This is a genomic window from Pontibacterium granulatum (assembly GCF_029961155.1).
Lineage (GTDB): Bacteria > Pseudomonadota > Gammaproteobacteria > Pseudomonadales > Balneatricaceae > Pontibacterium > Pontibacterium granulatum.
Window position 1 is genome coordinate 228,865 of record NZ_JASBRH010000002.1, and the last position, 55,322, is coordinate 284,186.

The following is a 55,322-nucleotide window of genomic DNA, read 5'->3' on the forward strand; positions in this document are numbered from 1 at the left end:
CCACACCAAGATGATGCTGAACGACTACGACCTGAACAACTACCTGTTCGGTACCACTACACAGGACCTGACCGGTAAGGAAGTGAGCGAGATTACCGAGCGTCTGTTTAAAGAGATGCGTGAAATCTTCTACGGTCGTAACCTGCCGGATATGACCGAATAATTTGTTCAGGATATCAGCAGACTCTGAAAACGCGGCGTTGGCCGCGTTTTTTGTGCCTGTATGCCAGCCAATTGATAACACGCCGAATGCAAATTTAGCTCCTACACTTGTAGTTGATACTGCAACCTGTGGAGCTGGCCATGTTTCTCAAAGAGCTCAAGTATGGACATCTGATCGAGGTGATGGATCTGAGTGAACTGTTCGATCCCTATAAGACACAACTGACGGGATGTTGCCACTATGGGGAGGAACTGCAGGAGGCGGAGCAATACGCCAAGCAGGCGTTGTCATTCCCGTCCGGTGAAGCCTTGCCTCGCTGCTGGGTCGATCCTCATTACAGAGACCACGAATTAGTACGTTGAGTAACCCGTCATCCGCAGTAAATCATTTCACCTCAATGGTGATGCGCTCGGAGACGAGCGGCGGTTCATGGGGTTTGTGCTGGTGGTCTCCCAGAATCAGTTGCAATGTATGTTGGCCGGGTGGCAGCGTGAGCGTGGTTTCCGTCTGACCACCACCGAAGTGTTTCACCTCTTTACCCAATGGCTGATCCAGCGGTGGCAGTTGTTCCATATCGACCAGCAGATGATGGTGGCCGGTCTTCTCCCGCTCAACGCCCGCCGGTGCGACACCCATGCCTCTGAGGCCAAACACAACTTTAAACGTTGAAGGCACGGTAGCGCCATCGGTCGGAGTGACTATATAGGCCTGTGGTGCATGGCCATCGGCAAACAGGGTGCAGCTGAATACGAGGCTAGTGGAGGCGATGACTCCCCTGATGAATGCATGTTTCATGGATCTGTTCCCCTTGTTATTTGGCCATGGATTTAAGTGTCGATTTCTCAGTGTCCAGGGTGTGGGATGCTGCGTGGGCCTTTTCCAGTTTGCGTTTAATCGCGAGGTAGCGTGGGGTTAGCCCAATGTCTTCATAAATGGGTTCGCCATCTTCGATCCGAATCACTTTGGTACCCTGGCGATAGGGCATGGATGTTTCCACTTCCTGCAAGATCGTATGCAGGAGCGAAGTGATCAGTTCGTGTTTGTCCATATCAAACACACTGGCCAGTGCTTCGATGCGGATCAGATCTTCGGTGCTGATCGGAAAGGTCACATCGGTAAGTGTGGCTTTGTGGTGGGCTTTTCGTTCAAGCTCTTCCAGCAGACGGGAGACATGTACATTGGCCATGTGCGACCTCCTTCAGGGACTCATGAAAATAGAATAGCTGAGAGGTTTTGAGTTTGCCTGAAATACGGGGGCTGCCCGCTTGTGTGCAGTTGCGAAAAGCCGTAGAAATCAGAGGTTTTTTTCAGGGGGGAATTTCTTTAGAATTGGCGCTCATTTTTTAAGCAGATTGTAAGGTTTTTCTCAATGGCGAATATCAAGGTGCTGGTGGGCTCTACATACGGCAATGCTCAGCAGGTAGCGGAAGATTGTGCAGAGCAGTTGAACGGTCTGGGTCACAACACCGTAGTTCTGGCTGAACCTAAACTGGAAGAGGTTGTAGCAGACGACACAGAAGTTCTGCTGGTGTGCACCGCAACCATCGGTCTGGGTGAAATTCCAAACAATCTGATGCCACTGTATTCCCAGCTGAAAGACCAGGCACCTCAGTTGTCTGAAAAACGTTACGGTTTGATCTCCCTGGGCGACAGCGGTTACCAAAACTTCGCCAATGCGGGCAAACTGATGGACGAACTACTGCAGGAACTGCAAGTTCAGCGCGTAGGTGAGACTCTGGAAATCGACGCCTGTGAAACGCCTGATCCTGAAGAAGCGGCAAGCGAGTGGGTTTCTGCTTGGGCTGCACAGCTGTAAGCGATCTTCCCTGATAACGAAAAGCCTGAGCACTGCTCAGGCTTTTTTGTTTTCGGAGTGTGAATATCAGAGGCTGATTATTTCAGCAGGAAGCCACGCTCTTGGAGAAACGGCAGCATGTGTGGGCGAGATTCTTTCACCAGCATGCCGGAAATCTGTTCGCTCCAGGTCATATCTTTACCACCACCGGTACGGGTACGGTAGTACTCGCGCACGTGGGCGTCATATTCGGCGATGATTCCACGATCGTCTGCGTCGTTGTAGGTTTCCTGTTTCAGAACAACACTGACCGGCAGACGGGGTTTCACCTCCGGGTTCTGATCCGGGTAACCCAGGCACAAACCAAACACCGGATACACCAGATCCGGCAGTTCCAGCAGCCCTGCTACGTCTGCAATTTTGTTACGGAGACCACCGATGTATACGGTGCCCAGACCCAGAGATTCAGCGGCAACCACCAGGTTTTGCGCGAACAGGCCGCAATCGAGAGATGCGGTGATGAACTGTTCGGTAAAGCCGGACTGCATCTGTGCATCGTGCATATCACACGCCAGTTGGTGGCGTTTCATATCGGCACAAAATACCAGGAACACAGGGGCCGATGCCACATACGCCTGACCACCTGCACACGCGGCTAGTTTTTCACGGGTCTCGCTATTGCTCACCTGGATGACGGTGCACGCCTGAATAAAGCTTGAAGTAGACGCTGCCTGACCGGCTTCCACCAATGCTTCAACGGTGGACTGGTCGATGGACTGGTCGGTGAATTTGCGGATAGAGCGGTGTGATTTAAGCAGGTCGATAACAGCGTTCATGGTGTTCTCTGATTCTGGTTCCGTTAATGGGCGGAAACCTTAGCAAGTTAAATTTCGGATGAACAGACATCGAGAGTAGGGATATTGCCCATCCTCTAGAGCACGTGGCGGAAGGTCAGGTTAATTCTGGGCTTACGTGGTTTTTGGGTTCGCGGAACACTGTGTTGCCAGAAGTGTTGCAGCGTGCCACGCATCACCAGCAGCGACCCGTGCTGCAGTACGATCTCCCGCTTGAGGTTGTGTTCATCCTTCCGGCGCAGCAGAAAGCGGCGCTCTTCGCCCAGGCTGATCGATGCGATGGTTGGGTTCTGTCCGAGCTCCGGTTCGTCGTCGCTGTGCCAGCCCATGCTGTCCTGACCGTTACGGTAGAGATTGAGCAGCACTGCGTTAAAGTTGGTGCCACAGGGTTCAACCAGCCTATTCTTCAGCTGTTGCAGTGCCGGGTGCCAGGACTCCGCGTCCAGTTTTAGATTGGAGTAAAGATAACTGATGCCCGGGTCACCCTGAAAGCACTGCAGGCGTGGGATCAGGTGCTCTTTGCCAAAGAGGCGGATACAGTCCTGGCGCCAGTTCACTTCGTCTGTCAGGGTGTGCAGCAGGTTGTCGGCTTCTATGCCGTTGAGAAAGTTGGCATCGTAGATCAGCTCGCCATCCTGCATGTCGATTGTATCTGGAGGTATCAGGTTCATCGTCTCAGCTGTTGGATTGCTGCATCTGCCAGTGCGTCGCTAATCGTAATCTTGTTGCTTTCGTGGGGAATACAGCCGGTCGTCACAACATCCGCCACCTCTTGCAAGTGGCTATAAGCGTCACCAGCAAAGAGACCGTGTACACCGATACAGCAGGGGCGTTTAAGTGCTGAGTGTTTCAGATGCTTTATTGTTTCTATCATCGTGCGGCCGCTGGAGATGATGTCATCCACCAATACCGGGGTGTGATCACGCCAGCGGTCCACATCCGGCAGGGACACCTCTACATCGTAATCGCCGTGGCGAACCTTGGTTAATACCTGAAACGGGGCATTCGCCAGACGGGCGACTTCCGATACCCATTGTTCGCTTTCGCTATCCGGACCGATCAGCAGCGGGCGCTCAAGGTTGTTACGGATCCAGTCTGCGATCAACGGCGCGGCGGGTACCACCTGGCTTGGAATACTGTAGATCTCATCCAGGCTATTGTAGCGGTGCAGGTGTGGATCCATGGTGACCAGCCAGTCCAGCGCTTGTGAAAGCAGACGGGCATAAGGCCGTGAGCTTACACACTCACCCGGTTTGAAACGTTTATCCTGACGCATGTACGCAAGGTAAGGGGTGATTAGGCCAACCTGGCGGGCGCCGAGATCCCGTACCAAATCGATCAGGAACAGCAGGCGTAGGGTTTTTTCGTCGGGGCGCGCCAGGTTGCAGAAGATCACAATATCCCGGTTATTGCAGTCTGTGAGTAGCCGCAGATAGCTTTCACCATCTGGGAAATGACGCTGCTCCAACTCGCCCAGCTCCGCCTGCATCGCGTGGGCCATTGCTTGCGCCTGCTGCGGGTCGGATTCCAGATTAATCAGTAACGGATTCATTCAGCTGCTCCTTGTCTGCACAGATCTGGACGGTTTCAGAGTGGGCTTCCAGATATTCAACGGCGTAGTTCAACTCACCGGCGCTTTCGGCGTGGATGGTGAGTAGGGGGGTATTGGGGTGAATTTCATCACCCAATTTGACGTGGATTTCAACACCGGCGGCCAGGTCTGCAGGTGCGCCGGCCAGTTTTGCCACTTTGGACAAACGGCGATTATCCACTGAATGCAGCCAGCCATGTTGATGGGCGATCAGTTCAAAACGATAGGGCGCGATTGGCGGTTCGCGCAAACCACCTTGTGCTTCGCATATCTGTTTGAATTTCTCCCAGGCTTTACCTGAATCGATCAGCTGGCGTGCACGCTTGCAGCCTTCTCCTTTTGTTATATCGGTGACCATTTCAAGCATCGCGCCAGCAACGGCGATGGCTCGCTCCTTTAGATCAATCGGTGCGTTCTCTGAGTTTTGCAAAACGGCTGTAATGTCACGGGCTTCCAGAGCAGGGCCGATTCCGTATCCGACGGGTTGGCGACCATCTGTGAACATAATGTCGATGGTCAAACCGAGGGATTTGGCAACTTTGCGGAAGCTATCAGCCAACTTATCGGCCGCAGCTTGGCTGCGCACCTTCGCCGTTGGTCCCACCGGCATGTCGATCAGTACGTGGGTGGCTCCTGCCGCAATCTTTTTAGACAGGACTGAGGCGATCAATTGGCCTTCACTGTCGATATCCAGTACGCGCTCGACTTTAATCAATAGGTCGTCAGCGGGTGATAGGCGCACCGAGCCACCCCAGGCCAGACAGCCTCCCTGTTCACAAACCACCTTTTTCATCTCATCCAGGGAGAGGGATACGTTGGTCAGTGTTTCCATCGTATCGGCGGTACCGGCGGGGGAGGTGATCGCGCGCGATGAGGTTTTGGGCACGGTCAGGCCGCTGGCCGCAAGGATGGATACAATAATAGGCGTGGTTCGGTTTCCCGGCAGGCCTCCCACACAATGCTTGTCCACAACCAGTGGCAGATCCCAACTGATTTTGCTGCCGGAGTTGACCATCGCCTCTGTCAGGTAGGTGATCTCGCGGTTATTCATGTTGTCGTTGCCGCAGGCGGTGATAAACGCCGCCAGATGCACGTCAGCGTATCGTCCAGCCACAATATCATTGACGATATCGTTGAATTGTTCTCTCTTCAGCGTATGACCATATACCTTCGCGCGAATGTGAGAGATGGAGGCCACCGGGGCTGGGTGGGAGGTCCAAATACTGTCGCCGTCATTCAGCTCCAACCGTTTCCATGCGGATTCGGAAAAACCGATTTCACCAGGTAGGATCATATCGCCGGTGATATCGCCGGTGATAATGTTCAATGTTGCGATTATGTATTTGTTTTCGCTTCGGACTAGCACCCGCGACAAGGCAGTAAAACCTTCCGATTTACACACCGCACTGTCTGCACGCAGGTAGATAGTAAGCTCCTGGTGGGTATCGACCCCCAGGCGCCTTGCCTTCAGGGGGGGGATGCGTTCAGTTACAAAAACCATATATCTACTCCTGATCAAACCAGTAGCAAGTCACTGTATCTCTTACTGAATCCGGGATGTTGACGGGGCGCAGAAGAATTCGTGTCTTACGGCTATGCTAACGAATATAAAGAGGTGGAGATAGTTATGAGTATCCTAGCATCCCAGGAATGTACTGCCTGTCGCGCTGATGCGCCGCAGGTTACAGAGCATGAGGCCGACGAGCTGCTCGCACAATTGCCAGAATGGCAGATGATCAGCGCAGCTGGCGTGCCGCAGTTGGAAAGAACGTATAAATTTCGCAACTTCGCTGATGCATTGGTGTTTACCAACAAGGTTGGAGAGTTGGCAGAGTCACTGAACCATCACCCTGATATCAGTTTGGGCTGGGGCTATGTACGCTTGATTTGGTACACCCATGCGATCAGCGGGCTACACCGAAATGATTTTATCTGTGCAGCGAAATCTGATCAGTTGTTCAGCGAATCCTGAAACCGGGGTTTCACTGACGGTGAAAAGCGATGAGGTTGCGACTTAACGTCAGTGCCTTTGTGAAATATTCGGGCTAGAATAGCCGCGAAATTAGCGTAGCTTCGTGGGGACAAAGAACAAATGGAACGTAGATTCAGGCTGGTTTTGTCTTGCCCGGACCGGGTAGGCATTGTGGCAATGGTCAGTAACTTTATTTCCAGTCATGGCGGCTCAATCGCCGATGCAAACCAGCATTCTGATCCGAGCACCGGCTGGTTTTTCATGCGTGTTGAGATCCGAGCTGAATCGCTGCCGTTTTCTCTGGAAGAGCTGCGTAATGCGTTTTCCCCGATCGCCCAGTCATTCAATATGACCTGGGAGATCCATGATTCCGCCCAGCCGCGGAAAGTGATCCTGATGGCCAGCCGCCAGTCTCACTGTCTGGCCGACCTGCTGCACCGTTACCACGAAGGTGAGCTGGATTGTGAAATCCCGTGTGTAATATCCAACCATGATGATCTGCGCAGCATGGTGGAATGGCATAATATCCCGTATTTCCATGTGCCGGTTGATAAAGAGAATAAGACGGAACACTTCGAGCAGGTCAGCAAGCTAATCCGCGAGCATGAAGCTGATACCGTCGTACTGGCGCGATACATGCAGATTCTGCCATCCGATATTTGTGCGGAGTACGAGCGCCGTATCATAAATATCCACCACAGTTTCCTGCCGTCCTTTGCGGGTGCCAAGCCTTATCACCAGGCGCACGAGCGCGGAGTGAAGCTGATAGGGGCAACCTGTCACTACGTAACCGAAGATCTGGATGCGGGCCCTATCATCGATCAGGACGTGATTCGCATCAGCCACCAGGACACCCCGGAAGAGATGGTACGCCTGGGTCGTGACGTGGAAAAGATGGTTTTGTCGCGTGGTCTACGCTGGCACCTGCAGGACCGAATTTTGGTGCAGGGCAATAAAACAGTCGTATTTAACTAAAGTATGAACTTTCGCGTTGCGAGTCGGCTGGTATTGGTATAAAGATAAGGATGAGGGCTGGATTCGATATCCCATGATGTTGTCTCTGGGGACAGCCCTGGCAAGGAGGAAACCCAATGCTCAGATCCGTAAAAGCTCAGGATTACATGTGTGAAGCCCTGATTACCTTCAAACCGGAAACTGATCTGTTTGAAGCGATCAATGCACTTGTGGACAACGGCATTACCGGTGCCCCAGTCATTGATAGTGGCGGTAACCTGGTGGGGCTGCTCTCTGAAGCTGACTGCCTGCGTGCAATCCTGACGCTGACTTACCATGAAGAAGAGATGGGTGGTGTAGTTGGTGACTACATGGTGGAAGAAGTGCACACCGTCAACTACGATGCTGACATCATTGCAGTCGCCAAAGAGTTTATTGACAACGGCCGCCGTCGCTTGCCGGTTCTCAGAGACGGTAAAGTGATTGGACAGATTAGCCGTCGCGATATCCTGCGAGCGGTTGAGATCTTTGCTCAAGACGGTTAACGTTGTGTGCTGTGAAATCAGGCCGCAGCTTTGTCTGCGGCTTTTTTATTTGTAAGGTACTGAACTGCTGATGGGTTACCAGATTCCCGAACAACCAATGCTTATTTACCCCTCTCTGGCCGAGAAGTTTGGTCTGGAAGAGGCGTTGTTGCTGGGCATCTATCACCAACTCTCGCAACGTATGGGACTGCGTTTACGTAGCGGGACTGAGATTAAGCTGGACACGCAGAGTTGGCGCCAATTGGTGCCGTTTTGGTCACAAGATCAGATTGCCATGGTGACCAACAGCTTGGTTTCACAAGGGGCTATTGATGCCAGTGTCAGTAAAACACTGGTCAAGATTGTGCTGCTTCCAAACCAGGGACAGCCTGCGCCGGAAGCCAGTGAGCCGACAGTTGTGGCAGAGCCTGAAATGGAGATGGTGAGTCGCCTGCAGGTGGTAGATCAGCCGCCTCCGCTCATCGATGAGCCGCCCCCACTGGGTATGGCACAACCACCTCAACGGCCGATGCCTCCTGTGCAGGAGCCGCAACGGCAGTCGCCAGCCGCGCAACGGACACCGGCACCTGCGTTTGGCGGCAGTACCGGTTGGCGTCGACACAAGAGTGAGCTGCAGGTAATCTTTGAGCAGCATGAAGAGCGAAATCAACACCTGCATACCATGTTCCTCGGGTGGCAGCCTACCGCCAATTTTTTCGAACTGCTACCACGTCATGGGATCAGTGAAGAGTTTGCCCGCAGCTGTATTGATGAGTTTGTGCTTTACTGGGTAAACAGAGATCGTCGTGAAACCAACTGGGATCAGAAATTCCTGGCTTGGGTTAAACGGGACTGGGTGCAGAAGCAGACGCGCGATGCGCGTGAACAGCGCGTGGCGCAGCAAGAGAAAAGTTTTAACAATGAAAACTCCCGCAGAGATACTCGCGAAAAACGAAAACGGGTTACCCAAGCCATCATGGACATCAAGGACACCGACTGGTGAAACCCGAGTGCCTGTGAACCCGCAAGGGCACGCGAGTGGTCAGGCACAACCTCAACCGATCTCCAACGAGACCAAAACCCTCGTTAATATGATTTTCGCCCGCTTTATGGCGATCTACGGGCACAAATTCAAAAGTTGCTTCGAAACCCAGGATGAACTGCGTCTGGCCAAGCGTGAGTGGGCGCTGAGCCTGCGGGGGTACAACGAATCCGAGCTTGTAGTGGCGATTGATCGTTGCAAGGAATCACTGGCCTGGATGCCCTCTGTGTCCGAGTTTCTGGCGATACTGCAGGAGCTACGCGGTGACCATGGCTTGCCTGCTTCCCGCAATGCCTATGTGGAGGCCTGCATGCACGCTGATCACCCGACCAAACATACCTGGAGTCACCCGGCAGTGTATCAGGCGGGTAAGGCAACGGGTTGGTTCCGTCTGCGTACCGAAGACGAGGCCAATGTGGTCGGTGACTTTAACTACCACTACCAGGTGATGTGCCAGCGTGTGCGCGATGGCGAGAATCTGGAAGAGGCGGTGCCGATGGCGCTGGAAGATAAAAGCGACAATACACTGGTCGACTTTATTCAGCGTTGGGGCGAAGAGCAGAATCTGGAGCCGACGGTTGCGGCGAAGTTGCTCTACTATCTGATGAAGCCAAAGGGCAGTGCGACTCGTCAGCGTTTTAAGGAGATCGCCCAGAAAGACGCTGATGCATTGGGTATCCAGCTGCCCGAAGACTACCAGTAACTGCAGTATTTCTCTCCGTTTGACAGGAGGAACGCTGTTTCTTCCTGTCTTCACTGGCACTTGTCATATTTTTCCCGCATTATCTTTTTCGCACCTGCGCAATGCAGGTGCTTCATGCGCTGCCGCTCTTTGCTACTCACTAATCAGTGTGGATATAGCTTAAACCTGACATAGAAGAAAGAGAGGGCGAATTTCCTGAAGTTGTTAATTGGTGCCTCAGAAAGGATTTGGGCCCGGCGAACGGCTTTGGAACAGTCAGCGTGTTTTCAAGGAATCCGTTGATTAAGCCGCATATATACACCGGCTTTTACCACGGTTCCTTCATCACTAGGGACTGAATAAATGGAACAAAACGAACGTATAGCACTATTTATCGACCTGGATAACTTTGTAGGTTTCTGTCTGGATGACGGTCTGGCGATGGATATCAAGGGCGAGATTAAAAAACTTGAAGAGCACGGCCGTGTCAGTATCCGCCGCTCTTTCGGTGATATCGTCAAGCTGCCGATGGCCGCGGATAAGAAACAGGAACTGCGTCAGATGCTGCAGGCGAATTTGGTGCAGCACGAAGATATTCCCCATTACAACAACTACAAAAACACGGCTGATATCCGTCTGGCGATAGAAGCTTTGTCGATTGCGTATACCTACCCGGATATCAACTGTTTTGCGGTTATCGCCAATGACCGCGACTTTATGCCGCTGTTTGCCAAGTTGAAGGAGATTGGTAAAACCGTGATCGGCATTGGCAGTACCAGTGATTCCGTCGGCGAGTTGTACCGCAGTGCCTGCGATATTTTCTATTATCACGACGAGCTGGGCTCCCATAAGCCGCGCATCAAGAAGCGTGCGCTCAGCAACGAGCAGGATGTGATCGATCTGTTGCTGGAGACGGTGGAGTACCTGGAAAGCGAAGACCGCAAACCGCTGGGAGCCACCCTGGTGCCTGAGATGAAGGCACGCGCTGATCTGGACTTTAAGAATTACCCATACGGCTCATTCCGTGGGTTCTGCGAGATGTTGGAAGGGAGGGGAATTATCTCCACCGAACCACAGGGCGGTGATGTGATTGTCTCCATCGTACCGGGTGCGGTTGCTGAACGAGGGGAATCCCAGGAGCAGCGCCCGACAGGTTTGTTGCAGGAATACATGGATTTTGTGAAGAGTGTCTTCAAGCTAAAGGCCGATCTGCCAAGCCACGACCAACGCCTGCAGATCTACCACAAAGCGGACGAGATCCTGGCCGAAAGTCCGGAAGGGGTGGCGTTGAAAGAACTCTCTCAGCAGGTGACCGATGAGCTAGGCCTTAGCAACGGTGAGCAGACTGCAGTGTATAAGATCATCTATACCTTGTATCGTGCGCAGAGTTATCTGGCTGAGCGTACCGAGGACAGCTACAACCCACAGATTCTGCACAGTATCGTCAGTCATGACGAGATGGAGAAAAACCTGATCAAGCGCCTTATTATCCTGTTCCGCAAACACCAGCCGGAATCTGAGTTTAACGCGCACAAATGGTCGGAAGTGTTTGTTGGCAATACGTCGTTCTCACGCCTGATCAAGTTTGTATATAACTATGAATAATCGGGCAGGGTGATGCGGAAACTAAAAAGGCGGTATCAAAAGATACCGCCTTTTTTGTGTTTGTTGGTTCGATTAACCGAGATTGCCGCCAAACATCTGGCCGATCGCCTCGGACAGTTTCTCGCTGCGGTCCGGACTGCGGAATACATGCAGGATCAGGGCACGCAGGTCCGGCATAAACATCAGGTCCGCCAGAATACGCGAGAAGCCTACCTGACCGGATTTGCCAGCAGCCAGTGCTTCCAGATACGGCTTCAGTACTTCTGGAAAGCGCAGGCTGACGTTGCAGCGGGTTGCAATCGCTGCCAGTACTTCCGCTTCCAGGGCGTGTTCGGTGTTCAGGACCGCCAGGACCAGGTCGCGTTTGGCTTCTTCATTGTGGCCATTGGAAATTGCGCGGAGTTGTGCCGCCACATGGTTGGCCGTTGTCGCTTCTGCTTGCAGACTGGTCTGCAAGCGTGCGCTCAGTGCTGAAAACAGTGTGTGATCCGGAGTGATGTTCTCAAGACAGGTGCAGAGCACTTCGTAGACTTCGTCGGGCAGTTGCGGGATCGCTTTAGTCAGGATTTCGCTGTTACGGCCTTTGTCATGGCGTACCACCAGATCTGCGATGCCCTGGTAACCAAGTGCCTGCCACTGGTCATAACCGAGCTGACCGTCAAAGTACTGCTGGGCATATTCGTAGTACTGAGAGGCCGGCTGACCGATTGCCAGGGTGGCGTGGGCGTGGAAGATCGCCATCTTCTCCTGCTCAGGTTTAAAGGAGAATGGGTTGTCCTGCAGGGCATCTTTCTTGGTGCTGTCCGGGTCACCGGAAAGTACGTTGCTGATGTTCTGCATCAGGCGGTTCATGAAATCATCCCGTGCCGCCTGCACCAGATAACCCTGTTCATCCAGCGGCAACTTCAGGAACCACACCACGTTCTGGTCCTTTAGCTTCGGGTTCCACATCAATAGCGCAATCCATGCGTGATGCATAAACGGTGCTGGATAAGGAACCTGTGCCTGTTCCACTTTGTTGAACGTTTCAGCAGACAGCTTGCTGACACGGCGGCCCATATCAAAGATACGCAGTTGGGTCTCGGATTGGCGCAAAAACTCAACAAGGGATGGGATTTGGGACATGATCGATCTCGATAAAGATTTCGGAAACGGGGCCGATTTTACCAGTGCTCAGACACAATCAACAGCGCTACCTTGGCCGGAGACTGGCTATGTCATCGACACCGCTCTGGGTGTATGGGGGTAGATCATGCTTTAGTGCTTTTTTCGTATGTGTCTTTTGCAACAAAAGTTTAAAGCGGATACCCTAACCTTAGCATTTTAAAGGTTATTTTCACTTAGGGAGATACAGGGCTCTTGAATAGCGCTCTTCTTGCATTAGGACGCTCGATGGTTGGCAGTCTACGTGACCTGGCACCAATCATTCTTGTCATCGGATTTTTCCAAATCTTTGTTTTACAGCAGGGTGTGCCCGACTTTGTCGGACTCGTTGTCGGCTTGCTGTGTGTCGTCGCCGGACTGACATTTTTTATCTATGGCCTGGAGATGGGGTTGTTTCCTATCGGGGAAACCATGGCCCACTCCTTTGCCCGGAAGGGCAGTGTCATATGGCTCTTGGTCTTCGCTTTCTGCCTTGGCTTTGGCACGACGGTGGCAGAACCTGCCTTGATTGCGGTAGCGGATGAGGCTGCCAAGGTGGCTGCAACCGGGGGGATGATAGTTGACTCTGCAGAGGCGCGTGGCAGTTATGCAAGCGGTCTGCGATTTACGGTGGCGTTCTCTGTAGGCCTGGCGATTGTGCTGGGTGTACTGCGTATCCTTAAGGGCTGGTCGATCCAGTACATGATCATCGCCGGTTATATTATGGTGGTGATTATGACCATGTTTGCGCCACGCGAGATTATCGGTATCGCTTACGACTCCGGTGGTGTCACCACGTCGACTATCACCGTGCCGCTGGTGACTGCGCTGGGTGTGGGCTTGGCGTCTTCTATTGAAGGGCGCAACCCGATGACTGATGGTTTTGGTTTGATCGCTTTTGCTTCGCTGACACCTATGATCTTTGTCATGGCTTACGGGATGGTGATCTGATGGAATTCGTCATGCAATTGATCGACATTACCCTGGCCACCATCAAGGATGTGATTCCGATTGCGGCGATCATCTTTGGTTTTCAGCTGTTTGTGATTCGGCGCCCGATCCCAAATGTAAAGCGAGTTGTGATTGGCTTTGCCTATGTTATTGTCGGGCTTGCGCTCTTTTTGCTGGGGCTGGATAAAGCGCTGTTTCCAATCGGTCGTTTGATGGCCGAACAGCTGACGAACCCGGAGTTCATCAGTCAGTGGAGCGACAGTTTACCGGATGCTTTGCACTGGATGGACTACTACTGGGTGTTCCTGTTCGCATTTATGATTGGTGCCAGTACTACGATTGCCGAGCCATCGTTGATTGCGGTTGCGATCAAAGCCAACGAGGTGTCCGGTGGTGCGATTGGCGTCTGGGGCCTGCGTATCGCCGTAGCGCTGGGTGTTGCAGTAGGGATCTCGCTGGGTACCTGGCGTATCGTGACCGGTTATCCGATCCATTGGTTTATTATCGCCGGTTATATCGTGGTGGTGATTCAGACCGTGTGGGCACCGAAAATGATTGTGCCACTGGCGTACGATTCAGGTGGAGTAACCACATCCACGGTAACGGTACCGCTGGTGGCGGCACTGGGGCTGGGGCTGGCGGAAACCGTACCGGGGCGCAGTGCTCTGATCGATGGTTTTGGCTTGATTGCCTTCGCAAGTCTGTTCCCGATGATTACGGTGATGGGCTATGCACAGATTACAGAATGGTTGGCGAAGCGTGATGCGAAACTCCGCGAAACAGCGGATGCCTGACCATTATTTAGAGACGTAGAAAACGGAGAATTTGCCGTGCATTTCAAACTGTTAGTGGTGTTTGTCGAAGATACCAAAACAGAGCAGGTTATGAAGGCAGCGCGAGAAGCGGGTGCGACTGGCGCAACTGTCATCAATAACGCACGTGGTGAGGGTGTTACCAAAACCAAAACGTTCTTTGGGCTGACTCTGGAAACCCAGCGTGATGTCCTGCTTTTTATTACTGAAGAGCACCTTAGTCGTAAGATTCTGGAAACAATTGGTGAGGTAGGGGGCTTTGATGATGCGCCGGGCCGAGGAATTGCGATTCAGCTGGATGTTGAAGATGCGGTGGGCGTAGCCCATCAGATTCAGACCCTGACCAATGTGGTAGAGGAAGAGATATGAGCAGCGAAAAGAATGTTGTTCGAGTAAAAGACGTGATGACCCAGGACTTCGCAATGGTCGACGGACTGGTCACAATCAAGGATGCATTGGAGCTGTTCAGGCAGAAGCAGGTGAGTACTCTGCTGATCAACAAACGCCATGAGGACGATGAGTATGGCATCCTGTTGTTGTCAGACATTGCCAAGCAGGTGGTGGCTAAAGATCGTTCCCCTGAGCGCGTAAACGTCTACGAGGTGATGTCCAAGCCGGTGGTGTCCGTAGAGTCCCGCATGGATGTACGTTACTGTGCGCGCCTGTTTGATAACTTTGGCCTGGGCCGTGCGCCAGTGATCGACAACGGTCAGGTGATGGGGGTTGTGAGTTACAACGATATTGTGCTGAAAGGTCTGATCTGATCAGAATACTGGGCAAATAAAAAACGGGCTCTGACCTTGCGGTCGAGCCCGTTTTTTGTGCTTTCTCAACATCGTATCAATGGCGTACGTTGAGGGCATTGTCCAGTTGTTGGATCAGTGACTCCAGTTGTGCTGTATCCGCTTCCAACGTTTTGAGCGCTTCCTCTGCCATCGTATGCATATTGCTGTTTTGAGGCAGTGCTATCTGCTGGTCGATCATCACCTGCAGGCGCGGGATCATCAGCCACTGTATCCACTCAGAGAACATCAGTGTATCCACGCAAAACGGCTGTGTGCTGGCGAGCGCTTCAGCTGAGGGTGATTGCTCCCCCCACAGCTGTTTGGCTTCCATCTCGTCGCGGATCGCGATCAGCAAGGCGCTGACACGGGTAGCGCGGTCGTTCATTTACCGCGTGCTTCCTTCAGGGTATCGGCGATCAGGAACGCTAGTTCCAGTGCCTGTTCGCCGTTCAGGCGAGGGTCACAGAAGGTGTCGTAGCGATCTGCCAGACCTTCTTCAGTGATCTGATACGCGCCGCCGATACACTCGGTCACGTTCTGACCGGTCATTTCGAAGTGCACACCGCCCGCATAAGTACCTTCAGCGCGGTGAACCTGGAAGAAACCTTTCATCTCCTGCAGGATCGCGTTCACGCTACGGGTCTTGTAGCCGGAAGACGCCTTGATGGTGTTGCCGTGCATCGGATCGGAGCTCCAGACCACGTTGCGGCCTTCGGATTTCACGGTGCGAACCAGCGGTGGCAGCATGTCTTCGATGTTGTCGGCACCCATGCGGGCGATCAGTGTCAGACGACCAGGGATGTTGTCCGGGTTCAGGATGTCCATCAGGCGGATCAGATCATCGGTAGACGTGGTTGGGCCTACCTTTACGCCGATTGGGTTCTGAATGCCTTTCAGGAACTCAACGTGGGCGTGATCCGGTTGACGGGTACGGTCGCCGATCCACAGCATGTGGGCGGAGCAGTCGTACCACTGATCGGTGATGCTGTCCTTACGGGTCAGAGCTTCCTCGTAACCCAGCAGCAGTGCCTCGTGGGAGGTGTACAGGCTGGTTTCGTGGATCTGTGGTGTGGTTTCAGAGGTCAGGCCACAGGCTTCCATAAAGGCCAGGGCCTGATCGATCTGAGTCGCCAGGTGCTGGTATTTCTCACCCAGTGGGCTCTTGTCTACGAAACCCTGATTCCAGCGGTGTACCTGGTGCAGGTCGGCAAAACCACCCTGAGCGAATGCGCGCAGCAGGTTTAGTGTGGATGCGGACTGGTGGTACGCTTGCAGCAGACGTTCCGGATCGGCGATACGCGATTCAGCCGTGAAGTCGATACCGTTAACGATATCACCACGGTAGCTTGGCAGTTCGATGCCGCCGCTGGTTTCAGTGGCCGCGGAACGTGGCTTGGCAAACTGGCCCGCCATACGGCCGATTTTCACAACCGGGCAACTGCCTGCAAAGGTCAGCACTACCGCCATCTGCAGCAGCACCTGGAAGGTGTCGCGAATCTTGTTGGCGTTAAACTCAGCAAAACTCTCCGCACAGTCACCGCCCTGCAGTAAAAAGGCGTTACCGTTCGCAACTTCTGCGAGGTGCGACTGCAGGTTACGGATCTCACCCGCAAATACCAGTGGTGGCATTGTGCTGAGCGTTTCTTCTACCTGCTTAAGTGCGGCCTGATCCGGATATTCCGGCTGCTGGACAATCGGAAGGTTCCGCCAGCTATTCGGGGTCCAGTTTTGCATTTCTTATCCTGAGTATTTCCTGAGTTAAGGGCGACAGTGTAAGGCATCGCGCTGGATAAACAAGAGTGTGATTTTCCTGTTTGTTGTTTTGCGTTAGGGTAACCGCATATTTTTTGGAGGATATGACATGTCAATTGAAGATCGCGAAAAGGGGCTGGCTGTACGTACCGAGGTTATGGGTGAAGAGTTTGTACAGCGGGCTATCGACAACACCACCGAATTTACGGCACCGGTACAGGATTGGATAAATGAAAACGCCTGGGGTTCCACCTGGCAGCGAGAGGGATTGCCGCGCTCTACACGCAGCCTGGTAACCATTGCCATGCTGGCGGCGCTAAAGGCACCTACCGAGCTGAAAGGGCATGTGCGAGGCGCGCTGCGTAACGGCTGTACGCCGGAAGAGATTCAGGAAGTGCTTTTGCATTCTATCGTGTATTGCGGTGCTCCGGCGGCTCAGGAAGCGTTTCGTGCTGCGAAAGAGGTGATCGAAAACTGGGAAGGGTAATGGGAACCCGGTCTGGATATATCGGGCGTCAGAAGTGAAGAAACATCCCTGTTCTTCTGTATAGGGTGTCAATCTTTAAGCGGATTTGATGCCTGAAAGGTTGCGGAAGGAGACTTCCTTGGCGGTGCTGAGGAAGTCCACCATGAAGTCCGCATTTTTCTGGTCTTCGCGAATCGCGGCATAGAGCGTGCACCACACGCCTTTCTCGCCGAGGGAGCGTACGGCGATGTAATCCCTCTGGACATACTCGTGAAGTGCCCAGTTCGGCAGGGCGGCAACACCACGTCCGCTGGCAACCAGCTGCATCATCATCACGGTCAGTTCGGCGGTGCGGATACTCGCCGGTTCAACATCAGCCGGATCCAGGAAGTAGTTAAATATGTCCAGTTTCTCTTTTTCTACCGGATAGGTAATCAGGACCTCCTGCTCGAGATCACCCGGCTGTACAAAGCGTCGAGCCATCAGGCGGTGCTGCTTGCTGATCGCCAGGACCGATTCGTAGGTGAACAAAGGAATGTACGCGATGCCGTTACGGGGCTCCGGGTCGGAGGTAATCACCAGATCCAGGTCGCCACGGGCCAGGGCGGGCAGTGGGTGGAAGCTGAAACCGCTGGACAGATCCAGCTCAACCTCCGGCCAGTGCTGGCGGAAGTGATCGATGGTAGGCATCAGCCAGTCAAAGCAGCTGTGACATTCGATACACAGATTCAGGCGGCCCGCTTCACCACCGGCCAATCGGGCGATATCGCGCTCGGCGCTGCGTATCATCGGTAGCATTTCATCTGCCAAAGACAGAAGGCGCTGGCCTGCACTGGTAAAGCAGATCGGCTTGGTTTTGCGGATAAACAGCGAGCAGTCCAGGCGGTCTTCGAGGTCTTTAATCTGGTGTGAGAGCGCAGATTGGGTCAAATGAACTCGCTCGGCCGCCTCAACCAGACTCCCCGCGTCCCGCAGAGCAGACAAAGTTTTCAGATGACGAAGTTCGATCATTGTACGCTCCCCTGTGACAGATGTATGTCGAAGTATAGTTGCTCTGAAGGGAAAGAGGTGAATCGGACCGGTTTATCAGAGAATCCGGTCCGATCGGTCAGGTATGAGCCTTAAGCGTTGTTTGGCAGTCCAACCAACAAGAACTCAAGCAGGGCTTTCTGTGCGTGCAGACGGTTTTCCGCTTCATCGAAAACAACGGAGCGTGGGTCGTCCATCATCTCGGCACTCACTTCTTCGCCGCGGTGTGCAGGCAGGCAGTGCATGAAGATCGCCTCTTTGTCGGCCAGGTCCATCAGTTCCGGGGTTACCTGATAACCGGCAAAGGCGATCTCGCGCTCTTTCTGCTCCTCTTCCTGGCCCATGGATGCCCAAACGTCAGTCACAACTAAGTGGCTGTCCTTGATCGCTTCGGCTGGGGTGCGGAAGATGGTGATGCGGTCCTTGTTCTCTTCCAGTAGTTCCTGCATCGGCTCAAACCCTTCCGGGCAGGCGATGTTCAGGTGGAAGTCGAACTGACGAGCAGCGTTGATGTAGGAGTTGCACATGTTGTTGCCGTCGCCCACCCAGGTCACAGTCTTGCCCTGGATGTTGCCGCGGTGCTCGCGGTAGGTCTGCATGTCGGCTAGCAGCTGGCACGGGTGGTACTCGTTGGTCAGTGCATTGATCACCGGTACAGAGGAGTTTGCTGCAAACTCTTCCACAATCTCGTGACCGTGGGTACGGATCATAACCACATCAACCATGCTGGAGATCACGCGTGCGCTGTCGGAGATCGGCTCGCCGCGACCCAGCTGGGTATCGCGTGGCGACAGGAACATGGCGTGACCGCCAAACTGTGCCATGCCGGCTTCGAAAGACACACGGGTACGGGTGGATGATTTTTCAAAAATCATCGACATCACGCGGTTTTTTAGTGGTTCGTACACTTCGCCGCTGCGAAGAATGTTTTTCAGTTCGGTTGCTCTATCAACAACAGAGCTAAGCTCCGCAGGAGACAGGTCCCGCAGAGTCAAAAAATGTCTTGTAGTCATTGTGATTTTCTCGCTACGTCAGACGTAGCCGCGTGTTAAACACGCGGCTTGGCACGATCGTCAGCAGAGTAGATCTTGATCAGTTTGGAAATGGTGTTTACCAGCAGGTCCGCTTCTGTATCGGACATGATCAGTGGAGGTAGCATACGGACAATCTTGCCACCGCCAGTCACGTTCAGCAGAACACCTTTTACTTTGGCAAGTACGGCCAGTTCGGTACCGGCTTCGGTCAGCTCGATGGCGATCATCAGGCCGCGACCACGTACTTCTTTAACGTATTCGGCACCGCTTAATTGCTCGCGGAAGCCGTTGACAATGCGCTCACCCAGCTGTTTGGCACGCTCTGCCAGACCCTCGTTGCAAATAGTGTCTACAACGGCCAGGGCTGCGGCGGATGCCAGCGGGTTGCCACCGAAGGTGGAACCGTGGTTGCCAGGTACAAATACTTTCGCTGCGTTGCCGCTTGCCAGGCAGGCGCCGATCGGCATGCCATTACCCAAACCTTTTGCAGTGGTAACTACGTCAGGCACGATACCGCTCTGCTGGTAAGCAAAGTAAGTACCCGTGCGGCCGTTGCCGGTCTGAACTTCGTCCAGCATCAGCAACCAATCCTGTTCATCACAGATATCGCGCAACTGCGCCAGGTAATCATCCGCCGGGATCATTACACCGGATTCACCCTGAATCGGCTCAACCAGAATAGCTACTACATTAGGGTTGTTGGCCGCGATGGTGCGAATTGCATCTACATCGTTAAAAGGTGCACGGACAAAGCCCGCTACCAGCGGCTCGAAGCCTGCCTGGGCGGAACGGTTGCCGGTGGCACTCAGGGTTGCCATGGTACGACCGTGGAAAGAGTTTTCCATCACGATGATGGTAGGCAGATCGATGCCTTTTGAGTGGCCGTATCGTCGCGCGATCTTGATGGCAGCTTCGTTCGCTTCAGCGCCGGAGTTGCCGAAAAATACGTTGTCCATGCCTGAGATGCGAGTCAGGCGTTCAGCCAACTGCTCCTGCAGGGGAATAGAGTAGAGGTTGGAAGTGTGTATCAGGCGGGCAGCCTGCTCGCTGATAGCGTGAGTTACAGCTGGGTGTGCGTGACCCAGACCGGTAACAGCGATGCCGCTCAGAGCGTCCAGATACTTGTTTCCATCCGTGTCATACAACCACGCGCCTTCACCGCGTTCAAAAGCAACTGAAAGCCGGTTGTAGGTCTTCATTACTGGCTCTAGTGCCATAATCCTCTCCATACAACGCAAAAAGGCAGCTAACAGCTGCCACTAAAAAGCCGATTCTATGTGGTGTCTATCCCTTAATCAACCTCTCATTATTGAACGCGCCAGAGATAATAGAAATCGATTAGTAGATGCTAATAAGTTTCTGCTATCGCCCTGATTGAATTTTCTAAATATACATTAACAGAGTGATATGGTCGGATATGTGTTAAGATTTCTGCACGTGAAGACAGACACACGGTGTCTTCAAAGTGAAAGCAGATAGGTGTATGAATGAGCGTTATCGATACCATTAAAGAGCAGATTGAAAACAACGACATCCTGCTGTACATGAAAGGCACGCCACGTTTCCCGCAGTGTGGTTTCTCCTCCCGCGCGTCCGAAGCGGTGATGGGTTGTGGTGAGCGTTTTGCATTCGTGAATATTCTGGAAAACCCGGAAATACGTGCAGAGCTGCCTAAGTATGCAAACTGGCCGACCTTCCCACAGCTGTGGATCAAAGGTGAGTTGATTGGCGGCTGCGATATCATCTGTGAAATGGCTGCATCCGGCGAGCTGGAAGAGCTGATCAAGGAAGCTTCTGCATCTGATGAAGCAAGCGCCGAGTAATAAAAATTTATAAAAGAGAGGCTTGCAGCTGCGGGCCTCTCTTTTATTATGGAAACTCAAAACGAACTATACCCACATACGGAGACAAACAATGGGCGTACTCGTAGGTAAACAGGCACCAGATTTTACAGCTCCAGCAGTACTGGCTAACGGTGAAATCGTAGATGCTTACACGCTGTCTGAAGCAGTTAAAGGCAAGAAAGCCGTAGTATTCTTCTACCCGCTGGATTTCACTTTTGTTTGTCCTTCTGAGCTGCTGGCATTTGACCACCGCATCGAAGAATTCCAGAAGCGTAACGTTGAAGTGATCGGTGTATCCATCGATTCTCACTTCTCCCATAACGCTTGGCGTAACACGCCGGTAAACGAAGGTGGTATCGGCCCTGTTAAGTACACTCTGGTAGCGGACATGACTCACGCAATCTGCCAGGCGTACGACGTTGAATCTGAAGGCGGTGTTGCATTCCGTGGTTCTTTCCTGATCGACGAAGACGGTCTGGTACGTCACCAGGTTGTTAACGATCTGCCACTGGGCCGTAACGTTGACGAAATGCTGCGTATGGTTGACGCGCTGGCATTCCACCAGGAGCACGGTGAAGTGTGCCCAGCGGGCTGGAACCAGGGTGACAAAGGTATGGTTGCTTCCCCAGAAGGTGTGGCGGCTTACCTGACAGAAGAAGCTGACAACCTGTAAGTCAGGCTCTTCAAACGTTTATAAAAAACCCGCCTGATGGCGGGTTTTTTGTGTCTGTCTGGGGCGTTTGGATGGCTCAGGCGCCGAAGCCGAACTCGTCTTCGTACTCTTCCTGACCGGCCAGTACCATGTCCCAGCCGCCGAGGTCTTTCCAGCGGTTAACGATGGAGCAGAACAGTTCGGCGGTTTTCAGGGTGTCGTACAGGGCAGAGTGAGCCTGTTTGCCGTCAAACTCGATATCTGCCACTTCACAGGCTTTCGCCAGCACGGTCTGACCGTAAGCAAGTCCGGACAGGGTGGCGGTGTCGAAGCTGGAGAACGGGTGGAACGGGTTGCGCTTCACGTCGGTGCGTTCTGCTGCTGCGTTTACAAATCCCTGATCGAAAGCGGAGTTGTGGCCAACCAGAATGGCGCGCTTGCAGTCGTGAGATTTGATCGACTTGCGGATCGGCTTGAAAATGCTCTCCAGCGCTTCGCGTTCGCTTATTGCGCCACGGTCCGGATCAAACGGGTCGATGCCGGTGAAGTCCAGTGCCGCTTTCTCCAGGTTGGCGCCTTCAAACGGCTCTACATGGGCTTCGTAGTATTTGTCGACCAGCAGGTAGCCGTTGTCATCCATTGTGAGGGTGGCGGCAGCGATCTCCAGCAGTGCGTCGGTCTTGGCGTTAAAACCTGCAGTTTCTACGTCAACCACAACTGGGAGAAACCCGCGAAAGCGGTTGGCCATGGGGTGTTTATACGGATCAGGACGGCTCAAGAGATTCCCTTACTTTCTGAAATTGCTCATAGTTTGTTCGCCATTCTACCAGCGTTGCTTTTTGATAGCTAAGGAAGCTGTGGGCAAGGTCGTAAGTCCCGCAGGGAAAGTCCCGGATGTTTTTCTCGGAGCCTAAAGGTGTTGTCGTTAGAGCCGAAAGAGATAAGATAACCGTTTGATTGTTTCAAATTGACAGGTGCGTTGTTGTGTTCACAAGACTGATTCCCGTTCTGCTGCTCTGGTTGATCAGTACCGTTGTTCATGCAGTGAGCTATCGCGCAACGATTGAAGACTCCAACTGGGAGCTGGAATCCTCCATCTTCGTATGCCGCCTGTCCCATGAAATACCCTCCTTTGGCCGTGCTGTCTTTGAGCACGAAGCCGGCGAAAATGTTCACTTCTTGCTGGATCCCACAGAGAAGGGGCACTTTGCCAAAGGTGCAATGCTGGTGTCTGAAGCACCGCCTTGGCGTCCGGGGTTGCTGACCAAAGCGATCGGTCCGGTGAAGGCGGTCAAAAGTGGCGAGTTGGATGTAAAAACCGATTATGCCAAAGCGATGTTGGCGGCCCTGCACAAGGGATTGATGCCAACCTTCACTACCGAAACCTGGTACGGGACGCCGGAATATCTGCGCGTTTCGGTGTCTGCGGTGAACTTCCGCAATGCCTACAACGACTATGTTGGTTGTGTTGCACAGTTGCTGCCGGTGAATTACCGCCAAGTGGCGCGTACCGCGGTGTTGTTCCCGCCGGGTGAGTGGCGTCTGTCCGACTCCACCCGTGAGCGCCTGGATCTGATTATTCTCTACATCAAGAACGACAACAGCGTGCAGTCGGTGTATGTGGACGGCCACAGTGATTCAGCCGGTCGCCGACTGGCCAACCGAGACCTGTCCAAGAAGCGTGCTGAAGTGGTGACCGATTACTTCGTGAAAAATGGTTTGAGTGACGATATGGTCACCACCCGTTACCACGGTGAGCGTTATCCGGTGGTGCCGAACACCACGAAAGAGAACCGTGCCCGTAACCGCCGTGTAACAATTCGTCTGGAAAAGGAATAGCGCTGATATTTAAGCGCTAGAGTACCTTACCAGGCGTAGTGCTTATCTGATATAATCCCGCCCCTGTTTCTTACAACCGGTCGCGTTCTGCGGCCGACGTTTGCACAAGTTGGAGCTTGAGAATGTCCGAAATTAAGAAGGTTGTTCTGGCCTATTCCGGTGGACTGGACACTTCCGTAATCGTCCGCTGGCTGCAGGATGAGTACAACGCTGAGGTAGTAACCTTTACTGCCGACCTGGGTCAGGGTGAAGAAGTAGAACCTGCACGCGCTAAAGCGGAAGCGCTGGGCGTGAAAGAGATCTACATCGAAGATCTGCGCGAAGAGTTTGTACGTGATTTCGTATTCCCAATGTTCCGTGCAAATACTATCTACGAAGGCGAATACCTGCTGGGTACTTCCATTGCCCGTCCTCTGATTGCTAAGCGTCTGGTTGAGATCGCTCAGGAAACAGGTGCCGATGCTATCTCTCACGGTGCGACCGGTAAGGGTAACGACCAGGTACGTTTCGAAATGGGTGCTTACGCGCTGATGCCGGGTGTGCACGTAATTGCACCATGGCGTGAGTGGGACCTGAACTCCCGTGAAAAACTGATGCAGTACTGTGAAGACCACAACATCGAAGTGGACTTCGCGAAGAACAAGAAAAAGTCTCCGTACTCCATGGACGCCAACCTGCTGCACATCTCTTACGAAGGCGGCATTCTGGAAGATCCTTGGGCGGAAGCTGAAGAAGATATGTGGCGTTGGTCCGTATCTCCGGAGCAGGCTCCAGACGAAGCAACATACCTGGAGCTGACGTACGAAAAAGGCGACATCGTGGCGATCGACGGCAAGCGCATGAGCCCGGCTACTGTTCTGGAATACCTGAACAAAGTAGGTGGAGCAAACGGTGTAGGTCGACTGGACATCGTAGAAAACCGCTTCGTGGGCATGAAGTCCCGTGGTTGCTACGAAACTCCGGGGGGCACCATCATGTTGAAGGCGCACCGTGCAATCGAGTCCATCACACTGGATCGTGAAGCAGCGCACCTGAAAGATGAGCTGATGCCGCGTTACGCGAAAGTGATCTACAACGGTTTCTGGTGGTCAGAAGAGCGTAAGATGCTTCAGCAGGCGATCGACTACTCCCAGCGCAACGTAAACGGTGACGTTCGCGTGAAACTGTACAAAGGCTCTGTCGATGTTGTCGGCCGCCGCTCTAAGGACTCTCTGTTCGATGAAAGTATCGCAACTTTCGAAGACGATGCAGGTTCTTACGATCAGAAAGACGCAGCGGGCTTCATTAAGCTGAACGCTCTGCGTATGCGTATCGCTGCCAGCAAAGGCCGTGACCTGCTGGAAGACTGATTAGCACTCACCTAGAGTCATAGAAAAGCCCTGCGTTGAAAGCGCAGGGCTTTTTTTATACGCACGTTTGGTTCTTTTTGCCCGTGGCGGGAAAACTGTGCTACGTTTGACTCAATCTTGTTGTGCAAAAGCCTATGGAAATCAATTACTCAGGAAAGTCGGTTCTGATCGTCGACAATAAGCTCTCCGAGCTTGGCGCGTTGCGAGAAATTCTTGAGCAATTGGGCGTAAAGCGCGTTCAGGTCGCATCATCCGTTAACATGGCCCTCAGTCTGATGAGGGTGGAGGTCTATGATCTCTGTTTCGTGAATTACGATCTGGGACGAGATGAGAAAAACGGCCTGCAGCTACTGCTGGAAGCTAACTCCGAAAAACTGTTGAGTCGGCGCAACCTTTTTGTGCTGGTGGTGGATACTGAGCGTTCACACCTGTTATTCGGCTCGCTGGAAAACTCCCCCGATACCTATATCTCCAAACCTTATGATCCGGTCAGTGTACGCGCCCGGCTGGACAAGGTGATGCGCGTTAAACATGTTACCGAGTCGATTGATTCGTTGATGGATGACGGTAGCTGGGTTGAGGCGTTATCACAGTGTGATCACCTCTCCTCAATGTTCCCGGGGCTGCACTTGTACCTCAGTCGTCTGAAGGGGATTATTCTGTTGCAGTTGGCGCGCTACGAGGAGGCGGCAGACCTGTTCGAATCGCTGATCGAGCGGCGAGACCTCCCATGGGCCGAGGTTGGGCTGGGGGCCGCCTTCTATCATCTGGGACGCTATGACGATTCGTTGAGAATGCTGAACCGGGTGGTTGATAACGAACACCTGTGTGTGGAAGCGTTCTCCTGGCTCGGTCGGGCATACTGGGCCAAGGGGGCATTGCAGCAGGCGATTACTCTAATGCGCAAGGCAGTCATGCTGCAACCAACCTCTCCGCAGCTTCAGCGTGAACTGGCGGATCTGGCCGCGCAGGCCGAAGATTGGAATATTGCTATCGATTCCTATCGGGCGGCAATCCGTTATGGTCGCAACTCCGTGTTCCAGGAACCCTCTTCCTATTTTGGGTTGGCTCGCGCACTGGCGCATAAGATGAGCAAGGCGGGTGATACCGACGAGCTGGAAGGGGAGGTGATCCGCTTACTGGAAGATGTGGTGCTGGATCATCAGGGCTTTGAGGAAGTGGGGTTGTCCGCCAAGCTCTGCGGCAGTGATGTCTTCCGTATCGGCAAAGTCGAGGGGGTGTCTGAACAGCGTATGCGAGATGCCTGGGCGATGTTCCAGCGACTGGAAAGTGACGTGCAGTGTGCCTGGTTGGATGCGATTGTAGATGCCTCCAGCGATAGTCCGCTGGCCAACGAAATCAATGAGAAGAAAAAGGCCCTGGCCAATGTGATGGTGACTCTGAGTTGGGGTAAGGCCAACCTCAAGGCGATGATCAGTTTCCGAAAAGGGGAGCTGAACAGCGCCTTCAAACTGTTCCGTGAAGCACACCGGTTATTGCCAAATCACGTCGGGATTGCGCTGAACCTGGTACAGACCGGTATCGAGTTGGCGCGGCGAGTTGCCGATAACTCTGAGGTCCTGTTGTGCTGTGATATGGTGCTGGCGGATATCCGTTTTGGCGAGTTGTCCGCCCGACAGCAGGCGCGTTTCCGGTCGTTGGCCCAGCGCTGTGCTGAAATTGAACGTCATCTACCCGAAGTGGGCTGAAAGAGCTCGCGGCAGAATTTTGAGCGCTGTCTAGCGCTTTGATCTAAATCCCCATGAGCTGTTGGGCCAATTGCATTCACCGGGTCAGGTAGCTAAAATCGCCGCCAGCCAGAATTTAATCCAGCGGGCGCTCCTTCTGGTATCTCTTTGCCCGAGTCTACACGTTGAAAAACCATGAAAGCACATAAAATCCAGCAAGCTCCTGTTCCTATGCGTAACGTGGGGCCACTGAAGATCAGTGGTCCGGTACTGGACGAGAAGGTGACTGTACCGCTGGCGACTTACGAAACACCGCTATGGCCGTCCGTAGGTCGAGGTGCACGGGTATCAACGCTGGTAGAGGGCGGCATCAAGACCACCGTGATTGACGAGCGTATGACCCGCTCAATCCTGCTGGAAGCGGAAGACGCTACCGAGGCGATGCTGGCGTTGGAATCGATCAAGGCCCGCCGTGACGATCTGCAGGCCGTTGTGGCAACGTCCAGCCGTTTTGCCAAGCTGATCGACATGAACAGTCAGATCGTGGCAAACCTGATCTACCTGCGTTTGGAATTCACCACCGGTGATGCGTCCGGTCACAACATGGTGACCAACGCCGCAGACAAGATTATTCCATGGCTGCTGAATGAATACCCGCAGCTGCGTTACTCCTCCATCTCCGGCAACTACTGCTCCGACAAAAAAGCGACGGCTGTGAATGGCATTCTTGGCCGTGGCAAGTACGTGGTGTGTGAAATCACCATTCCGCGTGACATCTGCGAACGTCGCCTGAAGACCACGCCGGAGAAGGTGGTTGATCTGAACATCAAGAAAAACCTGATCGGTACCATGATCGCCGGTGGTTTGCGCAGTGCCAACGCCCACTACGCCAACATGCTGCTGGCGTTCTACCTGGCCACCGGACAGGATGCGGCCAACATCATCGAGGGTTCCCAGGGTATCGTGCACGCCGAAGTGCGTAACGGTGACCTGTACTTCTCCTGCACCCTGCCAAACCTGATCATGGGTACTGTGGGCAACGGTAAAGGCCTGGACTTCGTGGAGGAGAATCTGCGTGCATTGGGTTGTAAAGAGGATCGCGAGCCGGGTGCAAACTCCCGCCGTCTGGCTGCCATCTGTGGTGCGACTGTGCTCTGTGGTGAGCTGTCCCTGCTGGCGGCACAGACCAATCCGGGTGAGCTGATGGAAGCTCACATCAAACTGGAACGCTGATGTCTGATCCAACCAACGAACGCAAGATCGAACATATTCGCGCGATTGAGCACGATCCGGCAACAGATCGCGACTTCCGCTATTTTGATCGTATCCATCTGATGCACCGTGCTTTGCCGGAGCTGAGCCTGGATGAGATCGACACCACCACCCGTTTTCTGGATAAAGAACTCAGCTTCCCGCTGCTGATCTCATCCATGACCGGCGGGGATCACGAGTTGGTGACCACCATCAACCGTAACCTGGCGATTGCCGCAGAAGCGACCGGTGTTGCCATGGCAGTCGGTTCTCAGCGTGTAATGTTCAGTTCACCGCAGGCGCGGGAGAGTTTCGACCTGCGTAAGCAAGCGCCATCCACTGTATTGATCGGCAACATCGGTGCGGTGCAGCTGAACTACGGTATGGGTGCCGATGAAGCGAAGCGTGCGATCGATTGCCTGGACGCTGACGGTCTGTACCTGCACCTGAATCCGTTGCAGGAGGCGGTCCAGCCGGAAGGGGATACTAATTTTACCGGCCTTCAGCAGAAGATTGCCGCGCTGGTAAAAGCGCTGGATAAACCTGTTTTGTTTAAAGAGGTGGGCTCGGGCCTGTCTCCGGCGGATATTGAGCTTGGTTTGTCGGCCGGTATTCGTCACTTCGATCTGGCCGGTACCGGCGGTACTTCATGGAGCCGGATCGAACATCATCGTCGCAAAGACGGCTCCGATCTGGGCCTGCGCTTTCAGGATTGGGGCATCCCAACACCCAAAGCGCTGCAACTGGCGGAGCCATATCAAGATCGCGCGGCCTTTATTGCCAGCGGTGGTCTCAGAGATGGGATTGATATGGTGAAATCTGTTATACTCGGCGCCTCTTTGTGTGGTATCGCAGCGCCTTTGCTGAAACCTGCTATGGAATCAGCAGATGCAGTGATTGCGGAGATCGAACGGATGCGCCGCGAATTTACCACCGCCATGTTTCTGCTGGGTGTCCCGAATGTTCCTGCGTTATTCCGGAACCGGGCCCTGATTCTTGAAGAGTGTTGAGGATCGAGACGTTTTATGTCTGTCGGTATTGACGAAATTAGCTTCTATACATCGAACTACTATCTGGATTTGCGCACCTTGGCAGAAGTGCAGCAAACCGATCCGGATAAGTACTATGAAGGCATCGGTCAGGAAAAGATGGGTATGGCCGCGCCTGATGAAGATGTCGTCACCATGGCTGCGAATGCTGCGCTGCCGCTGATCGAGCGCGTAGGAACCGACGCTGTCAGCACTTTGATGTTTGCCACCGAGACCGGTATCGACCAGTCCAAAGCCGCGGGTGTTTATGTGCACCGTCTGCTGGGAATGAACAATAATTGCCGCGTAGTTGAGATGAAGCAGGCGTGCTACAGCGCAACGGCTGCGATCCAGATGGCGTGTGCTTTGGTTGCCCGTCAGCCTGAGAAAAAGGTGCTGGTGATTGCATCTGACGTGGCCCGTTACGACCTGGATTCTCCGGGCGAAGCCACCCAGGGATGTGGTGCTGTGGCGATGCTGATCTCTGCCAATCCACGTCTGCTGGAGATCGATCCGGAAGTGGGTAACCACACCGAAGACGTGATGGACTTCTGGCGTCCGAACTACCGTGCCACCGCACTGGTAGACGGCAAGTACTCTACCAAGATTTACCTGCGTGCGCTAAAAAAAGCCTGGGAAAACTTCCGTGAAGTCAGCTCCCTGGCGTTCGATGATTTCAGCCACTTCTGTTACCACCTGCCGTTCAGCCGTATGGCCCAGAAAGCTCACCAGCACCTGGCTAAACTGAACAAGGCGGACCTGACGCCGGAACAGATCGAAGGGCAGATCGAAGATACGTTGCTCTACAACCGCATTATCGGTAACAGCTACACGGCGTCGATGTACATCGGTCTGACCTCGCTGCTGGAAAACTGCAAGCAGAATATCGCCGGTAAGAAGATCGGTTTCTTCAGCTACGGCTCTGGCTGTGTAGCGGAGTTCTTTTCCGGTACGGTTGTGGCAGGCTACGAGAAGTACCTGCACCGCAGCGAACACAAGGCGATGCTGGACGAGCGCGAGGAAGTTTCCTACGAGAAATACCTCGAACTGTACCGCTACCCTGATCCACGTGACGGTTCCGACCTGACCATCGAAAAAGTGACTACCGGACGCTTCCGTCTGGCCGGTTTCAATCAGCACAAACGGGAATACGTCGCGAGCTGATGAACGCAATTGCCCCGGGTAAGGTCATCCTGAGTGGCGAGCACTCGGTGGTGTACGGGGCGCCTGCCATCGCGATGGCTGTGAGCGAGTCAATCCAGGCTCGCTTTTCCCCCGACAACTCCCAATCCCTTACGATCGACAGCGGCGAAGGTGAACCTTTCGTCTATCCGCTGGCGCGTTTGCCTGATCTGCAGCAGCAACTCAACCAGCGTTACGGTGACTTTGAAGCAGGGCTATTGCCTGTGGATAAGATCATGGACACACCACAGACCTTGCTGCTCTATGCCTTGTCCCATTTTGACTATCTGCCTGCGGGCACACTGACCACAGCATCGACTCTGCCTACCGGTGCTGGTATGGGCTCGTCTGCCGCGGCGATCGCCGCCACGCTGGTATTGGCAGAGCAGCTGTCAGGACACCCCCTGTCTCTGCAGGAGCGCTTTTCCCTGGTCCGTTATTGCGAACGTTTGCAGCACGGACGGGGCAGTGCGATCGATGCAGCGGCGGTGACCCACGGTGGATTGATTCAGGTGCAAAATGCTGAAGTGATCCGTCTGGAATGTCACTTGGGCGCGGGCTGGTACCGTATCAACAGCGGTCGTCCGGTTGTGTCTACCGGTGAATGCGTGGCCGCGGTGCGTGAGGCATATGGGGCGAGTGCGATCTGGTCGGAGTTTGCCGATATTACCCAGGCTATTCCTGAAGCACTGAATCAGCCCGAGCGCTTAACCACTTTACTGCGAGCGAACCATCAACTGTTGCGGCAGATCGGGGTGGTGCCTGCTCCAGTAACTAAATTTATTGCTCAGGTGGAACAATTGGGGGGCGCGGCCAAGATCAGTGGCGCCGGTGCCAATCGTGGTGAACAGGGGGGATTGATTCTGGTGTACCTGCCGGATAGTGCACTCGCAGACTTGCGCACCCTGAGCAATCAATACAACTATCAGATATCAGCTTTAACTGAGGATCGTGAAGGTGCACGTAGCATCTGAGATTAAGGTTTCTGCGCCTGGCAGCATCATGCTGATGGGTGAACACGCGGTGCTGTTCGGACACCGTGCTCTGGCCTGTGCTGTGGATAAATACATGCACGTGTCCCTCCAGCCCCGTGATGATCGCGATGTGGTGATCGACTCGGCCCTGGCGAACTACCACAGCTCACTGGATCAACTGGCCGACGATGACCGCCTGAGTTTTGTACTGGCAGCGATCCGTCGTTTCCAGTCCCAACTGCCGTCCGGTTTCACCCTGAGCATCCGCTCCGAGTTTTCCCACACCGTGGGACTGGGCTCCTCTGCAGCGGTTACCGCTGCCGTGGTAGCGGCTATCATGGCCTTCGCAACCGGCGAACAGCCCGGCAAAGAGCAGTTGTTTGATCAGGCGCTGGCGGTGGTGCATGAGGTACAGGACGGGCGTGGTTCGGGTACTGATCTGGTGGCATCGGTGTACGGTGGTCTGATCGCCTATACGGTGAAACCGCGCCAGATCGAAGCGCTGACGGGCATTCCACCGATCAGCCTGTATTACGCGGGTTACAAGACGCGTACGCCGGATGTATTGAAGATTGTTGAAGCACGCAGTGCCAGCCAGTCGCAGATCTATACTGACCTGTATAAGCTGATGCATCAGACAACGGTGGCGGCAGAATCCGCCATTGCCGCACAGGACTGGAGAGAGTTGGGTAAACTGATGGATATCTATCAGGGCCTGATGGACGCGTTGGGTGTATGTGATAAAACCATCGCCGATATGATCTGGCGCCTGCGCGGTTCCGATCAGATCGACGGTGTTAAGATCTCGGGCTCCGGATTGGGAGACTGTGTGATTGCGCTGGGGCGTGATGCCACACTCGAGATGCCATATGAAGAGATTCCGGTTGCTGTTTCCGCCAAAGGGGTTGAGGTGAATTATGCGTAAGATCGACGTGATTAAAGGACTATTACCGGAAACCGTGCAAGCCGGTGAACGGGGTGAAGCGTTTGCGCCAAGTAACATCGCCCTCTGCAAATACTGGGGTAAGCGCGATCGCGAACTGAACCTGCCGATCAACGCCAGCCTGTCTGTATCATTGGCGCACCTGGGCTCCAAAACCGTGATTACCGAATCCAAGACCGGCGAAGACCGCGTGGTACTGAACGGTATCGAACAGGCCAGCGACAGCAAGTTCGCCCGCAAGGTGGTGGACTTTGTGTCCCTGTTCCGCGGCGATCTGCAGCAGCCGGTGCTGGTAAGCACCGAAAACAATATCCCAACCGCCGCGGGTCTGGCGTCTTCCGCATCCGGATTTGCGGCGCTGATGCTGGCCCTGAATCAGTTCTACAACCTCAACCTGACCGATGCCCAGCTCTCCGCCTGTGCCCGGATGGGCAGTGGCAGTGCGTCCCGTTCCATCTTTACCGGGTTTGTCGAATGGCAGATGGGCCACCGCGATGACGGTATGGATAGCCATGCGGTCCAGCTGGATTACCCATGGCCGGACCTGTGTATCGGCTTGGTGAAAGTGGCGACCGGCGAGAAAAAAGTCGATTCCCGTGCCGGTATGCAGCGCACCGTGGAAAGCGCCCACCTCTACCAGAGCTGGCCGCTGCAGGCTGCGGCCGATCTGGAAAAGCTGCACCTGGCGATCGAGCAGCAGGACTTTATGTTGCTGGGTGAAACCGCCGAGCAAAACGCACTGTCGATGCACGCCACCATGATCGCGTCCTGGCCGCCGCTGCTCTACTGGCAGCCCGAGTCCGTGGCCGCGATGCACAAACTCTGGGATCTGCGTGCCAACGGGTTGCAGGTGTACTTCACCATGGATGCTGGGCCAAACCTCAAACTGCTGTTCCAAAAGCAGGACCAATCCGCATTGGAGGCAGCGTTCCCTGGATTGGAAGTGGTGGCACCGTTCGCCAGTTGATTGGCTAATGCAGGGAGCAAAGCGATGTTGAAAGCAGTACTGATTGCGCTGGTGGCGGGCATTGTCGCCGTGGCAATTTTTATCATGCTGGCGGTCAAAAGCAGTGCCGAGCTTAGCTACCGCGAAGCGGGCGAGGCCGAGTACAACTGGCAGGGCGCCTATGCCTATTGCGAGGCTGAGGGTGGTCGCCTGCCGAATATCCTGGAGCTGACCGGCCTGATGTATCGCGATGCACTGAGCAACAAAAAAAACGACTACTGGAGCCGTACCGGAATGTTTGGTTATGCATTTGGCGCCAATACGAAATCCAACATTCTCAGCTTTGACCGTTTTGGTGATATTGATCACGTTGTTTGTGTGCGTGGCTGATTCACATCTTCTCAGTGCGTGGAGTGGACGATGAACCACTCCGCGGCTGTATCTCCCCCCATCCGCCCCGGCTTTTTGCTGACCCGTCAGCAACAGGATCAGGCTGACGGCATCTGCCTGCATTACTGGGTGTGTGGCCCCGACGGTCCCTTTACCGTGGATATTCCCGCGCAGGAGTCGGTGTTCTTTATCCACGATGAACAGGTTGAAACTGTCCGCCAGGTGCTGGCGGGGATTTCCGGCTGGCGCGTCCAAAAGGTGGAGCTGAAAGACCTCAACCAGTTGGGGGTGAGTGCGCTCTATAGCACCAGCCTGAAAGTACAGCGACAGGCGATAGAATGTCTCCAGCGCGCCAATGTGCCGCTGCTGGAAGAAGATATCCGTCACGCCGACCGCTACCTGATGGAACGCTTTATCCAGGGGGCGGTGGATGTGTACCAGCGTGACGGACAAACCCTGCTGAAACCGGGCACCTACGTACCTGATTTCCGGGTGTTGTCGATCGACCTGGAAACCACCATGCGTGCCGACAAGATCCTCTCCATTGGTTTATACAGCGACCGGCTGCAGCTGGTGTTGATGACTGGGGAGGGGCAGGATCAGCCCGGTCTGGAGTTCCTGCCGGATGAGCGAGCACTGCTGAAACGCTTTGTGGCGGTGGTGCAGGCGGAAGACCCGGATATCTTTATCGGCTGGAACGTGGTGGGTTTTGATTTCCGTGTGCTGCAGCAACGTGCCGATGCCCTGAAGATGCCATTGATGCTGGGGCGCGACAAACACCCGATGCAGATGCACCAGTCAGGGCAGGGGAAGTGGTTTGTGCGCATGGGGGGGCGAATCGTACTGGATGGGATCGATACCATGAAAGGCGCCACCTTCCAGTTTGACAGCTTTTCGCTGGAGTATGTGTCCCGTCATTTTCTGGATCGTGGCAAGCTGATCGACCATGTGGAACAGCGTGGCGACGAGATCCAGCGTCTCTACCACGAAGATAAGGAAGCGCTGGCCCGCTACAACCTGGAAGACTGCCGCCTGGTCTGGGATATCTTCGAGAAAGCCCAGTTGTTGCATTACCTGGTGGAACGCGCCCGCCTAACCGGCTTGCCGCTGGACAAGGTGGGCGGCTCGGCAGCAGCCTTCGATAACCAGTATCTGCCGCTGATGCACCGGGCCGGTTATGTGGCGCCGGAGTATGCCTCGGGCCAGTCCGGCCTGGATGCGCCGGGTGGTTATGTGATGGACTCGCTGCCGGGGCTTTACCGGCAGGTGTTGGTGTTGGACTTTAAGAGCCTGTACCCCAGCATCATACGCACTTTCAAGATCGATCCGGTGGGCATGGCGGAAGGGCTGCAGGAAGGCGCCATTGAAGCGCATCTGGTACCCGGCTTTAACCACGCGATCTTCGACCGGGAGAGCTGTATCCTGCCGGGCCTGATCGAAGGTTTGTGGCAGGCGCGTGATCAGGCGAAACTGGAGAAGAACCAGCCGCTGTCTCAGGCGATCAAGATCATCATGAATTCCTTCTATGGGGTGCTGGGGTCCAACGTCTGCCGTTTCTACGATCAGCGCCTGTCCAGCTCCATCACCCTGCGTGGGCATGAGATCCTCACCCGCACCAAAGCCTGTATCGAAGAGCAGTTTGGCCACAGGGTCATCTATGGCGATACCGACTCGGTGTTTGTCTGGCTGGGGGATGACTACCCGGAAGAGGACGCTGATACGCGGGGTAAAGAGCTGCAGGACTATCTGAACAGCTGGTGGCAGCAGGAGCTGAAGGAGCGTTTTGACCTGCCCAGCTTCCTGGAACTGGAGTACGAAACCCATTACACCCGCTTCCTGATGCCGCGTATGCGCCACTCGGAAAAAGGCACCAAGAAGCGCTACGCCGGACTGCAGCGCATGGCGGATGGTGGCAGCAAGATGGTGTTTAAGGGGTTGGAAAACGTGCGTACCGACTGGACCCCGCTGGCCCGCGAACTGCAGCAGGAACTCTACGAGCGGATCTTCCGCGAACAGCCGTGGCGGGATCTGTTGAAGAGCCGCGTGGCCGCTGTGCGTACTGGCGAGTTGGATGACCAGTTGGTGTACCGCAAACGTATTCGCCAGCCGCTGGCAGAGTACACCCGCAACCGGCCACCCCACGTGCAGGCGGCGTTAAAGGCCGAGCAGGTTTACCTGGAAAAAGGACTCCTTACGCCGTTCCGTCCGGGGGCATATGTGGAGTATGTGATCACAGTGAACGGACCGGAGCCATTGGAGTTTCTGCGTTCGCCGATCGACTACCAGCACTATATCGACAAGCAGGTGCAGCCGGTGGCGGATACTATTCTCACTTTTATCAACGAAGACTTCGACCGTCTTACGGCCCCTCAGTACCGCCTGTTCTAGGGCGGCAGTCGATCAACGTTACGTTTGGCAGACAGCTTTCCCAACTACACTTTATATAACCGTTCCCCACACTCATCACAAAGCATCGGAGGTGAGATACGGTTGTGGCCAAAGAGAAACCCCTGCCTATAGATCGGACCAGCCGTTTCCTCAAGATGGGACAAATTGTCGGTGGCCTCGCCGTAGGCGCGCTTCGAGAAGGCGCAAACAATCTGGTAGCGGGTAAACCGCTAAAGGCAAATGAGCTGCTACTGACGCCAGGAAATGCCAGGGAGCTGACCAATCGCCCATCGGAGATGCGTGGTGCTGCCATGAAAGTCGGCCAGTTGCTGTCGATGGAGGCGGGCGACTACCTACCGCCGGAGCTGACTCAGGTATTAGCAGCCCTGCGTGAAAGTGCTCATCCCATGCCTCGCGGTCAGGTCGAACTGGCGATGCAAAATGTTTGGGGGCGGGGCTGGGAGGCCGAGTTTGAGCATTTCACCTACCAGCCGATTGCAGCAGCATCAATCGGCCAGGTGCATGAAGCGGCTACCTACGACGGGCGAAGATTGGCGCTAAAAATCCAGTATCCAGGGGTGCGTAAAAGCATCGACAGCGATGTGGATAATGTCTCGGCCCTGTTCCGTTTCCTACGCCTGATTCCACAGGACTATGATATTGAGCCCCTGCTGGTGGAGGCGAAAGAGCAGCTCCACCTGGAAGCGGATTATCAAGCTGAGGCGGCCAGTATCGAGGCCTACCGCCAATGTATCGGCGCCGATGGCGGGTTTGAACTACCCAGGGTTGATATCGCACGGACCACTCCCGAACTGCTAACCATGTCCTTTGTCTCCGGAGTGCCGATCGAAACGCTGGAAGATGCGCCTGTCCGTCTCCGCAATCAGATCGCGACACGGCTGGTGGCGTTGGTGTTGAAGGAGGTGTTTCAGTGGGGGCTGGTGCAAACCGATCCGCACTTCGGAAACTACCGCTATCAGGCTGAGCAGGATCGCATCGGATTGCTGGATTTTGGGGCTACGCGGCATTATGCACCGGAATTCATCGCTAGCCTGCGCCGTCTGCTGAAAGCCGCACGGCTGGGCAATATCGCTGCGATCGAGGAGCTGGCGGTGGAGCTGGGTTATCTGCGACCTGATGAAGCCGCGCCGTATCGGCAGGGCTTATGTGAAATGCTCTACGCAGTGGCCGAGCCGTTACGGCAACCGGGGCCTTTTGACTTCGGCCACTCGGACCTGTCAAAAAGGGTGGCAGAGCATGCCATATCGCTACGCCTGCATCAGCGCTACCTGCATTTTCCACCTACCGATCTGTTGTTCCTGCACCGCAAGTTTGGCGGCACCTATCTGCTATGTGCGCGCCTGAAGGCCGAGGTGGATGTAAACCGCCTGGTTGAACTTTATCTGCACTAGTCTTTTGCTTGCTTGGCAAACCAGACCCCTGCTGACTTGTCCGCTCTGGAAAGCAGTTCCAGCAGTTTTGCATGGGCCTTGGCTTGTTCGTCGCTGTCGTCTCGACACCAAGCCCGCAGGGTGGTCAAAAAAATTCCCGTTAATACGATCTCTTCGAGCTGCCGGCGTCGGCCACTGGCGTGCAGTCCAGCACTGTCGCGCCAGAGCTGTACCAGGCGTGACAGGTCAAACACCATCGGCACCCAATGATGGATATGCGAAGTATGCAGCTTGGAACCTAGCATCTGTGCCGTCACATGGTGAAAGGGTGCCAGGGCTTCGAACCAGCGCCAGATGATGTATTCCAGACGTGCCTTGACCGGTAACTTGTTCACCTGCTCCGCTTTCAGCGCCAGCATCGACTCTAAAGCATGCTCGAACCAGGCATCGGCAAGCGCATTGGTATCGGGGTAGTGGTGGCGAATCTCACTGACCGTTGTACCGCATCGCTCCGCTAACTCCGCGATGCTGAGGTCGTACCAGTTGTCCTGTTCCTGCGCCAGCTCAAGTGCGGCCTCGAGTATCTGTTCCGGCTCTAATGCTTCGGGTGCTTCTGATTTCTGCTTTTTATGTTTTCCACTCATAACTCTGTCCTGTCCGATAAGGATAGGTGAGGGTAGGTGTTCACCTGGGACCTACCTGGTCATGCGTCCAGCGTTGCGAACACCGCTTTAGAAAAAGTATAGGGCACCAGCAATCACCTCTGTTATTCAGGCAGGAATTGGAGCTGGGACATTGAAGTTGAAGACGCTTGCTGCCAGAACAGAGGTTAGTCGGTTCACCTGTAGACTCAGGTCGGTTCAACCACAGGTAATAGCTAGTGCCAATAGCATTTCGTGTTAGTTCTTAAGACGGCATTTAGTGGGTACAAAGTTTAGCTTGATGCGAACCGTCGAAAATTGTTATGCACAATTCTGGATGAGTCGTTTTATCCAGTGCACTGTTTTTGCCCCTGGTTGTTTATTGGTCAGGCTAAATGCAGGTTTTTAGCGTGCTGCGAAAGAGTGATGTAACCTGCTGATTGTGGGCGAATTTGGGGCTGTCTGTTGTGAAATGACCGAATTCGTGCACTTGATATTTATCAAAGACGTGCTTGTTTTTAAAAGGGTATTAACGGTTTCAGATGCAACCTGGAGATCGCAGTTATGACCAAACAAGCACGAGATATCATGAGCCATGACCTGTTCGTCGTTTCACCGGAAATGTCCCTGGTGGAGATGGACAAGGCGCTCGCCACCGAGAATATTAGTGGGGCTCCTGTGATGGAAGACGGTACGTTGGTGGGCATCGTGACCAGCACCGATATTGGCCAGACGTTCTCCAATAACCTGAAAAGTGAGGAAGGGGAGGCCAGCTACTACTGGCATAGCAACGGTACGCTGACCAGCCTGATATTTGGGGCAGATGCCGATGACAGTGCGCTGGCTGACCGGATTCGTGCCTGTAAGGTAGCGGATATCATGACCCGGAAAGTGATATCAGTAGATCCGCATGATGATGTGAAAAAAGTAGCGCAGTTGATGACGGAATATAAGATTCACCGGGTGATCGTTGTGGAGAATGACAAGCCGGTGGGAATTATTACCTCGTTGGATATGGTGGGGTTGCTGGGGCAGTGAGCGCCAGCAGGGTTGAATTACCTTGGTACCCGTAGCAGCGGGCTCCGACCGCGACTTGATATTAGCCCGGTGTCTATCCCCGCTGTACGGATTTAGTTTCCCTCTTCGCCCTGTAAGGGCGAGATAAGGGGAGTCTCTGAACTCCCCTTATCAATGTCTGCGCGACCCGCCCCACACCTCCGCTACTTGTCGGGCAAAGCCCGGTCTCCTGTGCGTTTCACAAATCAAACGAAGCAAATACACTCGGCCTTTGGCCTCATACAGAATTGGCTCTTAATCATTTGATTTGCGAAATGCTCGGCGGCGCAGAGGGGAGTAGAGTCCGTGCCAACCGATAAGTTGGGAGCCGTAAGGTTCTCTGTAGGGCAGGCTTTAGCCTGCCGGTAGCCTGCCGGTAGCCTACCGGCAGCCTCAAGGCTGCCCTACAAACGTATCGTTCACAGGTTTCGTTCAGACATAAAAAAACCGCCAGGAGAGGCGGTTAAAGAGGTTGGAGCGAGGTTGAAAGCTCCACATCAACCAATCAACGATTAATCGTTAATCAGGAGAATCACTAAAGTACGTGGACCGTGTGCACCCATCTGCAGCTTCTGCTCGATGTCGGCACTGCGGGAAGGTCCGGTAATCATGTTTACGGTACGCGGCATCACGCCGTTGTGGGCAGTGCGCAGCTGTTTCCAGGCATCCTCGTACGGCCCCACGATGGTGGAGGCGTGCAGCACGACCATGTGAACGTCCGGCAGGAAGTTCAGGGTGGTTGGGCTGTCAGAGCTGGAGTGCAGCATCAGCGTGCCGGTCTCGGCGATACCGGCGAAGCTGCTGGTGATGCTCGCCATGTCGCCTACCTGACCCACACGTTCGCTCAGCTGGATATCACCCAGTGCGGACCAGTCCAGCGCCTTCAGCTCAGGGCTGCTGGCTGTGATCAGTTCCTGGATGTTCGCCTTGTGCAGCCATTCGCTGGCTGCCATCGGTACTTCGGCGATGCTGGCCAGTTCGATGATCTCCGCCGCTGCTTCGATCGCCATATCCTTGAACAGTTGCACCTGTTCCGCCTGCGGCAGCAGGGCTCGCTTCGGGATCAGGTTGTTGTCTTTTGCCGCCAGGCGGCTTTCCGCCGCGGCGCGCTGTGTGGCATTTGGTTCACCACGACCCAGGCCGCGGCGGATGTTGCCCAGAATTTCTGCTTTGCTCATCGTTCGCTCCTGTTATCGCTTGCCCTGTTTCCACTGGTCCATAAAGGTCTGGCCTTCCGGTGCCGGCATATCACGCCAGTCGGTCCAGCCGCCCGCCAGTGGCAACTTGTTGATACGGCCTTTCTTGCCCGCCATTTTCTTCATAAACCAGGCGGAGCTGCGCGATACCCAACGGTAGAGGGCAGGGCGCTTGGCAAAGAAGCCCCAACCGGAGATGCCGTAACGCACGGCTTTCGGGCTTAGGTGCTTCTCGAATTCGTTTTCACGCCAGTGACGCATCAGCTTCGGCAGCGGGATACGGACCGGACATACCGACTCACACTTGCCACAGAAGGTGGAGGCGTTTGGCAGCAGGCCCGCATTTTCGATACCGATCATCTGTGGCGTCAGTACGGACCCCATCGGGCCCGGGTACACCCAGCCGTAACTGTGACCACCCACCGCGCCGTATACCGGGCAGTGGTTCATACAAGCAGAGCAGCGGATACAACGCAGCATGTCCTGCAGTTCGGTACCCACCATCTCGGAGCGGCCATTGTCGACCAGCACCACGTGGAAGTTTTCCGGACCGTCCTGATCGCCTTCACGGCGCGGACCGGTGGAGAGGGTGTTGTAGACCGTGAACTCCTGACCGGTGGCGGAACGTGCCAGCAGACGCTGGAACAGGGTCATATCTTCCAGGGTTGGAACCACCTTCTCGATGGAGGTGATCACGATGTGGGTTTTTGGCAAGGTCTGGGTCAGGTCACCGTTACCTTCGTTGGTGACTATGATGGTAGAGCCGGTTTCCGCGACACAGAAATTGGCGCCGGTGATACCTACGTCGGCTGCCACAAACTTCTTACGCAGCATCTCGCGTGCTTCCTGCATCAGTACTGCCGGGTCGTCGGACTTCGGACGGTGGTGGTGCTTGTGGAACGCTTCGGACACATCTTCCAGGTTCAGATGGATCGCCGGGGCGATGATGTGGCTCGGGTGATCCTCGCGCAGCTGCAGGATGTACTCACCCAGGTCGGTTTCCACCGGCTCGATACCGTTCTTTTCCAGGTATTCGTTGAGGTTCACCTCTTCCGACACCATGGATTTACCCTTGGTAACAGTTTTGGCGCCGACCTGCTGGCAGATGTCCAGTATGGTCTTGCAGGCGTCTTCGGAGGTGCGGGCCCAGTGCACGTGACCGCCGTTCTCAACCACCTTGGATTCGAACTGCTCCAGGTAGATGTCGAGGTTTTCCAGAATATGGTTTTTCAGGTCGCGGGCCTGATCGCGCAGGTCTTCAAACTCCGGCATGCGTTCAACTGCAGCGGCACGTTTGACCGGGAAACCCGCTTTCAGGTTACCCAGCGCTTTCTGCAGGCCAACGTCTTGCAGGGCGATGCGGGCGTTTTCTTTAAACTCAGGACTCTTGATTTGCATGTCTGTCTCCCCGCTTAAACCTGTTTTGCCAGTGCGTATTTGTCCGCATCGGCTTCACCGATCGCAGGCTGATCCAGCATACCGGCCAGAATCTCCACCACGTGGCGAGCTTCCACGGATTTGCCTTCGCGCTTGAGTTTGCCCGCCATGTTCAGCAGGCAACCCAGATCGCCACCCACCAGGGTGTCAGCGCCGGATGCAGAGATAAATTCAGACTTGTTGGAGACCATGCGGTTAGAGATGTCCGGGTACTTCACGCAGAAGGTACCACCGAAACCACAGCAGGTTTCCGCTTCTTCCATCTCTTCCAGTTCCAGGTTGTCCACCTTGCTCAGCAGCTTGCGTGGCTGCTGCTTTACCCCTAGCTGGCGCAGGCCGGAGCAGGAATCGTGATAGGTGATGGTGCCGTCATACTGTGCGCTGATCTTGTCGAAATCCAGCTTATCCACCAGGAAGGACGTGATCTCAAAGGCGCGGGCTTTCAGGTCTTCCGCACGGGCTTTCCAAGGATCACCTTCGTCAAACAGGTCGGCATAATAGTGCAGCATGCCGATGCAGGAACCGGATGGGCCCACCACGTACTCGTAACCATCAAAGGCTTCGATGGTCATCTTGGCAATGTCCTGGGTAGTTTTGCGGTCGCCGGAGTTAAAAGCAGGCTGACCACAGCAGGTCTGTTTCTCAGGAACTTCGACGATACAACCGGCCTGCTCCAGCAGGCGCACGGTTGCAAATGCAACTGTAGGTCTGAACATGTCGGCCAGACAGGTCACAAACAGGCCAACAAGCGGTTGGTGTTCAGCGTTTGGCATGGGGGCTTACCTTGTCATTGTGGGCCTGCTCACGTCTGGCCCATTTATTATTCGTTGTGATGCCTGAAAGATAGGTGAGGGCGAGGATAAAATAAATGCTACACTAGTAACTGGTCTGACCAAGGGGCGGCACCGAAATCTGGGGTATTGAACGGAAACACGAGGGCGGAAGGCGTGTCGGAAGAGCGGTTACTCAGTCAGTCGCTGATGCGGGATCTGCGTGATCAGATTCTGTTTGGCGAGATCGTGCCCGGACAGAAGATTCCCTCGCAGCGTGTACTTGCCTCGGCGCATCAGATTTCCCGTGCCACCGTGCGTGAAGCCTTCACCCTGCTGGAACAGCAGGGCCTGATCGAGACCAGTCAGGGCGCCGCCAGCCGCTGCTGCAATCTGCTCGAACCCCACTTCAAGCTGACTCTGGAAGGGGTGGGTGACAACTTTGAGTTCCAACGTCAGGTGATGGAAGCCCGCGCAGCCTTGGAAGGTGAAGCTGCTTTTTATGCTGCCCGGCGTGCCAGTGATGAACAGCTGCAGAAGCTGGATGAAGAGTTTCACCGCATGCAGGCGCGCAGCGAAGACACCACACTGGCCAAGGCCAAGGCCGATCTTACCTTTCATATGCAGATCGCCGAATCCAGCCACAACCTTTTGATTATCTCCTTCAGCCAGATCTTCTACAGCCGTTACTTCAATGCGATCTACGGTGTGTTGTCGCGCACCCTGAAGAAGTTTGGCCGTTACCCGGATGGGATCTCCAAGCAGCATGCGCAGATACATAAAGCGCTGATGAACCGCGATGCCGAAAACGCACGGCGGGTGGCGCAGGACCATATCCTCTATACGCTGCGATCATTGGAGAAAACCGAGTGAATAAATCTGTGTTGCGAGAGTGCCTGTGAACAACCGACCGCTGCCGCCACTGCGCAGCCTCAGTGTATTTATGGTCGCCGCCCGTTGTGGCAGCTTTAAGCGCGCCGCCGATGAGCTGTGTGTCACCCCGCAGGCAGTGAGCTTGCAGGTACGCACGCTGGAAGAACAACTTGAACTCGAGCTGTTCCAACGGCTGCCAGCCGGGATCAAACTCACCGCTTCCGGAGAGCAACTGCTGGACTATGTGCAGCGCGGCATCGACCTGATCCAGCACGGTATCAAGGATGTGCAGCAGCGCCAGCAACGCCGTCAGCTGAAGATCAGCGCCTCGCCCTGGTTCGCCATCCATTGCCTGCTGCCCAGGTTGGATGAGTTTGAACAGCTGCACCCCGATGTGGATGTAGTGATCAACACCTCCGTCCGTTTCCCCGATTTCACTGCACAACGGTTGGATCTGGCGATCCAGTGGGGTTTTGGCCAGTGGCCGTTTAGCCACAAGCAACTACTGCTTACCGACGACAAACTGCTGGTGTGCGCTCCGAGCCTGTTGGAGAAGGACAAACCACTTAAAGAATACAAAGATCTGGCCCATCACCGTCTGCTCTGTACCGAGCTCTCTGTGGAATTGTGGCGCAAGGTCTTGAATACCCTCGGTGTTGATACGCTGGTGGAGCGCCAGGTGTTACCACTGGACAGTCAGGCGGGGCAGATTGAAGCCACCGTCAAAGGCTTGGGGGTTGCCCTGATCTCTGTCGATGAAGCACGTAAAGGCTGTGAAGATGGACGCTTTGTTGCCCCGCTGGGGGATTCGCGGGTGAGCGAACTGAACCCCGCACTGATGCCGGGTTACTGGCTGGTGGAGCGGGAGGGGGCAGAGCGTGATCCACTGCTGGCTGAATTTATCCACTGGATGAAGGGTTGGCTGTCTGAACATCCGCGTGCTCATAGGCCAAGTTTTTCTTACTCTTGACGCTAAGTTTTATCGTTTGCTCGCAGGTATCGCGAAGCGCACACTCCAGCTCTAATACCAACAAAAACAGAGTGCTGTGACTTCGATGAATACTGAGACTTTTTTTGCTGAACTGTGGCGCGACTACACCTCCATCACCCCGCAGGCTGAGCTAATCAAGCAGATCTTTGCCAAGACCGACGGTGAAGTGATCAACGACCACGTGGCGTTTCGTACCTTCGCCAACACGCCACTGCAGCTGGATAACCTGGAACCGCTGATCCTGTCTCTGGGGTACGAGCGCCAGGACAGCTACAACTTCGAAGCCAAGAAACTGCGTGCCTACAGCTTTATCCACACCGATCCGAAAGCACCGAAGATCTTTGTCTCCGAGCTGCTGATCGATCAGCTGAGTGAAGAAAGCCAGGCGATCATCGGTAAATACACCCAACAGATCGAAGCGAAAGAACTGGATCTGTCTGTGTTCTGGTCCGGCCGCCATTGGGAGATGCCAAGCTTTGAGGAGTACCAGACTCTGATGGCAGAAACCGAATACGGTGCCTGGTTGCTGGCAATCGGTGTACGCGTAAACCACTTCACCGTCAGCGTGAACCACCTGACCAGCAGCGAGACCCTCCAGGATGTGCTGCGCCGTGTGAAAGAAGCAGGGTTTGCAGTGAACACCGTGGGTGGCGAAGTGAAAGGCACTCCGGCAGATCTACTGGAGCAGGGTTCAACCATGGCCGACCGTCAGGCATTTGAGTTTGCGGGCGGTGAAACCCACGAGATCCCAACCTGCTTCTACGAGTTCGCCCTGCGTCATGCAGACATTGAGAAGAATCTGTATCAGGGTTTTATCGCGGCGAATGCGGATAAGATCTTTGAGTCGACCAATGCGGCTTAAGGTTTGATCAGATAGCAAAAAGCCGGCATCCGCCGGCTTTTTTGTGTGTTTACTGTGTTATTAAGCCGCCCGGCTGGTCGGCATTGCTTTGTGCGCTTTACTGTACGCATGCACGTAACGCAAGGTTTCCCCTTCCCTTACATTCAGTGCTTTGGCCGTTTCCGGTGTGATCAGCAGCTCACCATCGTCATTTATACGCGCATGGGTGAGGCCAGAACGGTAGTTTTCCAGCTGGCCGTTGCTGAGCAGCAGCTGCGGATCGTCGTTGCTGATGTCGTGCGTCAGCTTGCAGCGGGCCAAGCGGCTGTCACGTACCGTGTGGATCTCGCGGGTGGCCGACTGTACCGATGGACCGCCGTCGAACAGGTCGATGTAACCGGTGAACTGGAAGCCCTCTTTCTTCAGCATGTTCAGCGCTGGGGCGGAGGAGTCGTGTGGTTTGCCAATCACGTCGCGCGCTGCGGCTGGCAGCAGGTCGGTGTAGATCGGGTACTTTGGCATCAGGTCAGAGATAAACTGTGTGCCTTTCAGCGCTGCCGTATTTACCGCATCCTGGAAATCGATACCGAAGAATGTTCGGCCCAGGTGTTCCCACAGCGGTGAAGTGCCGTTCTGGTCCTGCCAGCCACGCAGCTCGGCGATCACGAGGTCGTTGAAGCATTGCGGGAAGTCGGCCATCAGCAGATAACGGGCACGCGCCAGGAACTGACCCACACCCGGACGGCGGAAATCCGGCAGTACGAACAGTGAACCCACCTCGGTGGTGCCGGTGTAGTCGTTCACCATGCTGAGTACTTTGGTCTGACGGGTTATGTCCAGATCGTTGCTGCTGCTTACCAGTGTGGAGAGCTTGTAATGGTAAAACGGCTTGTTGAGACCAACACCGGTGTAGATCGCACTGGTGCCTACAACGCGGCCGGTTTCGCTGTCTTCCAGCACCATAAAGTAGGTGTTGCTCTGAGTTGGGTTGCAGCCGTTGGAAAAGGCTTTTTGCGAGGCCTCGATTTTTTCACACCAGGCCGCTTCGTCGGCTGGCATCGAGGTCATGCCGTTACCGACAGCATGAGAGATCGTCATCAGGTCGTCGAGATCCTGCAACGCACATGGGCGGATGATCAGCATAGTGTTTCCCCTTCTTATCGTTATAAAGGAAGGTGCGAATAAGTCTTGTTAGTTCTCTGCAAGGCCCTTAAGCCTGCAGATGCAAGGCGCAGGTCGCAGTTAATGGCCCTAGTCCTTAACAATAACTGCAACACAGCAGATGCAGGCTTAAGGACTCGCCCTTCGGGGCTTTCGGGAAAATCCACACTCGGTGTCACCGCTTTTTGCAAGGTTTCAACATTCCTGCAAAGCGCTTCCTTGATTTTGAACTTTCCCGAAAACCAGAGTGCCTACAAGACTTGTTCGCATCTTCCCGGGCATTTTAGTAGTGAACCCGCAAAATGAGCTGTCGATCTTCTTAGTCGAAATCACATTTTCTGCAGGTTTTAATGGGTTGCTCAAAATAAAATTCGGTTTTGTTTTGGCGCTCTTATTCTTTGCTAAAATAAAGGGATTGCGCCCTCGGTGACCGTCTTTTCTGGGCTTGTGTTCTGGTATATAAACGAGGGTCGTTTGGAAGGGCAGGGTAATTCGGGATTTATATGCAGTTGGATAAGATTAACCGAAAGATTCTTTCGATCCTGCAGCAGGATGCACGGATCACCAATCAGGATCTGGCGGAGCGGGTCAATCTGTCGCCCAGCTCCTGTCTCAATCGGGTACGCAAGCTCGAACAGCAGGGGCTGATCGGACCCTATCTAGGCGTGGTGGATCTTGCTACGTTGTGTCGCAGTGTCACGGTTATCGCTACGGTCAGCCTGAAAGACCAGAGCACTGATGCCTTTCGTGCGTTCCAACAGGCTGCCCAGGATATTCCGGAAGTGGTGGAGTGCTATATCGTCAGCGGCACCTTTGATATCTTCCTGCGTATCGTGGCACCGGATATGAACCGCTACAACGAGATCAATGACCGCCTGCTGGATCTGCAGCCGGGCAAGGTGAATATCAGCAGCCATGTGGTGTTAAGCACCGGCAAGCCATTCAGGGGTTATCCACTCGACCAGTTGATTGATGGATAGGGAACCTGTGAACAACTCCGAAACACACTCTGGCATTCATAGCGATTCGAGATCAAGGCAGTGGTTACAGCCATGCTGGTTGCCTGGCGAAAATCACTAACGCAGAGATCGGATTGCTATGAATGCCCCAAAGGGCGGGCGCTAAAACAGCTTTCTGCTTTGTCAGGAAGCTTGGAAAGGACCAGTCATTCCACTGCGCTTCCTTTCGCGCATTAAGCTGTTTTATCGACCGCAGAGAAAGTTTCGGACTTATTAACAGGTCCCATAAGGGAAGAAGTAATGATCGACGCAATTAACCGTAAAATCCTCGCTGCCTTGCAGGAGAACGCCCGTATCTCATTTGCCGAGCTGGGTAAACGTGTACATCTCACAGCCCCGGCGGTGGCCGAGCGGGTACGTAAGATGGAAAGTGCTGGCATCATCACCGGTTACGGTGTGAACGTGAATCTGGATAAGGTGGGCTATCCGATTGTGGCGATGGTGCAGTGTAAGGTGTATCGCACCAAAGAGCGGGAGTTTAAGGAGCTGCTGCTCAGCTACGACGAGGTGATTGAATGCCTGAACACCACCGGTGAACAGGCATTTCTGGTGAAGTTAGCGGTGGAGTCGATGTCGCAGCTTGATGAAATTCTGGAGGCTTTCATCGATTTCAGCGACACCAACACCATGATGATTCTATCGACTCTGGTAGACCGCGAACTACCAGAGACGTTCTTTAAGTAGTTTTTGAAACAGTATTACGCTGTGGCCGTCTGGCGTTTGCGGATTGGCCACTGACTTACCAGCATACCCGCCAGCATCAGGCTGCACCCCAGCAGCTCCTTGCTACCGAAGTGCTCTCCCAGCAGCATCCAGCCACCCAGTACCGCAAAGACAGCCTCGGTAGAGAGAATCAGCGCCGCCACATCCGGCTTCACTTTCTTCTGGCCGATCACCTGCAGTGTGCATGCAATACCACTGGATGCAACACCGGCGTACAACAGAGGCAGCCATGCCGCCTGGAAGTCAGGCAAGGTTGGGGTTTCCAGCATCAGCGCTGCCAGAGTCGCCCACACAGCCGCCACCAGGAACTGACAGATCGACAGACTGATCGCATCTACTTTCTGCGACAGGTAACCGATGATGATCACGTGGGCGGTCCAGAACAGCGCGCCGATCAGCTGCAGCATGTCGCCGTAACCGATGGTCAGATCCGGTCCAATCGACAGACTGTATAAACCCAGTACCGCCAGGATCACACCGCTCCAGGTCTGCATGTTGGTGCTCTGGCCTAACAATATACCTGCCACCGGCACCATCACGATGTACATACCAGTAATGAAACCTGCGTTGCCAGCGGTGGTGTGAAGCAGACCAATCTGCTGGAAGGTAAAACCACCAAACATAATGGTACCCGCGGCCAGACCGCCAATCAGTAACGTCTTGCCTTGAGGCATACGGTGTTTAGTAAACAGCAGCCACAGCGGCACCAGCGACAGCGCACCCAACAGGAAGCGGGCTGCGTTAAAACTGTGCGGTGGCAGGTGGTCCATACCTGCACTCTGGGCAACAAAGGCGAATCCCCAGATGGCAGCAACGCTGATCAACAGCAGATGGGATACAGAAATAAAACGCATCAGAATAGCTCCACAGCAACGTATATCGAGGTGGCAATTTTAAGGCGGAAAAGCTCGGATGAGACAGTACGAAGCTAACGAAGATAAGGTCTGATGCTGAACTTATTTAGGTTTTTGGTGCTCTAGGCTTTCGAATCGAAAGTGGGTAGCTGAAAGCGAGAGTACCTGGGTGAAATCAGGGACAAATTGGTAAATGGAAATAGAGGAAGGAAACCGCGCGAATGGCGGTTAAGAGGGTAGTAAAGAACAGGCGGAGGGCAGTCTACTGACTGCCCGCCAACTTCACACCAAATCCGATCAGCAGGAAACCGGTAATGCTGTCCATGGTTTTGGATACCTTAGGCGTCTGCAGCCACTGGCGTGCACGTCCCACCATCAGCACCAACGCGCCCTGCCACACCATACCGATGGTAAAGTGCACCGCCGCCATCATCATGGACTGAGCCACGGCTGAGTGAGCCGGATCGATAAACTGCGGCAGAAATGCCATGTAAAAGATGATCGGTTTTGGATTCAGTACATTGGAGAGCAAACCTTCACGCAATGAGGTCAGCGCAGGAACGGAACACTGTGTTGTAGGGTGTTCCACCTGCAATGCACCGCTCTTGAACGCTGAGCGCAGGCTCTGAACACCCAGCCAGATCAGGTAACAGGCACCGGCTAGTTTTAGTGCAGTAAAGAGGTGGGCTGATCCAAGTAGAATCACCGATAGGCCTGCCGCGGAGATGCTGGCGTGCACAAACAGGCCCATACAGATGCCGAGACTGGTGAGCAGACCGTCGCGGTTACCACCACGCGCGGCATTGCGCATCACCAAAAGCGTATCCACGCCGGGTGTCAGGGTCAGGGCGGTAATTGCTACCAGAAAGGGCAGCCAGAGGAAGCTCTCGAACATCGGTGAACCTAAAGCCAGGAAGATGAAGGCGATCAGTGTAAGTGATATTGTCAGGCCAGGGCAATCTCGAAGCGCCCCCGCTTGAGTGCAGCGCTTAGTTTTCCAGCAGGGCATCCACTACGCTTAAAAATATGTGTTCGCATGTCAGATACCGGAACCAGATGTCGGGTGCGGGTAGGGTGGATGCGAGAGGGATAACGATGCTCGATTGTATCCTGGAATTCTCCGACAATATTGCCGAAGACTTTGACAACCGGGAGCTGTTTAATTCGCTGCACCTGTTGTTAGGTGGGAGTGGTCTCTTTCCCGAAGAGCGGATCCAAAGTCGGGCCCACCGGTACCGCCGCTATTATGTTGCCGATGGCAGCCGCGAGAGCGGGTTTATCCAACTGACCGTCACCACCCCGCGTCCCCTGGATTCCCGGTACAGGAATCGGTTGGGGGATCAGCTATTGGCATTGTTGCAGCAAGAGTTTTGTTACTCCCTGCAGCAGTTGAACTGCACACTCACCGTTAAGATCACGCATATTGAATCCACGGATTACTGTAAATCCGTTAATCGGTCCGATGTGCGTTAGCGCTTATTAATCATCGATGCCTGCAGGAACCAACTTTGAAGGGATTCACGCAGGTCATGTGAATCTTCAAAATTTACCTTTGTAGGGCAGCGTTTACGCTGCCGGTAAGCTAAAGCTTACCCTACAGGTCGTTCCCATGCTTCGCGTGGTAATGAGGAGGTAGAGGGTCATTGTGAGATGGAGAAAAAAGGCCCGCCAGAGCATGGAGACGGGCCTAAAGTGAGGATCAATCGTTGACGCGTTGCCTTAACGCTGGAACGGGTATACGGAGCCCAGGCTGAGTATCTGGGTCAGTTCATCCAATGCGGTACGGGATTCGATCAGCAGCTGTGGATCGGCCAGATCGGATTCCGCCAGGCGGTCGCGGTAATGCTTATCGACCCAACTGTTCAGGGTGGCGAACAGCTGATCGTTCATACGGGTGGATTGGTTGAAGGCGTTCAGTTCCTGCTCGTTCAGCACAACACGCAGGCGCAGGCACGCTGGGCCACCGCCGTTGCTCATGCTCTGTTTCAGGTCGAACACTTTCAGTTCGTCGATGGCGCTGTCGCCGTCGCGCAGTTCGCTCAGGTAGTCCCACACCGCCGGGTTGTTCTGACACTCTTCCGGGATCACCAGCAGGGTGCGGCCGTCAGCCATGCTCAGCAGCTGGCTGTTAAACAAGTAGCTGGTCACCGCATCCTGCACGGATACACGGTTACTTGGCACCTCAATCACGTTGAAGTTACCGCCCAGTGCATTGTTCAGCTGCTGCTTCACCTCTGCCTGATTCAGGAACGCCTGTTCGTGGCAGAACATCAGGTTGCGGTTCCCCACAGCGATGACGTCGTTGTGGAATACGCCCTGATCGATCACGTCCGGGTTCTGCTGCGCGTACACCACTTTGCTTGCACTCAGGCCGTGTTTGCGAGCGATCGCTTCGGATGCCTCGTAGGTGTGGCGGGCCGGGTAGCGCTGCGGCTGTGGTTTATCGCCGTTGAAGGCGTAACGCCCGAAGACAAAGAACTCGACACCGGCATCACCGTATTCGTGGCAGAAACGGGTGTGGTTGGCCGCGCCTTCGTCACCAAAGTGTTCCACGGTTGGCAGCACACTGTGGTGTTCGAAGTGCTGCTCATCGTTGAAGGTGGCACGCAGGATGCGGCCGGTCACTTCGTGCTCGATGGAGCGGTGGAACTTGTTGGTCAGGTTGGCCGGGGTAAAGTGCACCTTGCCGTTGGCCGTATCCGCACTTGGCGATACGGTGGCGGCGTTGGCAGTCCACATGCTGGATGCGGAGCAGCAGGCGGCCAGAATACGTGGCGCCTGTTTTGCTGCGGCTGCCAGCACGTCGGCATCACTGCCACCAAAACCCAGCTGGCGCAGGGTGTTGATATCCGGCCGTTCCTGCGGTGCCAGCACACCCTGGACCAGGCCCAGGTCGTTCAGGGCCTTCATCTTGGTCAGGCCCTGTTTGGCCGCCTGCTTCGGATTGGAGACCTCAGCCTGGTGCTTTTCGGAGGCGACGTTACCGAACGACAGACCCGCGTAGTTGTGGGTCGGGCCGACCAGGCCGTCAAAGTTTGCTTCAAATGCTTTCATTATCGCTCCTGCTTAGCTGAGGTTCAGTCCCGGAGACAGGGCTTCCGGCAGGTTCAGGCTGTCGGTTTCGATGCCTGCAACCGGGTATGCGCAGTAGTCCGCTGCATAGTAGGCGCTGGCGCGGTGGTTGCCACTGGCACCTACACCACCGAACGGAGCCGCACTGCTGGCGCCGGTAATCTGTTTGTTCCAGTTGACGATACCGGCGCGGATGCGGCGGTAGAACAGGTCAAACTGCGCTTCGTCGTCGCTGAACAGACCGGCGGACAGACCGTACTGGGTGTTGTTCGCTTCGGTGATGGCATCCTCAAATTCAGCATAGCGGATCACCTGCAGCAGTGGGCCGAAATACTCTTCATCCGGCAGTTCGTCGATCGCGGTCACGTCGATCAGGCCCGGTGAGAGCAGGCCGGTGCCCGGTTTCAGTTTTTCCAGGGCCAGAAGCGGGGTTGCGCCCAGCTCGATCAGACGTGCCTGTGCAGCCACCATACCGTCAGCGGCTACTTCGGAGATCAGGCTGCCCATGAAGGGTGCTTCTTCGTCGAACTGACCCCCCACGCGGATCTGGCTCACGGCTTTCTGCAGCTGTGCGACAAACTCGTCACCCGCTGTACCGGTGGGTACGAACAGACGACGGGCGCAGGTGCAGCGCTGGCCGGAGGTGATGTACGCAGACTGGATGGTTTCGTGGACCGCCGCCTTGATGTCGCTGATCTGGCCGATGATCAATGGATTGTTGCCACCCATCTCCAGCGCCAGAATCTTGCCAGGGTGACCGGCAAACTGTTCGTGCAGCAGGTGACCGGTGCGGGAGCTGCCGGTGAAGAACAGGCCGTCCAGATCCGGGTGGGAGGCCAGTGCGATACCGGTCTCTTTTTCGCCCTGCACCAGGTTCAGAACACCCGCTGGCAGACCGGCTTCGTGCCACAGCTCAACCATCTTCTCAGCCACTTTGGGGGTCAGCTCGCTTGGCTTCAGCACCACGGTGTTACCCGCCAGCAGGGCCGGTACGATGTGGCCGTTAGGCAGGTGGCCCGGGAAGTTGTATGGGCCGAATACGGCAACCACACCGTGTGGTTTATGACGCAGCACCGCACGAGCACCAGCCATATCGCTGCTGCGCTCACCGGTGCGTTCGTTGTACGCCTTGATGGAGATCTCGATCTTACCCACCATCGCAGCAGCTTCGGTGCGGGTTTCCCACAGCGGTTTGCCGGTCTCTTCGGCGATGGTCACAGCGATCTGTTCTTTGTGTTCGCCCAATAGTTCACCGTAGCGGCGGATGATTGCGATCCGCGCTTCCAGACCCAGATCAGCCCACGCAATGCTGGCAGCTCGGGCTGCAGTCACGGCGTCTTTCACCTGTGCTGCGTCTGCCGCACCTGCGTGCCAGATGCTCTCGCCGGTGGTTGGGTTGAGGGAATCAAATGCCGGGCCGTTGCCTTCCAGCCACGCGCCGTTGATGTAGATAGATGCGGTCATATCAGAATCTCCGTCCAGAAGAGAGAGGTACTACACGAACGGTACTTCCCTCGGTGATGTTCAGTGCTTCAGCAACGTCAGGGGTTACGGTCACTACGTGTTTGCCCACGGAAGTGAGAGGGGTCATGCAGCAGCGGAAATCTTCAAAGTCGTTGGTGCTGACCATATACAGCTCGCCTTCCGGTTGGATATCGGCGACGTGAACCTTCACGTAGTGGCTGTCCTGAATTGCGCGGATGTCGTTGGTACGTGCTTCCAGCGTTGGGCCACCGTCGAAGATGTCGATGTAACCGGTAAAACGCATGCCTTCGTTTTCCAGCAGGCGACGCGCCGGGGTGGTGGCGTTGTGGGTTTTGCCTATCGCGTCCTGCGCGTCCTGAGGCAGCAGGTTGGTGTAGATGGCGTTCTTCGGCATCAGCTCGGCGATAAACACCTTGTCCATGGAGGAGAGCTGGTCCGCCTCAGAGAAGTCGAGGGAGAAGAAGTGACGCCCCAGACCTTCCCAAAATGGTGATATACCGTTTTCGTCGGAGTAACCACGCATCTCGGCGATCAGGTGATCGCTGAACAGCTGCGGGAACTCGGCCATAAACATAAAGCGGGATTTGGAGAGCAGGGAGCCGTTCTTGCTGTGACGGGCGTCCGGTGCCAGGAACAGGGTGCACAGCTCGGAGTAACCGGTATGGTCATTGGTAATGGTCAGCGTGTTGAGCTGGTTGTAGACCTTCAGCTCGCGCGACGCATGCACCAGGGTACCCACGCGGTAGTTGTACCAGGGTTCGGTCAGGCCAACGGCGGATTCGATACCGCTTACGCCGACCACTTCACCGGTCTCGGTGTCTTCCATCACAAACAGGAACAGCGCTTCGGCCCCGCGGGTCGCAGGATTGTAGGCCTTAAGCGCGTTTTCCATCTTTGCCGCAACCTGTTGGTCGTTGTCCTGCAATGAAGTGAAACCAGGGCCGGTTTTACTGGCCAGCTCGCGTAGCGCTGTGTGATCGTCTGCCTTGATCGGGCGAACTATCATCATGGTCTGTGGACTCCGTATTTAAGCTGAGCGCAGCCGTAGCCACTCCTTTAGAGGGTGTCGCAAATCTACTGCGTTTGCTGATACGGCGTTAAAAATCTGCTCAAAATGCTCATTTACGCTCAGTAAACTGCGCGTTTTCACAGATTTTTGCCTTGTCTCAGCTGTACTCGCTACGTTTTGCAACACCCTCTATAGAGAGGAGGGCGCTCAGTCGTTTCTAGTTATTGTGGTGTTTCGTTTGTCAGGCGTTAGCCAAGCTCTGCTTCTTCAAGCAGCAACAGCCGGATGTCGCCACCCTCTTCAACCTGCAGCAGGTTGGCCTGTTCCGCGCTGATCACAGGTTGCGCCGGATCGATCCGTGTCATCAGACAGCGGTAGTTTTCCAGGCTGGTGTTACTGATCAGGGCAGGGCGCAGGGCTGCTTCGTCGCTGCTCTCACCGATACGTGCCACGGTCTGTTGGTTCTGACGAACAGAGCGGACGTTGTCGGTGCGTGCTTCCAGGGTTGGGCCGGCATCAAAGATGTCCACGTAACCCCGGTAATTGAAACCTTCGTTTTCCAGCAGGGCCATCACCTCTTCCATATCCGGGCGTGGTTTACCCAGGGCAGCCTGTGCTTCAGGCGTCAGCAGGGGTACGTACACCGGATAGTGCGGCATCAGGTCAGCGATAAAGCCTTTGTTGTTGATACCGGTGAGGTAGTTGGCTTTGGTGAAATCCATGTTGAAGAAGTGGCGACCCAGGCACTCCCAGAACGGGGAGCGATGCTCCTCGTCGGCCACACCCTGCAGTTCGACGATCAGACGTGGTGCAAAACGCTCAGGGAACTGAGCGATCAGCAGCATGCGGGCACGGGACAGCAGGTGCAGGTTGTTCTGGCTGCGGTGTGCACTGTCCAGAAACAGGGTGCATAGACGCGCCGCGCCGGTGTAATCCTGACACAGGTGCAGGGCTGGTACACGGTTGTGAATCTGCAATTCACTGGAGGCGTGTACCACCTCTTCAATGCGGTATGAGTAGAAAGGTGTGCTGATGCCTACCGCTGCGTCGATACCGGAGACGCCGAGGATCTCGCCGCTGTCGGTGTCTTCCAGTACGAAGTGGTAGCTTTCACTGCCGGGGTGCTCCACCGCCTTGCGCAGCGACTGCTGGGTGCTGTTGATCAGCTCGCCCAG

General features: G+C 54.8%; 59 protein-coding genes (2 of these 59 only partly in view). 35 read left to right on the plus strand and 24 right to left on the minus strand.

Features of this window, described 5'->3' with window-relative positions; genetic code table 11:
• Positions 1-163, plus strand: the end of a protein-coding gene (gene speD / locus QKW35_RS02875; protein ID WP_282350635.1) for an adenosylmethionine decarboxylase. It extends 650 nt beyond the left edge of the window; only the last 163 of its 813 coding nucleotides appear in the window; the start codon falls outside the window, past its left edge; the stop codon is at positions 161-163.
• A 140-nt stretch (positions 164-303) separates the two neighbouring features.
• Positions 304-525, plus strand: coding sequence for an acetyltransferase (locus QKW35_RS02880; RefSeq protein WP_282350636.1), 222 nt, complete (start codon positions 304-306; stop codon positions 523-525).
• A 22-nt stretch (positions 526-547) separates the two neighbouring features.
• Here the strand turns inward: QKW35_RS02880 and QKW35_RS02885 are convergent, their stop codons facing one another.
• Both QKW35_RS02885 and QKW35_RS02890 read right to left on the minus strand, forming a co-directional pair.
• Positions 548-958, minus strand: a complete 411-nt coding sequence (locus tag QKW35_RS02885) for a DUF4399 domain-containing protein (RefSeq protein WP_282350637.1) — start codon at positions 956-958, stop codon at positions 548-550.
• A 16-nt stretch (positions 959-974) separates the two neighbouring features.
• Positions 975-1,349 (minus strand): hypothetical protein, encoded by a 375-nt coding sequence (locus QKW35_RS02890; protein WP_282350638.1) that lies wholly within the window; start codon positions 1,347-1,349, stop codon positions 975-977.
• Between the two features lie 183 nt (positions 1,350-1,532).
• On the opposite strand from QKW35_RS02890, the gene QKW35_RS02895 reads away from it, so the two are divergent.
• A complete protein-coding gene (locus QKW35_RS02895) occupies positions 1,533-1,979 on the plus strand; it encodes a flavodoxin (RefSeq protein ID WP_282350639.1) in 447 nt (148 codons plus the stop codon).
• A 77-nt stretch (positions 1,980-2,056) separates the two neighbouring features.
• On the opposite strand, the gene nfsA is transcribed toward QKW35_RS02895, so the two are convergent.
• The 4 genes from nfsA to QKW35_RS02915 all read right to left on the minus strand — a co-directional run bounded on the left by nfsA (position 2,057) and on the right by QKW35_RS02915 (position 5,904).
• Positions 2,057-2,794 (minus strand): oxygen-insensitive NADPH nitroreductase, encoded by a 738-nt coding sequence (gene nfsA, locus QKW35_RS02900; protein WP_282350640.1) that lies wholly within the window; start codon positions 2,792-2,794, stop codon positions 2,057-2,059.
• A 95-nt stretch (positions 2,795-2,889) separates the two neighbouring features.
• Positions 2,890-3,483 (minus strand): alpha-ketoglutarate-dependent dioxygenase AlkB family protein, encoded by a 594-nt coding sequence (locus tag QKW35_RS02905; protein WP_282350641.1) that lies wholly within the window; start codon positions 3,481-3,483, stop codon positions 2,890-2,892.
• A complete protein-coding gene (locus QKW35_RS02910) occupies positions 3,480-4,364 on the minus strand; it encodes a ribose-phosphate pyrophosphokinase (protein ID WP_282350642.1) in 885 nt (294 codons plus the stop codon). Before QKW35_RS02910 ends, QKW35_RS02905 begins: the two co-directional genes overlap by 4 nt.
• Positions 4,345-5,904: a thymidine phosphorylase family protein gene (locus QKW35_RS02915; protein ID WP_282350643.1), complete on the minus strand. Its 1,560-nt coding sequence runs from the start codon at positions 5,902-5,904 to the stop codon at positions 4,345-4,347. The genes QKW35_RS02910 and QKW35_RS02915 overlap by 20 nt, the downstream gene beginning before the upstream one ends.
• 126 nt (positions 5,905-6,030) lie before the next feature.
• Here QKW35_RS02915 and QKW35_RS02920 point away from each other — a divergent pair, with 126 nt between their 5' ends.
• The 6 genes from QKW35_RS02920 to QKW35_RS02945 all read left to right on the plus strand — a co-directional run bounded on the left by QKW35_RS02920 (position 6,031) and on the right by QKW35_RS02945 (position 11,182).
• Positions 6,031-6,375, plus strand: coding sequence for a 4a-hydroxytetrahydrobiopterin dehydratase (locus QKW35_RS02920; RefSeq protein ID WP_282350644.1), 345 nt, complete (start codon positions 6,031-6,033; stop codon positions 6,373-6,375).
• A gap of 120 nt (positions 6,376-6,495) precedes the next feature.
• The gene (gene purU / locus QKW35_RS02925; RefSeq protein WP_282350645.1) at positions 6,496-7,350 is read left to right on the plus strand and encodes a formyltetrahydrofolate deformylase; all 855 of its coding nucleotides are present in this window, start codon (positions 6,496-6,498) and stop codon (positions 7,348-7,350) included.
• Positions 7,351-7,466: 116 nt separating this feature from the next.
• Positions 7,467-7,874, plus strand: coding sequence for a CBS domain-containing protein (locus QKW35_RS02930; RefSeq protein ID WP_282350646.1), 408 nt, complete (start codon positions 7,467-7,469; stop codon positions 7,872-7,874).
• Between the two features lie 70 nt (positions 7,875-7,944).
• The gene (locus QKW35_RS02935) at positions 7,945-8,856 is read left to right on the plus strand and encodes a DnaT-like ssDNA-binding domain-containing protein (protein WP_282350647.1); all 912 of its coding nucleotides are present in this window, start codon (positions 7,945-7,947) and stop codon (positions 8,854-8,856) included.
• A 7-nt stretch (positions 8,857-8,863) separates the two neighbouring features.
• Positions 8,864-9,598: a replication protein P gene (locus QKW35_RS02940; RefSeq protein WP_282350648.1), complete on the plus strand. Its 735-nt coding sequence runs from the start codon at positions 8,864-8,866 to the stop codon at positions 9,596-9,598.
• Positions 9,599-9,940: 342 nt separating this feature from the next.
• On the plus strand, positions 9,941-11,182 hold the full coding sequence (locus QKW35_RS02945) for an NYN domain-containing protein (RefSeq protein ID WP_282350649.1): 1,242 nt from the start codon (positions 9,941-9,943) through the stop codon (positions 11,180-11,182).
• Between the two features lie 72 nt (positions 11,183-11,254).
• Here QKW35_RS02945 and QKW35_RS02950 read toward each other — a convergent pair whose 3' ends face one another.
• On the minus strand, positions 11,255-12,307 hold the full coding sequence (locus tag QKW35_RS02950) for a DUF3549 family protein (protein WP_282350650.1): 1,053 nt from the start codon (positions 12,305-12,307) through the stop codon (positions 11,255-11,257).
• A gap of 267 nt (positions 12,308-12,574) precedes the next feature.
• Here QKW35_RS02950 and QKW35_RS02955 point away from each other — a divergent pair, with 267 nt between their 5' ends.
• The 4 genes from QKW35_RS02955 to QKW35_RS02970 are packed head-to-tail and all read left to right on the plus strand — an operon-like array spanning position 12,575 to position 14,852.
• Positions 12,575-13,276 (plus strand): DUF1538 domain-containing protein, encoded by a 702-nt coding sequence (locus QKW35_RS02955; RefSeq protein ID WP_282350652.1) that lies wholly within the window; start codon positions 12,575-12,577, stop codon positions 13,274-13,276.
• Positions 13,276-14,070 (plus strand): DUF1538 domain-containing protein, encoded by a 795-nt coding sequence (locus QKW35_RS02960; protein WP_282350653.1) that lies wholly within the window; start codon positions 13,276-13,278, stop codon positions 14,068-14,070. Before QKW35_RS02955 ends, QKW35_RS02960 begins: the two co-directional genes overlap by 1 nt.
• A gap of 36 nt (positions 14,071-14,106) precedes the next feature.
• The gene (locus QKW35_RS02965; RefSeq protein ID WP_282350654.1) at positions 14,107-14,457 is read left to right on the plus strand and encodes a P-II family nitrogen regulator; all 351 of its coding nucleotides are present in this window, start codon (positions 14,107-14,109) and stop codon (positions 14,455-14,457) included.
• Positions 14,454-14,852, plus strand: coding sequence for a CBS domain-containing protein (locus tag QKW35_RS02970; RefSeq protein WP_282350655.1), 399 nt, complete (start codon positions 14,454-14,456; stop codon positions 14,850-14,852). The genes QKW35_RS02965 and QKW35_RS02970 overlap by 4 nt, the downstream gene beginning before the upstream one ends.
• Positions 14,853-14,928: 76 nt before the next feature.
• On the opposite strand, the gene QKW35_RS02975 is transcribed toward QKW35_RS02970, so the two are convergent.
• Positions 14,929-15,258 (minus strand): YqcC family protein, encoded by a 330-nt coding sequence (locus QKW35_RS02975; RefSeq protein ID WP_282350656.1) that lies wholly within the window; start codon positions 15,256-15,258, stop codon positions 14,929-14,931.
• Positions 15,255-16,607, minus strand: a complete 1,353-nt coding sequence (locus QKW35_RS02980) for a class II 3-deoxy-7-phosphoheptulonate synthase (RefSeq protein ID WP_282350657.1) — start codon at positions 16,605-16,607, stop codon at positions 15,255-15,257. Before QKW35_RS02980 ends, QKW35_RS02975 begins: the two co-directional genes overlap by 4 nt.
• A gap of 127 nt (positions 16,608-16,734) precedes the next feature.
• Here QKW35_RS02980 and QKW35_RS02985 point away from each other — a divergent pair, with 127 nt between their 5' ends.
• A complete protein-coding gene (locus tag QKW35_RS02985; protein WP_282350658.1) occupies positions 16,735-17,112 on the plus strand; it encodes a carboxymuconolactone decarboxylase family protein in 378 nt (125 codons plus the stop codon).
• 75 nt (positions 17,113-17,187) lie between these two features.
• Here the strand turns inward: QKW35_RS02985 and QKW35_RS02990 are convergent, their stop codons facing one another.
• The 3 genes from QKW35_RS02990 to QKW35_RS03000 form a co-directional block, all read right to left on the minus strand.
• Positions 17,188-18,102, minus strand: a complete 915-nt coding sequence (locus QKW35_RS02990) for a LysR family transcriptional regulator (RefSeq protein ID WP_282350659.1) — start codon at positions 18,100-18,102, stop codon at positions 17,188-17,190.
• Positions 18,103-18,212: 110 nt separating this feature from the next.
• Complete coding sequence (argF, locus tag QKW35_RS02995; protein WP_282350660.1) at positions 18,213-19,133, minus strand: ornithine carbamoyltransferase; 921 nt, start codon at positions 19,131-19,133, stop codon at positions 18,213-18,215.
• A gap of 35 nt (positions 19,134-19,168) precedes the next feature.
• Positions 19,169-20,371, minus strand: coding sequence for an aspartate aminotransferase family protein (locus tag QKW35_RS03000; RefSeq protein ID WP_282350661.1), 1,203 nt, complete (start codon positions 20,369-20,371; stop codon positions 19,169-19,171).
• A gap of 270 nt (positions 20,372-20,641) precedes the next feature.
• On the opposite strand from QKW35_RS03000, the gene grxD reads away from it, so the two are divergent.
• Together grxD and QKW35_RS03010 are read left to right on the plus strand one after the other, a co-directional pair.
• A complete protein-coding gene (gene grxD, locus QKW35_RS03005) occupies positions 20,642-20,977 on the plus strand; it encodes a Grx4 family monothiol glutaredoxin (protein WP_282350662.1) in 336 nt (111 codons plus the stop codon).
• 91 nt (positions 20,978-21,068) lie between these two features.
• Entirely contained in the window at positions 21,069-21,671 is a 603-nt protein-coding gene (locus tag QKW35_RS03010; RefSeq protein WP_282350663.1) for a peroxiredoxin, read from the plus strand.
• 76 nt (positions 21,672-21,747) lie between these two features.
• Here the strand turns inward: QKW35_RS03010 and rnt are convergent, their stop codons facing one another.
• Complete coding sequence (gene rnt / locus QKW35_RS03015) at positions 21,748-22,398, minus strand: ribonuclease T (RefSeq protein ID WP_282350756.1); 651 nt, start codon at positions 22,396-22,398, stop codon at positions 21,748-21,750.
• A 236-nt stretch (positions 22,399-22,634) separates the two neighbouring features.
• Between rnt and QKW35_RS03020 the strand changes: the two genes are divergently transcribed.
• The 12 genes from QKW35_RS03020 (at position 22,635) to QKW35_RS03075 (ending at position 37,040) form a co-directional block, all read left to right on the plus strand.
• On the plus strand, positions 22,635-23,489 hold the full coding sequence (locus QKW35_RS03020) for a flagellar protein MotY (protein ID WP_282350664.1): 855 nt from the start codon (positions 22,635-22,637) through the stop codon (positions 23,487-23,489).
• A gap of 122 nt (positions 23,490-23,611) precedes the next feature.
• Positions 23,612-24,838, plus strand: a complete 1,227-nt coding sequence (locus tag QKW35_RS03025) for an argininosuccinate synthase (RefSeq protein WP_282350665.1) — start codon at positions 23,612-23,614, stop codon at positions 24,836-24,838.
• Positions 24,839-24,972: 134 nt separating this feature from the next.
• Positions 24,973-26,547 (plus strand): tetratricopeptide repeat protein, encoded by a 1,575-nt coding sequence (locus QKW35_RS03030; RefSeq protein WP_282350666.1) that lies wholly within the window; start codon positions 24,973-24,975, stop codon positions 26,545-26,547.
• A gap of 174 nt (positions 26,548-26,721) precedes the next feature.
• Positions 26,722-27,759: a hydroxymethylglutaryl-CoA reductase gene (locus QKW35_RS03035; RefSeq protein ID WP_282350667.1), complete on the plus strand. Its 1,038-nt coding sequence runs from the start codon at positions 26,722-26,724 to the stop codon at positions 27,757-27,759.
• Positions 27,759-28,787, plus strand: a complete 1,029-nt coding sequence (gene fni, locus QKW35_RS03040; RefSeq protein WP_282350668.1) for a type 2 isopentenyl-diphosphate Delta-isomerase — start codon at positions 27,759-27,761, stop codon at positions 28,785-28,787. The genes QKW35_RS03035 and fni overlap by 1 nt, the downstream gene beginning before the upstream one ends.
• Positions 28,788-28,802: 15 nt before the next feature.
• Positions 28,803-29,969 carry a hydroxymethylglutaryl-CoA synthase gene (locus tag QKW35_RS03045; RefSeq protein ID WP_282350669.1) on the plus strand — a complete coding sequence of 389 codons (1,167 nt, stop codon included), beginning with the start codon at positions 28,803-28,805 and terminating at the stop codon, positions 29,967-29,969.
• Positions 29,969-30,961, plus strand: coding sequence for a mevalonate kinase family protein (locus QKW35_RS03050; protein ID WP_282350670.1), 993 nt, complete (start codon positions 29,969-29,971; stop codon positions 30,959-30,961). The genes QKW35_RS03045 and QKW35_RS03050 overlap by 1 nt, the downstream gene beginning before the upstream one ends.
• Positions 30,945-31,886 (plus strand): mevalonate kinase family protein, encoded by a 942-nt coding sequence (locus QKW35_RS03055; protein WP_282350671.1) that lies wholly within the window; start codon positions 30,945-30,947, stop codon positions 31,884-31,886. The genes QKW35_RS03050 and QKW35_RS03055 overlap by 17 nt, the downstream gene beginning before the upstream one ends.
• A complete protein-coding gene (gene mvaD, locus QKW35_RS03060; RefSeq protein ID WP_282350672.1) occupies positions 31,879-32,871 on the plus strand; it encodes a diphosphomevalonate decarboxylase in 993 nt (330 codons plus the stop codon). The genes QKW35_RS03055 and mvaD overlap by 8 nt, the downstream gene beginning before the upstream one ends.
• 24 nt (positions 32,872-32,895) lie before the next feature.
• Positions 32,896-33,240 carry an Lcl C-terminal domain-containing protein gene (locus tag QKW35_RS03065; RefSeq protein WP_282350673.1) on the plus strand — a complete coding sequence of 115 codons (345 nt, stop codon included), beginning with the start codon at positions 32,896-32,898 and terminating at the stop codon, positions 33,238-33,240.
• Positions 33,241-33,270: 30 nt separating this feature from the next.
• Entirely contained in the window at positions 33,271-35,628 is a 2,358-nt protein-coding gene (locus QKW35_RS03070) for a DNA polymerase II (RefSeq protein ID WP_282350674.1), read from the plus strand.
• A gap of 104 nt (positions 35,629-35,732) precedes the next feature.
• Positions 35,733-37,040 (plus strand): ABC1 kinase family protein, encoded by a 1,308-nt coding sequence (locus QKW35_RS03075; RefSeq protein ID WP_282350675.1) that lies wholly within the window; start codon positions 35,733-35,735, stop codon positions 37,038-37,040.
• On the opposite strand, the gene QKW35_RS03080 is transcribed toward QKW35_RS03075, so the two are convergent.
• Positions 37,037-37,663: a TetR/AcrR family transcriptional regulator gene (locus QKW35_RS03080; RefSeq protein WP_282350676.1), complete on the minus strand. Its 627-nt coding sequence runs from the start codon at positions 37,661-37,663 to the stop codon at positions 37,037-37,039. The two genes, QKW35_RS03075 and QKW35_RS03080, sit on opposite strands and share 4 nt — an antisense overlap.
• A 561-nt stretch (positions 37,664-38,224) precedes the next feature.
• Between QKW35_RS03080 and QKW35_RS03085 the strand changes: the two genes are divergently transcribed.
• Positions 38,225-38,698: a CBS domain-containing protein gene (locus QKW35_RS03085; RefSeq protein ID WP_282350677.1), complete on the plus strand. Its 474-nt coding sequence runs from the start codon at positions 38,225-38,227 to the stop codon at positions 38,696-38,698.
• 530 nt (positions 38,699-39,228) lie between these two features.
• Here the strand turns inward: QKW35_RS03085 and QKW35_RS03090 are convergent.
• The 3 genes from QKW35_RS03090 to QKW35_RS03100 are packed head-to-tail and all read right to left on the minus strand — an operon-like array spanning position 39,229 to position 42,122.
• The gene (locus tag QKW35_RS03090; protein ID WP_282350678.1) at positions 39,229-39,894 is read right to left on the minus strand and encodes a LutC/YkgG family protein; all 666 of its coding nucleotides are present in this window, start codon (positions 39,892-39,894) and stop codon (positions 39,229-39,231) included.
• Between the two features lie 12 nt (positions 39,895-39,906).
• Entirely contained in the window at positions 39,907-41,310 is a 1,404-nt protein-coding gene (locus tag QKW35_RS03095; protein ID WP_282350680.1) for a LutB/LldF family L-lactate oxidation iron-sulfur protein, read from the minus strand.
• Positions 41,311-41,324: 14 nt separating this feature from the next.
• The gene (locus QKW35_RS03100; RefSeq protein ID WP_282350682.1) at positions 41,325-42,122 is read right to left on the minus strand and encodes a (Fe-S)-binding protein; all 798 of its coding nucleotides are present in this window, start codon (positions 42,120-42,122) and stop codon (positions 41,325-41,327) included.
• Positions 42,123-42,269: 147 nt separating this feature from the next.
• Between QKW35_RS03100 and QKW35_RS03105 the strand changes: the two genes are divergently transcribed.
• The 3 genes from QKW35_RS03105 to QKW35_RS03115 all read left to right on the plus strand — a co-directional run bounded on the left by QKW35_RS03105 (position 42,270) and on the right by QKW35_RS03115 (position 44,845).
• The gene (locus QKW35_RS03105) at positions 42,270-42,992 is read left to right on the plus strand and encodes a FadR/GntR family transcriptional regulator (protein WP_282350684.1); all 723 of its coding nucleotides are present in this window, start codon (positions 42,270-42,272) and stop codon (positions 42,990-42,992) included.
• 25 nt (positions 42,993-43,017) lie between these two features.
• Entirely contained in the window at positions 43,018-43,962 is a 945-nt protein-coding gene (locus QKW35_RS03110) for a LysR substrate-binding domain-containing protein (RefSeq protein ID WP_282350686.1), read from the plus strand.
• Positions 43,963-44,047: 85 nt separating this feature from the next.
• The gene (locus QKW35_RS03115) at positions 44,048-44,845 is read left to right on the plus strand and encodes a DUF1338 domain-containing protein (protein WP_282350688.1); all 798 of its coding nucleotides are present in this window, start codon (positions 44,048-44,050) and stop codon (positions 44,843-44,845) included.
• Positions 44,846-44,905: 60 nt separating this feature from the next.
• On the opposite strand, the gene QKW35_RS03120 is transcribed toward QKW35_RS03115, so the two are convergent.
• The gene (locus QKW35_RS03120) at positions 44,906-45,967 is read right to left on the minus strand and encodes an arginine N-succinyltransferase (protein WP_282350690.1); all 1,062 of its coding nucleotides are present in this window, start codon (positions 45,965-45,967) and stop codon (positions 44,906-44,908) included.
• Between the two features lie 521 nt (positions 45,968-46,488).
• On the opposite strand from QKW35_RS03120, the gene QKW35_RS03125 reads away from it, so the two are divergent.
• Both QKW35_RS03125 and QKW35_RS03130 read left to right on the plus strand, forming a co-directional pair.
• Positions 46,489-46,965 carry an Lrp/AsnC family transcriptional regulator gene (locus QKW35_RS03125; RefSeq protein WP_282350692.1) on the plus strand — a complete coding sequence of 159 codons (477 nt, stop codon included), beginning with the start codon at positions 46,489-46,491 and terminating at the stop codon, positions 46,963-46,965.
• A gap of 279 nt (positions 46,966-47,244) precedes the next feature.
• Positions 47,245-47,688 (plus strand): Lrp/AsnC family transcriptional regulator, encoded by a 444-nt coding sequence (locus QKW35_RS03130; RefSeq protein WP_282350694.1) that lies wholly within the window; start codon positions 47,245-47,247, stop codon positions 47,686-47,688.
• A gap of 14 nt (positions 47,689-47,702) precedes the next feature.
• Here the strand turns inward: QKW35_RS03130 and QKW35_RS03135 are convergent, their stop codons facing one another.
• Both QKW35_RS03135 and QKW35_RS03140 read right to left on the minus strand, forming a co-directional pair.
• Positions 47,703-48,581 carry a DMT family transporter gene (locus tag QKW35_RS03135; RefSeq protein WP_282350696.1) on the minus strand — a complete coding sequence of 293 codons (879 nt, stop codon included), beginning with the start codon at positions 48,579-48,581 and terminating at the stop codon, positions 47,703-47,705.
• Between the two features lie 262 nt (positions 48,582-48,843).
• The gene (locus QKW35_RS03140; RefSeq protein WP_282350698.1) at positions 48,844-49,476 is read right to left on the minus strand and encodes a LysE family translocator; all 633 of its coding nucleotides are present in this window, start codon (positions 49,474-49,476) and stop codon (positions 48,844-48,846) included.
• Positions 49,477-49,676: 200 nt separating this feature from the next.
• Here QKW35_RS03140 and QKW35_RS03145 point away from each other — a divergent pair, with 200 nt between their 5' ends.
• Entirely contained in the window at positions 49,677-50,054 is a 378-nt protein-coding gene (locus QKW35_RS03145; protein WP_282350700.1) for a tautomerase family protein, read from the plus strand.
• Between the two features lie 246 nt (positions 50,055-50,300).
• Here the strand turns inward: QKW35_RS03145 and astB are convergent, their stop codons facing one another.
• The 4 genes from astB to astA (QKW35_RS03165) all read right to left on the minus strand — a co-directional run.
• Positions 50,301-51,635, minus strand: coding sequence for an N-succinylarginine dihydrolase (gene astB / locus QKW35_RS03150; protein ID WP_282350702.1), 1,335 nt, complete (start codon positions 51,633-51,635; stop codon positions 50,301-50,303).
• 12 nt (positions 51,636-51,647) lie between these two features.
• Positions 51,648-53,117 (minus strand): succinylglutamate-semialdehyde dehydrogenase, encoded by a 1,470-nt coding sequence (gene astD / locus QKW35_RS03155; RefSeq protein ID WP_282350703.1) that lies wholly within the window; start codon positions 53,115-53,117, stop codon positions 51,648-51,650.
• A gap of 1 nt (position 53,118) precedes the next feature.
• Positions 53,119-54,147: an arginine N-succinyltransferase gene (astA, locus tag QKW35_RS03160; RefSeq protein WP_282350705.1), complete on the minus strand. Its 1,029-nt coding sequence runs from the start codon at positions 54,145-54,147 to the stop codon at positions 53,119-53,121.
• Positions 54,148-54,395: 248 nt separating this feature from the next.
• Positions 54,396-55,322 carry the 3' portion of an arginine N-succinyltransferase gene (astA, locus tag QKW35_RS03165; RefSeq protein ID WP_282350707.1) on the minus strand. It continues 105 nt past the right edge of the window, so the window shows 927 of its 1,032 coding nt (coding positions 106-1,032); its start codon lies beyond the right edge, outside the window — the gene reads right to left on this strand; its stop codon occupies positions 54,396-54,398.

Excerpts from the sequence above, each read along its gene's own strand:
- QKW35_RS03010 (WP_282350663.1), top strand. The coding sequence starts at position 21,069 with ATGGGCGTACTCGTAGGTAAACAGGCACCAGATTTTACAGCTCCAGCA.
- QKW35_RS02955 (WP_282350652.1), top strand. The coding sequence starts at position 12,575 with ATGGTTGGCAGTCTACGTGACCTGGCACCAATCATTCTTGTCATCGGA.
- QKW35_RS03145 (WP_282350700.1), top strand. The coding sequence starts at position 49,677 with ATGCTCGATTGTATCCTGGAATTCTCCGACAATATTGCCGAAGACTTT.
- QKW35_RS03100 (WP_282350682.1), bottom strand. The coding sequence starts at position 42,122 with ATGCCAAACGCTGAACACCAACCGCTTGTTGGCCTGTTTGTGACCTGT.
- nfsA (WP_282350640.1), bottom strand. The coding sequence starts at position 2,794 with ATGAACGCTGTTATCGACCTGCTTAAATCACACCGCTCTATCCGCAAA.
- QKW35_RS02905 (WP_282350641.1), bottom strand. The coding sequence starts at position 3,483 with ATGAACCTGATACCTCCAGATACAATCGACATGCAGGATGGCGAGCTG.
- argF (WP_282350660.1), bottom strand. The coding sequence starts at position 19,133 with ATGACTACAAGACATTTTTTGACTCTGCGGGACCTGTCTCCTGCGGAG.
- QKW35_RS03070 (WP_282350674.1), top strand. The coding sequence starts at position 33,271 with ATGAACCACTCCGCGGCTGTATCTCCCCCCATCCGCCCCGGCTTTTTG.
- QKW35_RS02880 (WP_282350636.1), top strand. The coding sequence starts at position 304 with ATGTTTCTCAAAGAGCTCAAGTATGGACATCTGATCGAGGTGATGGAT.
- QKW35_RS02890 (WP_282350638.1), bottom strand. The coding sequence starts at position 1,349 with ATGGCCAATGTACATGTCTCCCGTCTGCTGGAAGAGCTTGAACGAAAA.
- QKW35_RS02915 (WP_282350643.1), bottom strand. The coding sequence starts at position 5,904 with ATGGTTTTTGTAACTGAACGCATCCCCCCCCTGAAGGCAAGGCGCCTG.
- QKW35_RS02990 (WP_282350659.1), bottom strand. The coding sequence starts at position 18,102 with ATGATCGAACTTCGTCATCTGAAAACTTTGTCTGCTCTGCGGGACGCG.
- QKW35_RS02980 (WP_282350657.1), bottom strand. The coding sequence starts at position 16,607 with ATGCAAAACTGGACCCCGAATAGCTGGCGGAACCTTCCGATTGTCCAG.
- QKW35_RS02910 (WP_282350642.1), bottom strand. The coding sequence starts at position 4,364 with ATGAATCCGTTACTGATTAATCTGGAATCCGACCCGCAGCAGGCGCAA.
- grxD (WP_282350662.1), top strand. The coding sequence starts at position 20,642 with ATGAGCGTTATCGATACCATTAAAGAGCAGATTGAAAACAACGACATC.
- QKW35_RS03065 (WP_282350673.1), top strand. The coding sequence starts at position 32,896 with ATGTTGAAAGCAGTACTGATTGCGCTGGTGGCGGGCATTGTCGCCGTG.
- QKW35_RS03135 (WP_282350696.1), bottom strand. The coding sequence starts at position 48,581 with ATGCGTTTTATTTCTGTATCCCATCTGCTGTTGATCAGCGTTGCTGCC.
- QKW35_RS02935 (WP_282350647.1), top strand. The coding sequence starts at position 7,945 with ATGGGTTACCAGATTCCCGAACAACCAATGCTTATTTACCCCTCTCTG.
- QKW35_RS03000 (WP_282350661.1), bottom strand. The coding sequence starts at position 20,371 with ATGGCACTAGAGCCAGTAATGAAGACCTACAACCGGCTTTCAGTTGCT.
- QKW35_RS03050 (WP_282350670.1), top strand. The coding sequence starts at position 29,969 with ATGAACGCAATTGCCCCGGGTAAGGTCATCCTGAGTGGCGAGCACTCG.
- astA (WP_282350705.1), bottom strand. The coding sequence starts at position 54,147 with ATGATGATAGTTCGCCCGATCAAGGCAGACGATCACACAGCGCTACGC.
- QKW35_RS02930 (WP_282350646.1), top strand. The coding sequence starts at position 7,467 with ATGCTCAGATCCGTAAAAGCTCAGGATTACATGTGTGAAGCCCTGATT.
- QKW35_RS02950 (WP_282350650.1), bottom strand. The coding sequence starts at position 12,307 with ATGTCCCAAATCCCATCCCTTGTTGAGTTTTTGCGCCAATCCGAGACC.
- QKW35_RS03125 (WP_282350692.1), top strand. The coding sequence starts at position 46,489 with ATGCAGTTGGATAAGATTAACCGAAAGATTCTTTCGATCCTGCAGCAG.
- QKW35_RS03035 (WP_282350667.1), top strand. The coding sequence starts at position 26,722 with ATGAAAGCACATAAAATCCAGCAAGCTCCTGTTCCTATGCGTAACGTG.
- QKW35_RS03130 (WP_282350694.1), top strand. The coding sequence starts at position 47,245 with ATGATCGACGCAATTAACCGTAAAATCCTCGCTGCCTTGCAGGAGAAC.
- QKW35_RS03115 (WP_282350688.1), top strand. The coding sequence starts at position 44,048 with ATGAATACTGAGACTTTTTTTGCTGAACTGTGGCGCGACTACACCTCC.
- QKW35_RS03090 (WP_282350678.1), bottom strand. The coding sequence starts at position 39,894 with ATGAGCAAAGCAGAAATTCTGGGCAACATCCGCCGCGGCCTGGGTCGT.
- QKW35_RS03140 (WP_282350698.1), bottom strand. The coding sequence starts at position 49,476 with ATGTTCGAGAGCTTCCTCTGGCTGCCCTTTCTGGTAGCAATTACCGCC.
- QKW35_RS03025 (WP_282350665.1), top strand. The coding sequence starts at position 23,612 with ATGTCCGAAATTAAGAAGGTTGTTCTGGCCTATTCCGGTGGACTGGAC.
- QKW35_RS03095 (WP_282350680.1), bottom strand. The coding sequence starts at position 41,310 with ATGCAAATCAAGAGTCCTGAGTTTAAAGAAAACGCCCGCATCGCCCTG.
- QKW35_RS03045 (WP_282350669.1), top strand. The coding sequence starts at position 28,803 with ATGTCTGTCGGTATTGACGAAATTAGCTTCTATACATCGAACTACTAT.
- QKW35_RS02885 (WP_282350637.1), bottom strand. The coding sequence starts at position 958 with ATGAAACATGCATTCATCAGGGGAGTCATCGCCTCCACTAGCCTCGTA.
- QKW35_RS02945 (WP_282350649.1), top strand. The coding sequence starts at position 9,941 with ATGGAACAAAACGAACGTATAGCACTATTTATCGACCTGGATAACTTT.
- QKW35_RS02960 (WP_282350653.1), top strand. The coding sequence starts at position 13,276 with ATGGAATTCGTCATGCAATTGATCGACATTACCCTGGCCACCATCAAG.
- QKW35_RS02985 (WP_282350658.1), top strand. The coding sequence starts at position 16,735 with ATGTCAATTGAAGATCGCGAAAAGGGGCTGGCTGTACGTACCGAGGTT.
- astB (WP_282350702.1), bottom strand. The coding sequence starts at position 51,635 with ATGAAAGCATTTGAAGCAAACTTTGACGGCCTGGTCGGCCCGACCCAC.
- QKW35_RS02895 (WP_282350639.1), top strand. The coding sequence starts at position 1,533 with ATGGCGAATATCAAGGTGCTGGTGGGCTCTACATACGGCAATGCTCAG.
- QKW35_RS03030 (WP_282350666.1), top strand. The coding sequence starts at position 24,973 with ATGGAAATCAATTACTCAGGAAAGTCGGTTCTGATCGTCGACAATAAG.
- mvaD (WP_282350672.1), top strand. The coding sequence starts at position 31,879 with ATGCGTAAGATCGACGTGATTAAAGGACTATTACCGGAAACCGTGCAA.
- QKW35_RS02920 (WP_282350644.1), top strand. The coding sequence starts at position 6,031 with ATGAGTATCCTAGCATCCCAGGAATGTACTGCCTGTCGCGCTGATGCG.
- QKW35_RS03080 (WP_282350676.1), bottom strand. The coding sequence starts at position 37,663 with ATGAGTGGAAAACATAAAAAGCAGAAATCAGAAGCACCCGAAGCATTA.
- rnt (WP_282350756.1), bottom strand. The coding sequence starts at position 22,398 with ATGGCCAACCGCTTTCGCGGGTTTCTCCCAGTTGTGGTTGACGTAGAA.
- QKW35_RS02975 (WP_282350656.1), bottom strand. The coding sequence starts at position 15,258 with ATGAACGACCGCGCTACCCGTGTCAGCGCCTTGCTGATCGCGATCCGC.
- fni (WP_282350668.1), top strand. The coding sequence starts at position 27,759 with ATGTCTGATCCAACCAACGAACGCAAGATCGAACATATTCGCGCGATT.
- QKW35_RS03120 (WP_282350690.1), bottom strand. The coding sequence starts at position 45,967 with ATGCTGATCATCCGCCCATGTGCGTTGCAGGATCTCGACGACCTGATG.
- QKW35_RS02970 (WP_282350655.1), top strand. The coding sequence starts at position 14,454 with ATGAGCAGCGAAAAGAATGTTGTTCGAGTAAAAGACGTGATGACCCAG.
- QKW35_RS03085 (WP_282350677.1), top strand. The coding sequence starts at position 38,225 with ATGACCAAACAAGCACGAGATATCATGAGCCATGACCTGTTCGTCGTT.
- purU (WP_282350645.1), top strand. The coding sequence starts at position 6,496 with ATGGAACGTAGATTCAGGCTGGTTTTGTCTTGCCCGGACCGGGTAGGC.
- astD (WP_282350703.1), bottom strand. The coding sequence starts at position 53,117 with ATGACCGCATCTATCTACATCAACGGCGCGTGGCTGGAAGGCAACGGC.